This window comes from Streptomyces composti, from assembly GCF_012034205.1.
Lineage (GTDB): Bacteria > Actinomycetota > Actinomycetes > Streptomycetales > Streptomycetaceae > Streptomyces > Streptomyces composti.
Genome location: NZ_JAATEM010000009.1, coordinates 56,799 through 113,183, shown reverse-complemented (window position 1 = coordinate 113,183; position 56,385 = coordinate 56,799). Strand labels below are relative to the sequence as shown.

The window sequence follows — 56,385 nt, the reverse complement described above, 5'->3', positions numbered from 1 at the left end:
CGACGAGGTCGTCGGCACGGGTCTCGTGGTAGATGCCCTTCGGGCCCGCCTTGCCGAACGGGGTGCGGACGCCGTCGACGAAGACGACGTCCCTGACGGTACGAGGCACGATGGCTCTCCTCCAGGTACGGGATGCTGAGCGCTTGCTTAAGCATCATGCTACTTATGAGTAACGTGGCTGCCCACCCCTGGGCGAACGAGCGGCGAAGGTCACACGGATGCACCCGTCGGCGGAGTGTTCAGGGGTGGCCCGGAACCGTCGCGGTGAGCCGTGTCTCACCGTCGCGGACTTGCTCTATGCAACGAGTTGCATAGAGCATCGTGGCATGGCCCTCGACCACGCGATCCTCGTGTCCCTGCTGGAGAAGCCGGGCTCCGGCTACGAGCTCTCCCGGCGCTTCGAGCGGTCCATCGGGCACTTCTGGACCGCCACCCACCAGCAGATCTACCGCGTCCTCAAGCGCATGGAGGCGGACGGCTGGGTCGATGTGCGCGAGGTGCCCCAGGAGGGGCGGCCGGACAAGAAGGAGTACTCCGTCTCCGCCGCCGGACGCGAGGCGCTCGCCCGGTGGCTGCACGAGCCCAGCGAGCCCGAGAGCATCCGGCACGAGCTCGCCGTGAAGATCCGCGGCGCCGCCTTCGACGACCCGGCCGCACTGATCGCCGAGGTCGAACGCCACCGGGCCGCCCACAGCGAACGGCTCGCGCACTACCTCGCCGGCGAGCAGCGCGACTTCACCGGCCCCGGAGCACCGGCCGGCACCGACCCCGGCCGGGAGCTCCAGCACGTCGTGCTCCGCGGCGGCATCGCCTACGAGCGCATGACCCTCGCCTGGCTCGACGACGTCCTGGCCACGCTGCGCCGGCTCGGCGACGACCCGGACCGCCGGCCCTGACCCCGCAGGCTTCTTCGTTCTCCAGTTCGTTTCCACCTCGACCCTCACGCCGGAAAGGCGATCGACGATGACGGACCCGCTGCTGTTCAATCCGCGCACCTACGACCCGGCCCACTTCGACCCAGAGACCCGGCGGCTGCTGCGCGCCACCGTCGACTGGTTCGAGGAGCGCGGCAAGCGACGGCTCATCGAGGACTACCGCTCCCGCGTCTGGCTGGCGGACTTCCTGGCCTTCGCCGCCAAGGAGAAGCTCTTCGCCACCTTCCTCACCCCGGCCGCCGCCGCGGGCGAGGGGGAGGAGCACAAGCGCTGGGACACCGCCCGGATCGCCGCCCTCAACGAGATACTCGGCTTCTACGGGCTCGACTACTGGTACGCCTGGCAGGTCACCATCCTCGGCCTCGGCCCGGTCTGGCAGAGCGGCAACGCCGCCGCCCGCGCCCGCGCCGCCGAACTCCTCGACCAGGGCGAGGTGTTCGCCTTCGGCCTGTCCGAGAAGGCGCACGGGGCCGACATCTACTCCACCGACATGCTCCTGGAGCCCGACGGGCAGGGCGGTTTCACCGCGAACGGCTCCAAGTACTACATCGGCAACGGCAACGCGGCCGGACTGGTCTCCGTCTTCGGCCGCCGCACCGACGTCGAGGGCCCGGACGGCTACGTCTTCTTCGCCGCCGACAGCCGCCACCCCGCGTACCACCTGGTGAAGAACGTCGTCGACTCCTCGAAGTACGTCAGCGAGTTCCGCCTGGAGAACTACCCGGTCCGTGCCGAGGACGTGCTGCACACCGGCCGCGCCGCCTTCGACGCGGCCCTCAACACCGTGAACGTCGGCAAGTTCAACCTGTGCACCGCCTCCATCGGCATCTGCGAGCACGCGATGTACGAGGCGGTCACCCATGCGCACAACCGGATCCTCTACGGGCGTCCCGTCACCGCCTTCCCGCACGTCCGCCGCGAGCTGACCGACGCGTACGTGCGCCTCGTCGGCATGAAGCTGTTCAGCGACCGCGCCGTCGACTACTTCCGCTCGGCCGGGCCCGACGACCGCCGCTACCTGCTCTTCAACCCGATGACCAAGATGAAGGTCACCACGGAGGGGGAGAAGGTCATCGACCTGATGTGGGACGTGATCGCGGCCAAGGGCTTCGAGAAGGACAACTACTTCGGGCAGGCCGCGGTCGAGATCCGGGGACTGCCGAAGCTGGAGGGGACGGTCCACGTCAATCTCGCGCTGATCCTCAAGTTCATGCGCAACCACCTGCTGAACCCGGCCGACTATCCGCCCGTGCCGACCCGCCTGGACGCGGCCGACGACGACTTCCTCTTCCGGCAGGGACCGGCCCGCGGCCTCGGCTCCATCCGCTTCCACGACTGGCGCACGGCCTTCGACGCGTACGCTCACCTGCCCAACGTCGCCCGCTTCCGGGAGCAGGCGGACGCGCTGTGCGAGTTCGTCACCACGGCTGCCCCGGACGAGGAGCAGAGCAAGGACCTGGACCTGCTGCTGGCGGTCGGCCAGCTGTTCGCCCTCGTCGTGCACGCCCAGCTGATCCTCGAGCAGGCGGGGCTCACCTCCCTCGACGAGGACGTCCTCGACGAACTCTTCGCCGTCCTCATCCGCGACTTCTCCGCCCACGCGATCGAACTCCACGGCAAGGACTCGGCGACGAAGACGCAGCAGGCGTGGGCGCTGAGCGCGGTCCGCCGCCCGGCCGCCGACGAGGCCCGCTCCGACCGCGTCTGGCAGCGCGTGGAGTCCCTGTCGGGCGCGTACGAGATGGCGCCGTAACGGGGGCTTTCCGCCGTACGCCGGGTGCGGGTGCGCGCGCCGGCCGGGGGCGCGGCGGCACCCGGCCGGCGCCGGAGAGCGGCACCTGCGCCCGGCACCTGCGAGGGGGCTTCCCGCTGCGTGCCGGGTGCGGGTGTCGCCGTGGCTGGTCGCGCGGTTCCCCTCGCCCCTTCGGGGCCGGCCTAGCCGGAGGCGGACGTGGTCAGTGCCTCCGTCAGGACCGGGGTGACCAGTTCGACCTGCCAGGGGCGGGCGCCGTGGGAGGTCAGGGCCGCGGCCACGGAGTCGGGGGTGATGACCGCCGGAGGCTCCCAGCAGACGCGGCGGACCGTGTCCGGGGTGATCAGGTTCTCCTGGGGCATGTTCAGCTGTTCGGCCAGTCCGGTGACGCCGGCCTTGGCCGCCTGGAGACGGGCCGCGGCGGCCGGGTCCTTGTCGGCCCAGGCGCGCGGGGGAGGGGGGCCGGTCACGGGCTGACCGGGCTGCGGAAGACGGGACTCGCTCAGCGCCCGCGCCCGGTCGACGGCCGCCTGCCACTGCTCCAGCTGCCGCCGGCTCACCCGCTGCCCGAAGCCGTTCAGCGCCGCCAGCGCCCGCGTGTCCGCGGGCATCGCCAGCGCCGCCTCCACGATGGCCGCGTCGGACAGCACCTTGCCCGGCGAGACGTCCCGCCGCTGCGCGATCCGGTCCCGGGTCAGCCACAGCTCCCGCACCACCGCCATCTGCCGGCGCCGGCGCACCTTGTGCATGCCGGAGGTGCGCCGCCAGGGCTCCTTGCGCGGCTCCGGCGGCGGCGCGGAGGCGATCGCGTCGAACTCCTGCCGGGCCCACTCCAGCTTCCCCTGCCGGTCGAGCTCCTTCTCCAGCGCGTCTCGCAGATCGACCAGCAGCTCCACGTCGAGCGCGGCGTAGCGCAGCCAGGGCTCCGGCAGCGGCCGGGTGGACCAGTCGACGGCGGAGTGGCCCTTCTCCAGGACGAAGCCGAGCACGTTCTCCACCATGGCGCCGAGGCCGACCCGGGGGAACCCGGCGAGCCGTCCGGCCAGCTCGGTGTCGAAGAGGCGGGTGGGCACCATCCCTATCTCGCGCAGGCAGGGCAGGTCCTGCGTGGCGGCGTGCAGCACCCACTCGGTCCCGGACAGCGCCTCGCCCAGGCCGGACAGGTCGGGGCAGGCGACGGGGTCGATCAGCGCGGTACCGGCGCCCTCGCGGCGCAGCTGCACCAGATAGGCGCGCTGGCCGTAGCGGTAGCCGGAGGCACGCTCCGCGTCGACGGCTACGGGTCCGGTGCCGGCGGCGAAGGCGGCGATCACCTCGGCGAGGGCGGCCTCGTCCGCGATCACCGGCGGAATGCCGTCGCGGGGCTCCAGCAAGGGGATCGGCGCCTCCGTAGCAGAAGATCCGTCGTCGTCCGGAGGAGCGCCTCCGGTGGTTCGCAGTGATGTGTCTGCTGCGGTGTCGTGGGCGTCGGTCACATGTCAAGAGTATCCGGGTCATGAAGCCGCCCGCCGACGGAACGTTCCGTCGGCGGGCGGGGGAGGGTCGGATTCCGGTCACTCCGGGGGGCGGACCGCCAAGTGGCCCGGCAGGGGCAGGGGGAGCGGCACGGCCGCGGTCAGTGGATGATGCCGGTTCGCAGGGCCACCGCGACCATCCCGGCCCGGTCGCCCGTGCCGAGCTTGCGGGCGATGCGGGCGAGGTGGCTCTTGACGGTCAGCGCGGACAGGCCCATGGAGACGCCGATCGCCTTGTTCGACTGCCCCTCCGCCACCAGCCGCAGCACCTCCACCTCGCGGCCGGACAGCTCGCGGTAGCCGCCCGGGTGGCTCGGGGCGCCCGGGGGACGCCGGTGCAGCCGGGCGGCCGCGGCGCCGATGGGGGCGGCACCGGGCCGGGTGGGCAGACCGAGGTTGGTGCGGGTGCCGGTGACGACGTAGCCCTTCACTCCGCCGGCCAGGGCGTTGCGTACCGCGCCGATGTCGTCGGCGGCGGACAGGGCGAGCCCGTTGGGCCAGCCGGCGGCACGGGTCTCGGACAGCAGGGTGAGGCCGGAACCGTCCGGCAGATGGACCTCGGCGACGCAGATGTCACGCGGGTTGCCGATGCGGGGGCGGGCCTCCGCGACGGACGAGGCCTCGATGACATCGCGCACACCGAGCGCCCAGAGGTGTCGGGTGACGGTGGAGCGGACACGCGGGTCGGCCACGACCACCATGGCGGTCGGCTTGTTCGGGCGGTAGGCGACCAGGCTTGCGGGCTGCTCGAGGAGAACGGACACCAGGCCTCCTGGGGTGCGGGACGGGGCCGGCTCGTGGGGGTGAAGCCGGGACGAACCGTGCTTTCAAGGTCACAGTCGTCTTCGGCAGCAAACCGGGTGTCCTTTAGAGAATGATCACGAATCGGTGAGTAACAATTCGTGCAATTCGGACACGCGATCGATCATTCGAAGACCGAACGGTTTCGGTAGGCGTCGTAACGCTTACGAAAGTGGCCGTATCGACAAAGTGATTCCCCTGAACGGCGGCAGAGTGCCCCGGGCGCCGTCGCTCAGCGCGACTGGGGCCCCCGCCGCTGCGGCAGCGTCACCACCGACGCGTCGCCGGGACCGGCCGGCGGCAGCCCCGCCACCTGCGCCAGAAGATCGCACCAGGAGACCAGGTGAGCGGCCGCGTCCGGCACCCCGCCGAGACCCTCGCGCGGCGTCCACGAGGCCCGGATCTCGATCTGCGAGGCCGAAGGACGCTCCGCGAGCCCGCCGAAGTAGTGCGAGCTGGCCCGCGTCACTGTCCCGCTCGGCTCCCCGTAGGTCAGTCCGCGCGCCGCCAGCGCCCCGGTCAGCCACGACCAGCACACGTCCGGCAGCAGCGGGTCCGCCGCCATCTCCGGCTCCAGCTCCGCCCGCACCAGCGTCACCAGCCGGAACGTGCCCCGCCAGGCGTCGTGCCCGGCCGGGTCGTACAGCAGCACCAGCCGTCCGTCGGCCAGATCCTGGTCGCCGTCGACGACCGCCGCCTCCAGCGCGTACGCGAACGGAGCGAGCCGCTTGGGCGGGCGGGTCGGCTCCACCTCGATCTGCGGCCGCAGCCGCGCACTCCGCAACGCGTCCACCGCGGCCCGGAAGGGCAACGGGGTCGCACCCCCCTGACCTGAGTCCTCCCCGGTGTCCTTCGGTTCGTCCATTCCGCCAGCGCCGTCCGACAGTCGTCCCTGAGCCGCAGCCATGCGGGGAAGATTAAGCGGAACCGCGCTCCGGCGCAGGGAGGGACACCCCTGACTGCCACCGGTGCCCCGCGACCGCGGCGTTCCCGTGCCGTCGGAGGCGGGCGGGGTGTCCGAGGGCCGCGGGGGAGAGCCGGGACTGCCGGGAGGCCGTGCGCCGGGCCGGGAGAGGAACGGTGGCCGTCTGGCGGCCCTGCGCGGCACGCGAGGGAGCGGCCGGGGTCCTCCGGAGCCGGTCCGCGGGCCGTGGGAGACTTGCCGGTGTGAGTGCCAACACCAGCCCGACGGGCCAGCGAGCCAACCCCACGTACGACAGCGCCTTCCTCAAGGCGTGCAGGCGCGAGCCCGTGCCGCACACCCCGGTGTGGTTCATGCGGCAGGCCGGGCGCTCACTGCCGGAGTACCGCAAGGTGCGCGAGGGCATCGGCATGCTGGAGTCCTGCATGCGGCCCGACCTGGTCACCGAGATCACCCTCCAGCCGGTGCGCCGGCACGGCGTGGACGCGGCGATCTACTTCAGCGACATCGTCGTCCCGCTCAAGGCCATCGGTATCGCCCTCGACATCAAGCCGGGCGTCGGCCCGGTCGTCGAGCGGCCGGTGCGCACCCGTGAGGACCTGGCCCGCCTGCGCGACCTCACCCCGGAGGACGTCTCCTACGTCACCGAGGCCGTCGGCATGCTCACCCGCGAACTGGGCTCCACCCCGCTGATCGGCTTCGCCGGCGCCCCCTTCACCCTCGCGAGCTACCTGGTCGAGGGCGGCCCGTCCCGCACCTACGAGAACGCCAAGGCGATGATGTTCGGCGACCCCGCGCTCTGGGCCGACCTGCTGGACCGCCTCGCCGACATCACCGCTGCCTTCCTCAAGGTGCAGATCGAGGCCGGCGCCTCCGCCGTCCAGCTCTTCGACTCCTGGGCAGGCGCGCTCGCCCCCGCCGACTACCGGCGCTCGGTGCTGCCCGCCTCCGCGAAGGTCTTCGAGGCCGTGGCCGGCTACGGCGTCCCGCGCATCCACTTCGGCGTCGGCACCGGCGAGCTGCTCGGCCTGATGGGCGAGGCCGGCGCGGACGTCGTCGGCGTCGACTGGCGCGTCCCGCTGGACGAGGCCGCGCGCCGGGTCGGCCCCGGCAAGGCGCTCCAGGGCAACCTCGACCCGACCGTGCTCTTCGCCGGCCGCGAGGCCGTCGAGGCCAAGGCCCAGGAGGTCCTGGACTCCGCGGCGGGCCTGGAGGGCCACGTCTTCAACCTCGGCCACGGCGTGATGCCGGCCACCGACCCGGACGCCCTGACCCGCCTCGTGGAGTACGTCCACACCCGCACCGCCCGCTGACCGACCGGGGTGCCGCGGCACCCGCCGGGCCGGCACCGGTCCGGGCGGCGGGGACATGCGGGTGCCGGGCTACCAGGTCCACCGGGCCTGCCGCCCGTAGAGCGGGTGGTCCGGTGGGCGGGGCGGGGACGTTCCCGGGCGGAGGGGCCAGGCGATCAGCATGCCGGTGACGAAGCCGGCGACATGGGCCAGGTAGGCGACGGTGCCGGCCTCCGAGACGCCGGCGCCGGAGGAGTACACCGCCTGGAGCACGAACCAGGAGCCGAGGACCAGCCAGGCGGGCAGCCGCAGCGGCAGGAAGATCAGGAAAGGCACCAGCACCCACACCCTGGCCCTCGGGTAGAGGACCAGGTAGGCGCCGAGGACCCCGGCGACCGCCCCCGAGGCGCCGATCAGCGGCTCGCTGGAACCCGCGTACGCCAGGGCGAAGACGTAGGTGGCCGCGTAGCCGCACACCAGGTAGAAGAGCAGGTAGGCGACGTGGCCCATGCGGTCCTCGACGTTGTCGCCGAAGATCCACAGGAAGAGCATGTTGCCCAGCAGGTGCAGCCAGCCGCCGTGCAGGAACATCGCGGTGAGCACGCTCAGCTCGGGCGACTTCTCGTAGTCCGGCGGGCCGACCACACAGCCCGGGCCCTGGGGGCCGATGCCCACGTCGCCGGTCGGCACCATGCGCGGCATCCGGTGGTGGATCAGCTCCTGGGGTATCACGGCGTAGCGCTCCAGGAACGCCTGGAGGTCGCAGAGCTGGGCCAGGCCGCTCTCCCCGGTCAGGGAGCCCGCGACGCCGGGAGTCAGGACCAGGAAGACGACGAAGTTCGCGGCGATCAGCGCGTACGTCACCCACGGGGTGCGACGCGCGGGGTTCACATCATGGACGGGGATGACCACGAAGGGACTCCTGCCCGGCGCGGGCCCCGGTGAACACCGGCGGCCGGCCGTGCGTATCTCACATCAACCGCCCGCGGCGTGGGGAAGGGGCCGCGGGGCCGACGTGAGGAACAGGCGATGGACGAGCGAGTGACCCCTGCGGTGCAGGCGACGCCGGACGGGGAGGCCGAGCTCAGGCTCGTGGTGCGGCTGCCGTGGGAGGACGTGGCCCGGCTCGGTCAGGAGGCGGGGCGGCTCGCCGCCCAGACCCAGCGGGCGGTGACCCTGGACGAGGCGGTGAGCCACCGGCTGCGCTCCGTCCGCACCACCGCCGCACACGCCAAGCCGGCCGGGGAGCAGCCGCCCGCGGCGGTTTCGTCCAGCGGCTCGGTCTCCTCGCTGCCCGGTGCCCGGCAGGCCGTCGACCGGGTCAACGGGGCGAGCTGAGCACGCCTGCGTGAGGACGGGGCCTGCGGCCCGTGTCCGCGGAGGCTGAGCGAGGGCCGCTCAGCGGTGCTGCTCGACCGCCCGTGACGCCTTGCGGGCGGCCACCAGCACCGGGTCCCAGACCGGGGAGAACGGCGGGGCGTAGCCGAGGTCCAGGGTGGTCATCCGGTCCACCGTCATGCCCGCGGTGAGGGCGACCGCCGCGATGTCCACCCGCTTGCCCGCGCCCTCCCGGCCGACGATCTGGACGCCCAGCAGCCGTCCGGTGCGGCGCTCGGCCAGCATCTTCACCGTCATGGGGGAGGCGTTCGGGTAATAGCCCGCCCGGTTGGTCGACTCGATGGTGGCGGTGACGTACTGCAGGCCCGCCCGGCGTGCGTCCTTCTCGCGCAGTCCGGTGCGCGCGATCTCCAGGTCGCAGACCTTGCTGACCGCGGTGCCGACCACGCCGGGGAAGGTGGCGTAGCCGCCGGCCAGGTTGGCGCCGATGATCTGGCCGTGCTTGTTGGCGTGGGTGCCGAGCGGGAGGTACCGCTCCTGGCCCAGGACCAGGTCCAGCACCTCGACGCAGTCGCCGCCCGCCCAGATGTTCTCGTGTCCGCGGACCCGCATCGAGCGGTCGGTGAGCAGCCCGCCGTGGGCGCCGAGCGGAAGCCCTGCCGCGCGGGCCAGCGTGGTCTCGGGGCGTACGCCGATGCCCAGGATCACCACGTCCGCCGGGAACTCCGCGTCCTCGGTGCCGACCGCGCGCACCCGTCCGTCGTCCCCGGTGAGCACCTTGGTGACCTCGGCGCCGTTCACCATGGTGACGCCCATGCCCGCCATCGCCTCGCGCACCAGGCGCCCCATGTCGGGGTCGAGGGTGGCCATGGGCTCCTCGCCCCGGTTGACGACCGTCACCTGGTAGCCGCGCTGCAGCATCGCCTCGGCCATCTCCACGCCGATGTACCCGGCGCCGACCACCACCGCGCGGCGGCCCCGGGTGTGCGACAGCGTGTCCAGCAGCGCCTGCCCGTCGTCCAGGGTCTGCACCCCGTGCACGCCCTGCGCGCCCACGCCGGGCAGCTCGGGCGCCAGGGGCCGGGCGCCGGTCGCGATCACGAGCTTGTCGTACGAGGTCCAGGACTCCGCTCCGGAGCCGGCGTCCCGCGCGCGGACCCGCTGCCGGGCCACGTCGATCTCCACGACTTCGGTGCGCAGCCGCAGGTCGATACCGCGGGCGCGGTGCTCCTCGGGCGTGCGGGCGATCAGCGCGTCCCGCTCGGGGACGGCCCCGCTCACCCAGTACGGGATGCCGCAGGCCGAATAGGAGGTGAAGTGGCCGCGTTCGAAGGCCACGATCTCCAGCTCGTCCGGCCCCTTGAGGCGGCGGGCCTGGGACGCCGCGGACATCCCCGCGGCGTCCCCGCCGATCACCACCAGGCGTTCCCTCGCACCGCTCGGCCTGCTCCCGCTCCCGCTCATGCTCATGCTCAACACGCTACGGGGGCGGGGCATGCCCGACGCCGTTCCGCCGCCGTGGGCCGTTCAGTCGTCGTCCTTCTCCGCCTCGGGGCTCCGGGCGCCCTCGGCGGGCACGGGAGGAGCGGGAGGCGCGGGAGGCGCGGCGGGGCGCGGGCCGGGGACGGCCGCCGCGGACGCGGGCCGAGGCAGACGGGGACGTACGACCTTCCGCCAGAGCAGGACCAGGAGCACGAGCAGCGCGGCGAACGGCAGCACCGCGCCGACGGCCACCACGATCCAGCGCAGCATGGTGACGAACGCGTCCCAGCCGCCCGCGAGCGCGTCCAGGAAGCCGGGGTCCTCGTCCTTCTGCTTCTTCTCCGCCGGCTTCTCGGACAGGGTGAGGGTGATGGTGGCCAGGCTGGTGCGGTCCTGCAGGGACTTCTGCCGGGCGAGCAGGGCCTCCAGATCGGCCTGCCGGGAGCTGAGTTCACCCTCCAGGGTGACGACGTCGCTGAGCTCGGTGGCCCGGTCCATCAGCTCGCGGATGCGGGCGACGCTGGCGCGCTGCGACTTGATGCGGCTCTCCACGTCGACCACCTGGTCGGTGACGTCCTCGGCCTTCGCCTCGCGCCGCTCGAGCCTGCCCGTGCCCTCCAGGCCGGCCAGGACCTCCTCGTACTTCTCGGCGGGCACGCGCAGCACCACCCGCGTGAAGCCGTGGCCCCGCGAGTCGCGGTGGGTGGTCTCGTCGCCGACGTAGCCGCCCGCGCTCTCGGTGGCGCTGCGGGCCTCGGCGAGGGCCTTGCGGGTGTCCTGGACCCGCACGGTGAGTTCGGCGGTGCGGATGACGTGGGTGGCGATCTGCTGCGGTGGTGCCGCCGGTGGGGCGCTCGCCCGTGCACCGTCCGCGCCGGCGGCGCCCTGCCCGGCGCCCTCGGGGGCCGCCGTGCCCCGGTCGTCCCGCGCGGCGGCGGGCTTGCCCGCGCCGTCGCCGCTCGCACCGCCGCAGCCGGTCAGCGCGACTGCCGCAGCCAGCAGGACACCGGCCAGGGCGTGGGCCGGTCGTACGGATCGTCGTGTGCCGCGCATGGGTCGTCGTGTGCGCATGGGCTCGTTCCCCGGTTCGGTGATCACTGACGTTCCTACGACGCCGCCGTGCCCCCGGACGTTCGCGCCGGACGGTCCCGATGCGGTCACGGTAGGGACTCGGCAGGGCCACATGGCCCTGGCGGGCGGGCCGGTGGCGTCTGAGAAGGTGGAGGCATGAACGGATCACCCACCGGCGCCGGCGCGTCCGCCGGCGCGGGGCAGCAGCATGTCGTCGTCCTCGGAGCCGGGATCGCGGGGCTGGCGGCCGCGCACCGGCTGCTGCAGCGGGGGGCGCGGGTGACGGTGCTGGAGGCCGCGGAGCGGGTGGGCGGCAAGCTGCTGCCCGGCGAGATCGCCGGAGCGCGCGTGGACTTCGGCGCGGAGTCGCTGCTGGCCCGCCGCCCCGAGGCGGTCGGCCTCGCCCGTGACGTGGGCCTCGCCGAGCATCTGCAGCCCCCGGCCACCGCCACGGCCTCGCTGTGGACCCGCGGCGCCCTGCGCCCCATGCCCAAGGGGCATGTCATGGGCGTCCCCGGCACCGCCTCAGCGCTCGCCGGTGTGCTCTCCGATGAGGGGCTCGCCCGGATCGAGCGGGACGCCGAGCTGCCGCGCACCGAGGTCGGCGACGACGTGGCGGTGGGCGAGTACGTGGCCGCGCGGGTCGGCAGGGAGGTGGTCGACCGGCTGGTGGAGCCCCTGCTGGGCGGGGTGTACGCGGGGGACGCGTACCGCATCTCGATGCGCTCGGCCGTGCCGCAGCTGTTCGAGGCCGCCCGCACGCACACCTCCCTCACCGAGGCGGTCCGCCGGATCCAGGAGAAGGCGGCCGGACAGCCCGCAGCCGGACCGGTGTTCATGGGCATCCGGGGCGGCATCGGCTCCCTGCCGCTCGCGGTGGCCGAGTCCGTGCGGGCCCGCGGCGGCAGGATCCTGACCGGGACGCCGGTGACGGAGCTGCGCAGGGCACCGCGGCCGGACCACGGCACCGGGACGCCCGGCCCGACCGGGGACACCCGGTCGTCCGGCGGCTGGCGGATCGTCGCCGGCGGGCGCGAGCTGCACGCCGACGCGGTCGTCGTCGCCCTGCCCGCCCCGGCGGCGGCCCGCCTGCTGCGCGCGGAGGCACCCGGCGCGGCCGCCGAGCTGGACACCGTCGAGTACGCCTCCATGGCGCTGATCACCCTGGCCTACCGCCGTGCGGAGGCCGCGCTCCCCGAGGGCAGCGGCTTCCTGGTGCCGCCGGTCGACGGCCGCACCATCAAGGCGGCCACCTTCGCCTCCGGCAAGTGGGGCTGGATCGCCGAGGAGAACCCCGGCCTGACGGTGGTGCGCACCTCGGTCTGCCGGCACGGCGAGACGGAGATCCTCGGCCGGGACGACACCGACCTGGTCGCCGTCTCCCGGCGCGACCTCGCGGCGGCCACCGGCCTGGACGCCGCCCCCGTCGCCGCCCGCGTCACCCGCTGGTACGACGGACTTCCCCAGTACCCGGTCGGCCATCACGCCCGCGTGGCGCGCATCCGCGACCACGTCGCGAAGCTCCCCGGCCTGGCGGTGTGCGGCGCGGCCTACGACGGCGTCGGCGTCCCCGCCTGCATCGCGAGCGCGTACGCCGCCGCCGACCAGATCCACGGCGACCGGGCCGCGGTGCGCGAGCTCACCGCCCACCCGGTGCAGAGCCTTCACGGAGGAGCAGGAGAATAAGGGACATGAGTGACGACGCCACCACCCCCGCCCCCGACCGGATCCCGAACAAGGGCAAGCTGGCCAAGGACCTCAACGAGGTCATCCGCTACACCCTCTGGTCCGTCTTCAAGCTGAAGGACGTGCTGCCGGAGGACCGCGGCGGGTACGCCGAGGAGGTCCAGGAGCTGTTCGACCAGCTCGCCGCCAAGGACATCACGATCCGCGGCACCTACGACGTGTCGGGCCTGCGCGCGGACGCCGACCTCATGATCTGGTGGCACGCGGAGACCTCCGACCTGCTGCAGGAGGCGTACAACCGCTTCCGTCGCACCAGGCTGGGCCGTTCCCTCACACCGGTCTGGTCCAACATGGCGCTGCACCGCCCGGCCGAGTTCAACCGCTCGCACATCCCGGCGTTCCTCGCCGACGAGACGCCCCGCGCCTACGTCAGCGTCTACCCCTTCGTGCGCTCCTACGACTGGTACCTGCTGCCGGACGAGGACCGCCGCCGCATGCTCGCCGACCACGGCAAGATGGCCCGCGGCTTCCCCGACGTGCGCGCCAACACGGTCGCCTCCTTCAGCCTCGGCGACTACGAGTGGATCCTCGCCTTCGAGGCCGACGAGCTGCACCGCATCGTGGACCTGATGCGCCACCTGCGCGGCTCGGAGGCCCGGATGCACGTCCGCGAGGAGATCCCCTTCTTCACCGGCCGCCGCAAGGACATCGCCGAACTCGTGGCCGACCTGGCCTGACGCACGGGACGCCGGCCATCGGGGTCTCTTCCGCGGATCCACGGCCGGCGCTCGCCTGTGACGCCCGGGCGGGCGTCAGGGCAGGGGCCGCACCGGTACGGCCCTCCCGGCCGGGGTGTCCGGCTGTGGCTGCCCGGCCGCAGCCCGCGGCCGGGGCTCCGGGTGGGCCGCGCAGGACGCGCTGCGGCCCGGCACCCGGCCCTCGAGCAGATACGCCTCCAGGTGCCCGTTCACGCAGGGGTTCGCCCCGCCCGCGATGCCGTGGGTGCCGGCGTCCCGCTCGGTCACCAGCGCCGAACCCGCGAGCCGGCGATGCAGCTCCAGCGCCCCGCCGTACGGGGTGGCCGCGTCCCGCTCGGCCGCCAGGATCAGCACCGGCGGCAGCTCACCGGTCCCCGTGTGCACCTCCATCGGCCGCTGGCGCGGCGCCCGCCAGTAGGCGCAGGGCAGGTTGGTCCACACGTTGTCCCAGGTCTCGAAGGGTGCCCGGCGGGCCAGCCGGGTGTTGTCCCGGTCCCACACCGCCCAGTCGGTGGGCCAGGGCGCGTCGTTGCACTCCACGGCGAGATAGACCGCCCGAGCGTTCTCCGCCTCGGCGGCGGTCTCCGGGTGCTGCTCGGCCTGGTCGATCAGCGGCTGCGGATCGCCCTTCAGGTACGCCGACAGGGCGTGCGCGCGATACGGCCAGAAGTCGTCGTAGTACCCGGCCAGCAGCATCGCCGCATGCAGCTGCCCCGGCCCCACCTTCCCGCCGGCCGGTTCCTCCGCCAGCCGGGCGCGGATCGTCTCGTACGACCGCTGCACCTGCTGCGGGGTGTCGCCGAGTCCGTAGACCTCGTGGTGGCGGGCGGCCCACGCGCGGAACGCGGCCCAGCGGTCCTCGAACGCCGCCGACTGGTCGAGGTTGTTGCGGTACCAGATCCGCGCCGGGTCCGGGTCGACCGCGGAGTCGAACACCATCCGCCGGACATGACCGGGGAACAGCGTGGCGTACAGCGCCCCGAAGTACGTCCCGTAGGACGCGCCGACGAAGGTCAGCCGCCGCTCGCCCAGGGCCGCGCGCAGCACGTCCAGGTCACGGGCGTTGTTGAGCGAGGTGTAGTGCCGCAGCCGGTCCCCGGCCCGCTCCGCGCAGCCCCGCGCGTACGCCCTCGCCTCCGCGATGCGCTTCTTCTTGTACGCCGCCGACGGGTGCACGGGCGCCTGGGTGGGGCCGTCGAAGAACGACTTCGGATCCCGGCAGGACAGCGGAGCCGAACCGCCCACCCCGCGCGGGGCGTAGCCGACCAGGTCGTAGGCGGCGGCGATGCGCTTCCACGCGGGCAGCAGGCCCACCAGCGGGAAGTACATGCCGCTGGCGCCCGGCCCGCCCGGGTTGTGGACCAGGGCCCCCTGACGGGAAACCAGACGCTTGCTGTCGGCGGGGTCCTTGCCGGTGGCGCGGACCCGGCTGACGGTCAGGCGGATCTGCTCGCCGTCCGGCCGGGCGTAGTCCAGCGGGACGCGCACGGTGCCGCACTCGATGCTGCCCGGCAGCTCCTCGGCGTCGGGGCAGCGGCCGAAGGCGATGCCCTCCGAGGCGGCCCGCCGCGCGGCGGCCTCGGTGCCGCGCGCCTCGGCCGAGTCCGGGGCGGGAGCCCGCACGGAGACCGGGGCCCTGCCGGGGGCGGCTGCGGCGGTGGCGCCGCCGGCCGGGGCGGCGGCCAGGGCGGTGAGCAGCAGGGTCCCGGCGGCCGCGGGGACGGCGGCAGTTCTCATCGAGGCATCCCTTCGGAGCACGTCGGCGGCAGGCGCCGGGCAACAGACGGCAAAAGGGATGTTTTCGATCGATGATCAGCCGAAGCAAGCACCACGGGCGCATGTCGCCCCGCCCGAACTCCCGTACGCCCCCGCGTCCGTCCCCCCCTGCGCTCTCACCCCGGCGCGCGGCGCCGGCGGCTACCGTCGCTCGTCGTCCAGGCCGAGGTACCACTCGCGGTGGGCGAAGGCCGCTCTGAGGTCCGGTTCGCCCACCGCCCGTATGCCGCGCAGGGCCACGCAGGTCAGATACGTGCGGTCGTCGGCGGCGGTGCCGGCGCGCCGGGGCAGCGCTCCGAGCAGCCGCTGCCCGGCCGGTGAGGCCCAGCGGGAGTACGGGTGCACCTCGAACCGCGCGATGGCCAGGCAGCCGAGCGCCAGGGTGAGCGGCAGCGCGAACCACAGGGCGATCAGCTGGCGCGGCATCCCGGCCGGGACCGGCATCAGCAGGGCCGTCGCCCCGAGTCCGGCCACCACGGGCACCGCGAGCCGCACCTGCCGCACCGCGTCGGCGATCGTCGAAGCCTCCCCGTCCGGCACCGCGAGCCCCGCCCTGACCAGGCGGTCGGCTATCCCGCGCACCGCGTCCGCGGTCGCCGCGGCGGCACGCACCGGGGCGATGGGGGACTGTCCCTCCGGGCCGATCGCCCCTATGACGGACCGCTCCACCTCGTCCCGCCCGCGGGGATCCACCACCGTCGCCCACCCCGTGCGCGCCAGCAGCAGCCGGCGCTGACGCGCCATCGCCACCAGGGTGACGTCGGCGACCCGGCGGGGCCCGCCGGACAGGAACGCGGCCTCGTACAGCGTCAGATCACGGTCCGGGAGGCCGGTGCCCGCCGCCGCGGCCGGTTCGCCGGTGCCCGCCGCACGCGCCGCGGCCAGACACAGACGCGTGCACGTCACGCCGGTGACCGCCCAGGCCAGCAGCAGTAGGAGGACCCAGAACATGAGTTGTTTGTAAGCGACACGGTCACGCGAAGACCATGCCCCGTTCACATCCTGGACCGGGTGTTCCCGGTATGTGACGTTCCGTTCCGAGGGGAGAGAGGGGGCGGGCCGGCGCGGTTCAGCGCCGCAGCAGCACCCGCCGGGTCGCCCGGGCCAGCCGTACCGTGGGCCGCCGCGACCGCGGCTTCGGCCCGGACCGCTCCAGCCACCACTCCCGCAGCTCCCGCCGCGCCCGTGGCTCCTCCGGCCGCCCGGCCAGCAGCAGCCGCCCGGCGAAGTCCAGCGCGTCCTTCCGGTGGCCGCCGGTCATCGGCTGCGACTGGGCGTACGCCAGGAAGGCGGGCCGGTATCCGTCGCCGAGGATCCCGGGCAGCTCGGGCGCGACCTTGGCGACGACATCGGCCCGCTTGGCGGCGAGCGCCCGCGCCTGCACCGCCATCCGCGTCCGGTCGAAACCCTCCGGCACGGGCGTCCCGGCGACGAGGGAGGACAGCACCGCCGTCTGCTCCAGGGCCAGCCGCTGCCGGGCACCCGCCACCGCCGCGTCCCCGGACCCGGCGCCGCCGGCCGCCGGAGCGTCCGCGCCCGTGTCCGCGTCCTCGGCGCGCGCGGCGGCCGTGCCCGCAGGAGACACCGGCTCGGCCCTGTTCCCGTCCGCTTCCCGCTGCTCCGCGCCCTCGGCCACCGCCCGCGCGACGGCGTCCAGCTCCCGGCGCAGCTCGTCCGGCTCGGGGAAGTTCTCGTCCCGCTCGAGCAGTACGCCGGGCGGGGAGACCCGCGAGGCGAGGTCGGTGAGGATGTCCAGCACGGGCCCGGGCACGGGATGGGCGTGGCTGTCGTGCCAGACGCCGTCCCGCTCGAAGCCGCCCGCGACATGCACGTAGGCGATGGCCTCCAGGGGGAGTTCGGCGAGCGCCTTGGCCGGGTCCTCGCCCCGGTTGACGTGGTTGGTGTGCAGATTGGCCACGTCGATCAGCAGCCGCACCCCGGTGCGGTCGGCCAGTTCGTACAGGAACTGACCCTCGGTCATCTCCTCGCCCGGCCAGGAGAACAGCGCGGCGATGTTCTCCACGGCGAGCGGCACGGGCAGGGCGGCCTGGGCGATGCGGACGTTCGCGCACAGGACGTCGAGAGCGTCACGGGTGCGCGGCACCGGCAGCAGATGCCCGGCCTCCAGACGCGGGGAGGCGGTGAGCGCACCACCGGCCCGCACGAAGGCGATGTGCTCGGTGACCAGCGGCGCCCGAAGCGCCTCGGCCCGCTCTGCGAGCGCGGTGAGCCGTGCCTCGTCGGGCCGGTCGGCTCCGCCGAGGCCCAGCGAGACACCGTGCGGCACGACGGTCACCCCGCGCTCGCGCAGCCGCAGCAGCGACTCCGGGAGGTGACCGGGGCACACGTTCTCGGCCACGACCTCGACCCAGTCGATGCCGGGCATGGCCTCCACGGCGTCGGCGATCTCCGGCCGCCAGCCGATCCCGGTTCCCAGTCGCTGCATCGTCCCCTCCTCCGCCGACGTTCCCCGGCCCCCCAGCCGGAACGCTTCCTCGGGCGTGACGGAGGTATGGCCCCGCGCCGGCCGCCCGAACCGCGCGGCCCGCATCTTCAGAGCAACATTTGAGGTTCGGCGGGCCCCGGTACCGGTACGTACGTCCCCGGTGGCCGAAATGTTCACCCGGCCCACCGGGGTGCGGGATGCGAGGAAGTGGCTCAGGCGGTGCTGCTCAGCACCCGGTGGTCCGCCACCACGGTGCAGGAGCCCGGGGCGATCTCGGTGAAGCCCGCGTCCCGGACCAGCGGCAGTCCGCTGCTGGTCAGGGCGGGCCAGTCGGCGGGGTCCGCAGTGCGCACGGAGAGCGGGAAGCCGGCGTCTCGCCAGGCGGCACGGGCCTCGTCGGGAAGGTCCCACCAGGCCAGCTGGGCCGCGTGGCCCGCCTGGGCCATCGCCTTGCCGGCGGACATGGTGAGGTCGGGATTCAGCCAGAGAACCGGCGCGGACGGGTCCGCGGGGGACGGCGGCCCGGGGTCGTCGAGGTCGGTGCCGGAGACCTGCAGGCGGGCCAGCTCCTTGGGCCAGCCGTCGAGGGGGACGGGTGGGAAGACGCGCACCTCGGCGGTCCTGCCGGTGACGGTGATGCCGGGGAGCGCCCCGGCCCGTCGCCACTCCGCGCCGCGGGCCCTGCGCACCACCTTGCGGATACGGGCGTCCTGCCAGGCGCGCATCACCCGCGCCCACTCGCCCTCGCCCGCCGACCGCTCGTCGCTCAGCATCACCAGGACCGCGCGGGCCGCGGTCTCCAGGGCGTCGGTACGGGGCGGAGGCGCCGCCCGCTCGATGCGGACCACCAGCGGCAGGACGTACTGGGGTGCCGCGTCGCGGGCGCCGGACTCGCTGCGGAGGGGGTGGCCGGGGGCGGGCGGCGGTGTCTGATCGGTGCTCACCCGTCCAGTCTGCCAACCCCTGGCGCGGCGTCCCGCACGGCTGTCAGCAGCCGCAGGACGTGCGCTGGGCCTCTTCCCACTCGCAGGCGGGGCAGAGGGTGATGCCCTTGTACGACGCCGGGTACTCCGTCGGCTCCCGGCACACCACGCACTCCGCGTAGGGCGGCCCGTCGGCCTTCGGCGGCCGGGCCGCGTCGATCAGGCAGTAGTCGTTGTCGGTCATACTTCCAGCGTAGGACGGCCTGGGGCGCGAGGACGGCGGCGGACGGATCAGCTCCGGCCGCCGGACGCGGCGATCAGCTCGGAGACCTTCACGAAGCGGTAGCCCGCCCGGCGCAGCTCCGGCACGATCCGGCGGACGGCCCGCTCGGTGGCGGGGGCCGCGCTGCGGGTGCAGTGCAGGACCACCACCGACCCCGGCCGCACCCCGTCCAGCACCTGCCGCGCCACCGCACCGGCGTCCGTGGCGAAGGCGTCGCCGCCGACCACGTCCCACTGCACCGCGGTGACCCCGGCCGGGGTGAGCGCGCGCAGCGCCGCCCGGTCGTAGCAGCCGCCGGGGAAGCGGAAGTACGGCATCGCCTGCGGCACCCCGGCCCTGCGGAAGGCCGCGTAGGCCCGCTCCACGTCGGAGCGCATCCGCTCCTCGGGGAGGACCGGCAGGCCGTAGCAGTCCTCGGTGTAGGCGTAGTGGCTGTAGGAGTGGTTGGCGACCTCGAAGAGGGGGTCGCGGCCGATGGCGCGGGCCTGGCCGGGGTACTCCTCGGCCCAGCGGCCGGTCATGAACACGGTGGCCGGCACCTTCAGCTCCCGCAGCGTCCGGATCAGCCGCGGATGGTCGAAGCGTTCGCCCGCCGCGGCGCGCGGCCCCTGGTCGGCGGTCATGTCGGCGTCGAAGGTGAGGGCCACTGTCTTGTCCGCGGCGGCGCGCGGGCCGTGCCGGAAGACCGGGGTGAGGCCCGCAGGACCGGGGGCCAGGGTGGGCGGCCGGGAGACCGGGGTCGCCGAGGGCGCCGAAGGGCCGGGGCGGGCGGGCTGCCGGCCGCCGTCACCGCAGGCGGTGAGCCCGGCACCCAGGACGGCGCCGAGACAGCAGACGGTGACGGCACGGCGTACTCGTGTGATCACCGTATGAAGGTATGAGGGGATATGTGCCGCCCGGCTCATCCGGTCCGGGCGCCGCGGCGCGGCTCACCCGGCCGGACCACGGCTGCTTCCCTCGGACGCGGCTGCTTCCCTGCGGCGCGCCCGGGCCGGAAGTCCCGCCCGGTCAACCCCCGCGGGCACGCTCTGCCGGTCCCCTCCCGTCCGCGGGCCGGCTCTCCCGGCCCCCACCGCCTGTGCGGATCAGATCTTCCGGCGCTCCAGCGGGCGGGTCGCCGGGCCCTGGAGCACGGTGCCGTCGGTGCCGAACCGCGAGCCGTGGCAGGGGCACTCCCAAGCGCGTTCGGCCGCGTTGAAGGCGACCAGGCACCCCATGTGGGTGCAGCGGGCGGAGACCGCGTGCAGCGTGCCGTCGTCGTCCCGGTACACCGCCAGCCGGCCGTCCTCGGCGCGCACCACCGCACCCTCGCCCGGCGGCAGCGCCTCCACGGGGGGTGAGGGGTGCAGCCGGTCGCCGACGAAGTGCTTGGCGACCTGCGCCTGGTGCTTGAGGAAGTCCGGCGCCTCGCGCAGCGCCGGCAGCACCCGGCGCGGGTCGTAGAGCGCGCTCCACTCGCACTCGCCGCCGGTGATCTGCGTGGTGAGCAGCAGGCCCGCCATCATGCCGCCGCTCATGCCCCAGCCGGCGAAGCCGGTGGCGACGTGGACGTGGCGGGCGCCGGGGTGCAGCGGGCCGACCAGCGGCACGGTGTCGGTCGGGTCGTTGTCCTGGGTGGCCCAGGCGTGGGTGAGCTCCACGCCGGGGAAGTGGGTGCGGGCCCAGGCGCGGAGGCGGTCGAAGCCGGCGCGGGTGTCGGCGGTGCCCGGCGTGAAGTGCTCCCCGGTGACCACGAGGAGGCGGCGGCCGGGATCGTCCGCGAGCGGCGCGGTGCGCACCGAGCGGGTGTTCTCCTCCGGAGTGATGAACATGCCGCCGGGGTCCTGGTCCGCGGGGATCGGGCCGGCGACGACCAGTTCGCGGCGCGGGGAGAGCCGGGTGAACAGCAGGGCCCGGTCGAAGACGGGGTAGTGCGTGGCGACCACGACGTCCCGGGCCGTCACCGTGGCCCCGTCCGCGGTCGACAGGCGGCAGGGCGAACCCTCCTCCAGGCCGGTCACCACCGTGTGCTCGTGGATGGTCCCGCCGTGCGCCAGCAGGTCGTCCGCCAGGGCGAGCAGGTACTTGCGCGGGTGGAACTGGGCCTGGCCCGTCACCTCGACGGCCCCCGCCACCGGGAACGGCAGCCCGGTCTCGGTGACGAAGGACGCCGGCAGCCCCGCCTCCCGCGCCGCCTCGGCCTCGGCGCGCACCTCGTCGGCGCGGGCGGGGTCGCGCACATAGGTGAAGGCGCTGCGGCGCTCCCACTCGCACTCGATGCCCAGCTCCTCGATCACGGCGGCGGTGTGCTCGATGGCCTCGGACTGGGAGCGGGCGTACAGCCGGGCGCCCTCGCTGCCGCGGGTGCGGCGCAGCTTGCCGTAGATCAGCGAGTGCAGGGCGGTGACCTTGGCGGTGGTGTGGCCGGTGACGCCGCCCGCGAGCCGCCCGGCCTCCAGGAGGGCGACGCTCCGGCCGGCTCGCGCCAGTTCGCGCGCGGTGCACAGTCCGGCGATCCCGGCGCCGATCACGGCCACATCGGCCTGGATGTCCTCCGTCAGGGGGTCGTGGCCCCCCGCGGGCGCCGTCTCGAGCCAGTACGAGCCGCGGACCTGCTGGTTCTCCGTCATGCGGCCCGAGTACCCCGGACCGCCGGGTTTCAGTGGCCCGGCCCCGCGAATCGCCCCGGGCGGCCCCGCGAGTCGCCCCGGGCGGGCGCCGGGGGCGCTCCCTGTGGCTCCCGGCCCTTGCGGGCGGGAGGGGGCGGAGCTAACGTACAACCAAATGGTTGTAGATGAGCTGACCGAAGAGGCCGTGGACCGCCTGTTCCATGCACTGGCCGACGCCACGCGGCGCGACATACTCCGCCGGTGCGTGCGCGGCGAGCTGTCCGTCTCACGGCTCGCCGAGGCGTACCCGATGAGCTTCGCCGCGGTGCAGAAACACGTCACGGTGCTGCAGCGGGCCGGCCTGGTCGGCAAGCAGCGACGCGGGCGGGAGCAGCTGGTGCGTACCGATCCCGACGCGGTGGCCCGTGCGCGGCGGGCCCTCGACGAACTCGAGAACGCCTGGCGGGCCCGGGTGGAGCGGATGTCTGGCCTGCTGGCCGGCGAGGAGGGGGCGGACGGCACGGCGGGGCCCGATCGCGGCACGAGGAAAGGACAGGACCGATGACGATCACCAGTGTCGACAAGGATCTCGAACGGCTGACCCTCACCCTGACCGCCGACTTCCCCGCCCCGGTGGAGAAGGTGTGGCGGCTGTGGGCCGACCCCCGGCTGCTGGAGCGCTGGTGGGGCCCGCCGGCCTACCCGGCGACCTTCGAGGAGCACGACCTCACCCCGGGCGGTGAGGCCCGCTACTACATGACCGGGCCGGAGGGGGACAAGCACGGCGGCTGGTGGCGGATCACCGCGGTGACGCCGCCGACCTCCCTGGAGTTCACCGACGGCTTCTCCGACAGCGAGGGCAAGCCGGACCCCGAGATGCCCACCACGACCGTACGGATGACGCTCACCCCGCGCGACGGCGGCACCAGGATGGAGATCCGCTCGGTCTACGACAGCCGGGAGCAGATGGAGCGGCTGCTGGAGATGGGCATGGAGGAGGGGCTGCGGCAGGCGGTCGGGCAGATGGACGGTCTGCTGGAGAACTGAGGCGCCGTCACCTCCGCCTCGGGTGTGGGCCGTTGTCGTACGGGCGGCGGGAGTCGCGTACGGGCGGCGACGGTTCCCCGTACGGGGCGGGGCGGCGGGAGGCCCGCCGCCCCGCGGCCGTCATCCGCGCCAGGGGCCGGTGATCGCGAACGTCGTGCCGGGCGTGTAGACGTTGACGTACATCGTCCGCCCGTCGGGGGAGAACGTGACGCCGGCGAACTCGCCCCACTCGGGCTCCTCGGCGGAGCCGGTGTTCTGTCGGTTGCGGGCCAGGGCGTAGACCTTGCCGCGCCGGGTGACGCCGAAGACGTGCTGGGCGCCGTCGCCGTCCTCACACACCATCAGGCCGCCGCTGGGGGCGAGGCAGATGTTGTCCGGCGACTCGCCGGGCAGCTGCACATCCGTGTCCGGGCCGAAGACGATCACCAGGGTGAGCCGGCGCCGGTCGGGGTCGTAGCGCCAGATCTGCCCGTAGTGGTCGGCCGCCGAGCCCTCGGCGGCGCGGGCGAAGGACGACACGAAGTACACCGAGCGCCCGCCCCAGTAGCAGCCCTCGAGCTTCTGCGCGTGGGTGATGCCCTTCGGGCCGAAGTCCTGGAAGCGGATGGGGGTCTCGACCGCGAGCGGGTCCGGCACGTCCACCCACTCGATGTGGTCGAAGGTGGCGCCCGTCTCCTGGATCGAGGACAGGTCCGGCACCCCGGGCACCCGCATCGCCTGCAGCCGGCCGCCCGCGCGCAGCGAACCGGTGCCGCCCAGCGGCTTCTCCGGCAGGAAGCGGTAGAACAGGCCGAACGGCCGCTCGAAGGCGTCCTCGGTCTCGTAGACCACACCCCGCCGGGGGTCCACCGCGATCGCCTCGTGCTGGAAGCGGCCCATCGCGGTGAGCGGGACGGCGCCGGTGCGGCGCGGGTCGGCACCGTCGACCTCGAAGATGAAGCCGTGGTCCTTGGTGTAGCCGTTGGTGCCCGCCTTGTCCTCGGTCTCCTCGCAGGTCAGCCAGGTGCCCCAAGGGGTCGGACCGCCCGCGCAGTTGACCGCGGTGCCGGCGATGGCGACCCGCTCGGACTGCACCCGGCCGCGGGCGTCCAGTGTCAGCGCGGTGCAGCCGCCCTTGCCCTCCGGGTCGTAGGTCAGGCCGTCGACCACCGGGACCGGGACCCTGCCGTCGTGGCGGTTCTCGTGGTTGCGGACCAGATGGGTGCTGCCGCGGCGGCCCCGGAAGGCGGCCATGCCGTCGTGGTTGGAGGGCACCGGGCCCTCGCCGGACCGCAGGTCGTCGCCCTCCCGGGAGAGCACCGTGTAGCGGAAGCCCCTCGGCAGGTCGAGCAGTCCGTCGGGGTCGGGGACGAGCGGGCCGTAGCCGGCGCCGTGCCCGAGTTCCTGGGCGGCCGCGGTGCCGGTGAACAACTCGGAAAGCGCACCGCTGAAAGCGATGCCGACTCCCAGCGCGCCGGTGCGCGCGAGCATCTGACGGCGCGTCGCGCCGCCGGGGGCCGGTGCCGGTTCTTCCGTGGGGGAGCCTGTGGACGCGGTTTCGGACATGGGGGAAACCTTCCTGCTGGCGGACAGGAACCGTGACCCAGCCGTGTCTATCACCTGTCGTCAGCCGCGTGAACCACGCGCGTAGCACGTGTCACGGCGAGGTGCGCCGTCCGCCCCTTTCGCGGGCGCCCGTCGCGGGGTGCTCCTCGGGGCCCAGCAGGTCCTCCACGGTGTGCCGTCCGGCGGTGTCGAGGGCCTCGACGGCCCGCCGGTCGGCGGCGCGCAGGGCGGCCTCGGCCGACTCGTGCGCCCGCGGAGGCGTGGCGGCGGTGTCCGGCTGCCGCCGGGGCTCCGCGGGCCGCTCCCGCGGCAGGACGAAACGTCCTTCGTCCTCGGGGCGCGCCGGTTCCGGTCGCTCCTCCCCGCGGCCCTCCGCCAGGAGCGCCCCGGCCTCCGCCGCGGGTTCCGTCTCCTCGCGCTCCTCGCGTTCCGCGTGCTCCTGGTGCCGGGCCTCCGCCGCGCCGCCTTCCTGCCGGCGTTCCTCCAGCGCGGGGCCGTCCTGCTGCCGCGGGGCGGCCTGGGCGGTCTGCACCGCCGCCGGCTGGGCGGCGCGCTCCAGGAAGCGCAGCAGCTCCACCGGGAAGGGCAGCACCAGCGTGGAGTTCTTCTCCGCCGCGACCGCCACCACCGTCTGCAGCAGCCGCAGTTGCAGCGCCGAGGGCGTGTCGGCCATCCGCTGCGCGGCCTCCGCCAGCTTCTTCGACGCCTGCAGTTCGGCGTCGGCGTTGATGACCCGCGCGCGGCGCTCCCGGTCCGCCTCCGCCTGGCGGGCCATCGAGCGCTTCATGGTGTCGGGCAGGGAGACGTCCTTGATCTCGACCCGGTCGATCTGCACGCCCCAGCCCACGGCCGGGCTGTCGATCATCAGCTCCAGGCCCTGATTGAGCTTCTCCCGGTCGGACAGCAGATCGTCCAGGTCGCTCTTGCCGATGATGGACCGCAGCGAGGTCTGCGCCATCTGGGAGACCGCGAAGCGGTAGTCCTCGACATTGACCAGCGCCGCCGTCGCGTCGACGACCTTGAAGTACACCACCGCGTCGACCCGCACCGTCACGTTGTCGCGCGTGATGCCCTCCTGGGCCGGCACGGGCATGGTGACGATCTGGAGATTGACCTTGTGCAGCCGGTCGATGAACGGAACGATCAGCTGCAGTCCCGGCTTGCGGGCCGGTCCGTGCAGCCGGCCGAGCCGGAAGACCACGCCGCGCTCGTACTGCTTGACGACCCGCGCCGCCGCGGCGAGGTAGGCGATTCCCGCGGCTCCGGTCGCCACGGCCGCCGTGAGCAGCTCCTCCAGCATGGCGACCTCCCGTTCCAGAGGTCTTGCTCGGTGCGTTCTGGGTGATTGCCCTGCGGATACATGTTCCTCCGCTCCTGCAACCATATGCCCGGCCCCCGGTCCGGGGCCATGCCTCCTGCGCCCCGGACCGGGGGCCGCACGCGCCGCGTCCGGCGGGGGTCCGGGGTCACTCGCCCCCGGCGAGGCGGCCGGCGTCGCGGGCCAGCGCGGTGAGCCGCGAGATCGCCCGGAAGTACTTCTTGCGGTAGCCGCCCTTCAGCATCTCCTCGCTGAACAGCTGATCGAACGGCAGGCCCGAGGCGAGCACCGGGACCTCCCGGTCGTAGAGCCGGTCGGCCAGCACCACGAGCCGCAGCGCCGTCGACTGGTCGGGCACCGGGCGCACCCCGGTCAGGCACACCGCGCGGATGCCGTCGGTGAGCGCCCCGTAGCGGCTGGGGTGCACCTTCGCCAGGTGGTCCAGCAGGTCCGGGAACGCGTCCAGGGTGGCGCCCTCGGTGGCGTGCGCGACCTTGGCCACCACGTCGTCGGAATAGGGCGGCGGCGCCTCGGGCAGCCCGCGGTGGCGGTAGTCCTCGCCGTCGATGCGCAGCGTGCGGAAGTGGGCCGACAGGCCCTGGATCTCGCGCAGGAAGTCGGCGGCGGCGAAGCGGCCCTCGCCGAGCTTGCCCGGCAGGGTGTTGGAGGTGGCCGCCAGCGCCACGCCGTGGTCCACGAGCTTGCCGAGCAGGGTGGACACCAGCACGGTGTCACCGGGGTCGTCCAGCTCGAACTCGTCGATGCACAGCAGCCGGTGACCGGAGAGGGTCTGCACGGTCTGCTGGAAGCCGAGGGCGCCCACCAGGTTGGTCAGCTCCACGAAGGTGCCGAAGGCCTTGCGGCCCGGCTCGGCCTCGGTGGCGTGCCACAGGGAGGCGAGCAGGTGGGTCTTGCCGACGCCGTAGCCCCCGTCGAGGTAGACGCCGCGGGGGCCCGAGGGCGCGGCCCTCCTCGCCGTCCTGCCGAAGCCGAAGAGCCTGCGCCTGCCGGAGCCGCCGCCCGCCGGCGCGCCGAGTCCCGCCGCGAAGCCCTCGAGGACCCGGACCGCCTCGGCCTGGCTCGGCTGGTCCGGGTCCGGGATGTAGGTGCCGAAGCGCACCGCGTCGAACCGCGGCGGGGGCACCATCTCGGCGACGAGCCGGTCGGCGGGGACGTGCGGCTCGCGCGCGCACAGCGACAGCGGGGCCGCGTCCGCTATGGGGCCGGAGGCGGAGGAGGCGGGAGACGGGGAGGAGGACGACACGGTTCCCCATGCTACGGGGCATGGAACACTGCTCGGCATGCGACGCCTCTTCCCTGTGACCGACGAAACAGCAGCTCCGGCCGAGGACCGCGAGTGGAGCCTCGCCGAGCTGGCCGCCGCCTACGCCTACCCCGCGGCGGCGGCGGACGGGCGCGAGCCGTGGCTGCGGGCGAACATGGTCTCCACGCTGGACGGGGCCGCACAGCACGAGGGGCGGTCACAGCCGATCTCCTGCGCCGCCGACATGCGGATCTTCGGCACGCTGCGGGCGCTGGCGGACGTCGTGGTGGTGGGCGCGCAGACGGTGCGCCAGGAGGGGTACCGCCCGGCGCGGGCCCGCGCCGGGTTCGCGGCGGCGCGCGAGGCGGCCGGGCAGCCGCCGGCCCCGGCGATCGCGGTGGTGAGCGCGAGCCTCGACCTGGACTTCACCCTGCCCCTGTTCACCTCCCCGCTGGTGCCCACGCTGGTCCTCACCGGCGCCGGCGCCCCGCCCGAGCGGGTGGCCGCCGCCGAGAAGGCGGGCGCGCGGGTGGTCACCGCGGGCGAGGGCGGGGGAGTCGATCCCGCGCGCGCCGTGCGCGAGCTGGCCGGTCTCGGCTGCACCCGCCTGCTCACCGAGGGCGGCCCGAAACTGCTGGGCCAGTTCGTGGCCGCCGGCGTGCTGGACGAGCTCTGCCTGACCGTGTCCCCGATGCTCAGCGCGGGCACCGCCCAGCGCATCGCCGGCGGCCCCTCCGTCCCGGTGCCCCGGCGCTTCACCCTGACGTCGGTCCTGGAGCAGGACGGTTTCCTGTTCACGCGGTACAGCCGCGGCTGATCGATGCTCGCCCCGCTGCCGCCCCTGAGTCCTCGGATCTCCCCCGAGTCCCCGGGCGACGGTTTCGTCATGTCCCGCACAGGCCCGTACCTCCCCGCCGCGTCCGGAAACGGGTTCGATGGTTACCGCTGGTCCGGTAATCGGTGGAATCTTTCGTTCCGGTTAGCGGTGGGGCGGGCACACTGAATCCGGCCGTACCCGTGCGCATGCGGGGAAGGATGGTTTCCGCAGGGCCGTCCTCGGCCCGCGAAGGAGAAGGGGCGCCCTGGTGTTCACAAGCGTATTGATGATCGAGAAGGCCCTGACGTCCGCGGACGTGGAGTTCGTCACCACCCTCCACGGTGACGAGCCGGTCTCCTTCCACGTGCTGCTCCAGCCGCGCGGCAAGCAGGCGGACCGGCTGCTGCGGGCCATCGACGACGTGGCCCTCGGCGAGCTGGACGAGGCGGTGCGCGAGGGCGAGACGCCCGAGGGCGAGGACGCCAGGAGCGTCGGGCAGCGGGCCCTCGAGGTGTCCCTGCAGGCGCTGCGGGCCAGCGGGGACGAGGCCGAGGGGCGCCTGGTCGAGGACCATCCGCTGGACGCGCTGAAGGCCCTGGTCGAGGAGGTGGACGCGGACGAGGTCATCGTGCTGACCGACCCCCACTACGTGGAGGAGTTCTTCCACCGCGACTGGGCCTCCCGGGCCCGGCACAAGGTGGGGGTACCGGTGCTGAAACTCTTCTCCCACAGCAAGGCATAGGCTGGGGCCGCGCCCCGCCGCCAGGGGCGCGCACACCGTCGTCCCGCCCGTCGCACCACTGGGAGAACACGCATGGCACCCGGCCTTCCCACCGCCCTGGACCGACCGCACTTCATCGGCATCGGCGGCGCCGGAATGTCGGGCATCGCCAAGATCCTCGCCCAGCGCGGCGCCAAGGTGGCCGGCAGCGACGCCAAGGACTCCGCCACCGCCGAGGCGCTGCGCGCCCTCGGCGCCACCGTGCACATCGGCCACGCCGCCGAGCACCTCGCGGACGACGCCAGCTGCGTGGTGGTCTCCTCGGCGATCCGCGAGGACAACCCCGAGCTGCTGCGCGCCGCCGAGCTGGGCATCCCGGTGGTGCACCGCTCCGACGCCCTCGCCGCGCTGATGGAGGGGCTGCGCCCGATCGCCGTGGCCGGCACCCATGGCAAGACCACCACCACCTCCATGCTGGCGGTCTCCCTCACCGAGCTGGGCCTGAACCCCTCCTACGCCATCGGCGGCGACCTGGACGCCCCCGGCTCCAACGCCCTGCACGGCGAGGGCGACATCTTCGTCGCCGAGGCCGACGAGTCCGACCGCAGCTTCCACAAGTACGCGCCCGAGGTCGCGATCATCCTCAACGTGGAGCTGGACCACCACGCCAACTACGCCTCGATGGAGGAGATCCACGAGTCCTTCGAGACCTTCGTCGGCCGGATCGTGCCCGGCGGCACCCTGGTGATCTCGGCCGACCACGCGGGCGCGCGCGAGCTGACCCGGCGCCTGGACGGCTCGGTGCGGACGGTGACCTACGGCGAGTCCGCCGACGCCGACGTGCGGGTGCTCTCCGTCGTCCCGCAGGGGCTGAAGAGCGAGGTCACCGTCGAGCTGGACGGGGCTCCGCTCACCTTCACCGTCTCGGTGCCCGGACGCCACTACGCGCACAACGCCGTCGCCGCCCTCGCCGCCGGCGTGGCGCTCGGCATCCCCGCCGCCGAGCTGGCGCCCGCGCTCGCCGCCTACACCGGCGTGAAGCGGCGCCTGCAGCTCAAGGGCGAGGCCGCGGGCGTGCAGGTCGTCGACTCCTACGCCCACCACCCGACCGAGATGACCGCCGACCTGGAGGCCATGCGCGCCGCCGCCGGCGACTCCCGCATCCTCGTGGTCTTCCAGCCGCACCTGTTCTCCCGCACCCGGGAGCTCGGCACCGAGATGGGCCAGGCCCTGGCCCTCGCCGACGCCGCCGTGGTCCTCGACATCTACCCGGCCCGCGAGGACCCGATCCCCGGCGTCACCAGCGAGCTGATCATCGACGCGGCCCGTGCCGCCGGTGCCGACGTCACGCCCGTCCTCGACAAGGCCGAGGTGCCGTCGGTGGTCGCGGGAATGACCGGACCCGGTGATCTCGTTCTCACCATGGGCGCGGGCGATGTCACCGACCTCGGCCCGCGGATCCTGGACCGTCTGTCGAAGCAGCCGAAGCAGTCGAGTAGGGGTTGAGGCTCATGCCGTACGAGGTGGAGAAGCCGGACGAGCAGTGGCGCGCGGAGCTGACCCCCGCCGAGTACGCCGTACTGCGCGAGGCGGCCACCGAGCCCGCCTTCACGGGGGAGTACACCGACACCAAGACCAAGGGCGTCTACTCCTGCCGCGCCTGCGGTGCCGAGCTGTTCACCTCCGAGACCAAGTTCGAGTCGCACTGCGGATGGCCGTCCTTCTACGACCCGAAGGACTCCGACGCGGTGGAGCTGGTGGAGGACCGCTCGCACGGCATGGTGCGCACGGAGGTGCGCTGCGCCCGCTGCGGCTCGCACCTGGGCCATGTCTTCGAGGGTGAGGGATACCCGACCCCCACCGACCAGCGGTACTGCATCAACAGCATCTCGCTGCGGCTGCAGCCCGCCGAGGACTGAGACAGCCCGGCCGCCGGCTGAGACATCCCGGCAGGCTGCCCCCGCCCCGTGGCCTGCGCGTCTTTGCGCAGGGCCGGCCGGGCGGGGGCGGTGCGGCTCGCCCGCAGGTGGCGGCCACGGCCCGCCGGAGGACTCCGACGCCGGGCACCCGCTGCCTCACCACCCCGTCACCAGCAGATGGTTGAGCAGCAGCGCGAGCAGCGCCTGCCCGGCCAGCCACACCCGGGGGCCGGGCAGCAGGGCGCAGGCGGGCAGCAGCCAGAACGCGAACGGCAGCCAGATGCGTTCGGTCTCCGCCTTGCTCATGCCGGACAGATCCGCGATCAGCAGCGCGAGCAGGGCGGAGAGCACCAGCAGCGCCAGCCGCGCCGTGGCCGGGCCGGTGAGCCGCCCCCGGCGCGCGAGGAGCACACCGCCGCACCGGCGCAGCGCCGCCACGGAAGCCGGGCCGATGATCAGCACCGTGCAGGCGAAGTTCGCCCACACCCAGTAGCCGTACGGCCTGACCCCGCCGGCGCCCTGGTAGTAGCGGGTGACCAGCAGCCGGTACGCCTCCCACCAGTCGAAGCCCAGCGCCGTGAACAGCGCGGGGACCACCAGGAAACCCGCCGCCGCATACGGCAGCGGACGCAGCCGGTCCCGGCCCAGCAGCAGCACCGCCGCGCCGGGCACGGCGAACAGTGTCAGCCCGTAGGACAGATACACGGTCAGCCCGAACAGCAGTCCCGACGCCAGACCCGTCCAGCGCGGACGATGCCCGGTCACGGCGAGGGCGAGCAGTGCCACCGCCCAGGCGGTGACCGCCGTGAAGTACCCGTCGGCGGAGGTGCCCACCCACACCGCGGCCGGGGTCAGGACCAGGAACGGGGCGGCCCGCCGGGCCCAGGACTCGCCGGCCAGCGCGCGCACGGCGCACAGGATCGCCACGGCGGCGGTGGTGCCCACGGTGATGCAGAAGGCTCCCGCCCAGCCCCCGCCGCCGAGCCCCACCCGGTCCAGCAGCACGAAGGTGACGGTGGCGCCCGGCGGGTGACCGGCGACATGCGCGGGCCAGTTGTCCGGCGCGTCGATCAGGATGTGCGCGGTGAAGTCCCGCAGGGTGGCCGGGATGTCGCCGAAGCGGTCGATGGCCCGCAGATACTCATGACGGGTGGTCAGCTGTTCGGCGACGCCCCGGTGCCAGCCGTCGATCAGCGCGAGCGACCAGGTCCACGCCAGGGCGGCCGCCCACACCGCGGCCAGCAGGGGGCGCCAGGCCAGCCGCCGGGCGAGCGCCGGACCGTGCAGCACCACGGCCGCCGCGACCAGCACCGCCGCCGGTGTGCCGGGGCCGGTGTGCGGCTCCCAGTGGGCCAGCAGCGGCGGCCAGTTCACCCGCAGGGAGCCGTACCGGCGCTGGATCGACCAGCCGATCAGCGCCGCGGCGAGGACGAGCAGCGCGGCCGCGGCGACGGCGTACAGGTCGCGGCGGAGACCGGACGCCGGGCCACGGGGGCGAGCGGAGTCCTTCGTGCGGAGCGGAGCGGGGTCACGGCGGAGATCACGGTGCACGCCGTCACGCTAGGCCGGGCGGACGCCGGGACCGGGCCGCCGAGCGTGGACGTCAGCGTTTCGTCACCGGTCATGACCCTTCCGACGGGGGAGTGCGGACCTACGGTCGGTACATGGCTCGGTCCCTCCTCACCGCCCCGCGCTGGCGCAGCCCGCTGCGTGGCCCCCGGTTCACCGCCGTCCTCGGCACGGTGCTGCTCGCCGGGGTCACGGTCCTGTTCGTCACGGGCCTGGTGTCCTACGCCTCGTACAACCCGGACCTGGCACGGGTGAACGACAAGACCCCGGGCAAGGGGATCCTCGGCTTCTACCTCTTCTCCTGGCCCACCGACCCGCCCTGGCTGTACCGGCTCACCCAGGGCGTCCACGTCACCCTCGGGCTGACCCTGGTCCCGGTGCTGCTGGCCAAGCTGTGGTCGGTGCTGCCCCGGCTGTTCACCGTGCCCCCGGTCCGCTCGCTCAGCCACGCCCTGGAACGCCTGTCGCTGCTGCTCCTGGTCGGCGGCGCGCTGTTCCAGTTCGCCACCGGCATCCTCAACGTCCAGCTCGACTACGTCTTCCCCGGCTCCTTCTACCCGCTGCACTTCTACGGCGCCTGGGTCTTCTTCGGCGCCTTCCTCGCCCATGTGGTGCTGAAGATGCCGGTGGCGCTGCGCAATCTGCGCGCCATGCGCCGGCGCGAGCCGGAGGAGCCCGGCGACCTGGTCGTCCCGGACCCCGGCGCGCCGACCCTCACCCGGCGGGGAGCGTTCGGTCTCGTGGGCGGCGCCTCGCTGCTGCTGTTCGCCACCTCCGCAGGGCGCAGCTTCGACGGGCCGCTGAGGCAGACCGCCGTGCTCACCCCGCACGGCGGACCCGAACCCGGCACCGGACCCAACGGGTTCCAGATCAACAAGACGGCCGCCTACGCGGGGATCCGTCCCGCCGAGACCACCGCCGAGGCCTGGCGGCTGGCCGTCACCGGGCGCTCCGGCACCGTCCGGCTCAGCCGCGCCGAGCTGCTGGACCTGCCCCAGCACAGCGCGGCGCTGCCCATCGCCTGCGTGGAGGGCTGGTCGACCAGCGACCAGTGGTGGCGGGGCGTGCGGCTGCGCGACCTCGCGGCACTGGTCGGCGAGGAGGAGCCGACCGATGTGCTCGTGGAGTCGCTGCAGCGCCGGGGCGCCTTCCGCAAGGCGGCGCTGCGCGCCAACCAGGTCGCCGACCCGCGCTCCCTGCTCGCCCTCGCCGTGAACGGCGAGGACCTCAGCCCCGATCACGGCCATCCGGCGCGGATCATCGTCCCCGCGGCCCCCGGAGTACTCAACACCAAGTGGGTGGCCCGCCTGACCTTCGGAAGGCTGTGAGGACAGTGGCACGCACCCGGCGGCCCCGCCGCTCCCCCCGGTTTCCTCGTCCTCCTCGCGTCCCACGCCTCCCCCGCCCGGTGCTCGGCAGCCCTTTCCCTCTGCTGGTGCTGCTCTGCTCGTTCGCCCTGTGCGGGTACGCGGGGGTTCGGCTGCTGGAGGGCGACTGGCTGCTCGTCGTGCTGTGGTTCGCCGGGGCGGCCGTGCTGCACGACCTGGTGCTGGCCCCCCTGTACCTGGCGGCCGACCGGGCGCTGCTGGCGACCGCGGGGCCGCGCCGGAGGTGGGTGAACCATGTGCGGGTGCCGGCCGTGCTCTCCGGGCTGCTGCTCCTCGTCTGGTTCCCGCTGATCACCGGCAGGGTGTCGGAGCGCTACGTCCGGGTCACCGCGCTGTCCGCCGACGGATACGCGGCCCGCTGGCTCCTCCTCACGGCCGCCCTCTTCGGCGGCTCCGCGCTGCTGTACGCGGTACGGGTGCGCAGGGGTCGGCGCCGGCCGCCGGATCCGGGCTGACGGGGCGGCGCCGTGCCGTTCACCGCCCGGTCTCCCGGGGCGGCGGGAACTCGCGCACCAGGCCGCCGCCCCGGGGCTCGTAGCACGACATGCCGGCGTTCCAGCCGAAGCCGGTGAGCAGCGAGTGGAGCTCCTCCCACCGCTCCGGCTCGACCTGTCCCGAGAAGCGGATGAGGCCGCGCCCGGAGAGCGTGCCGAGCCGGGCCCAGCCGGTGGAGAAGGCCAGCTCACCGGAGAACTGCTCGGACGGGCCGGTCTCCCAGCCCGCCCCGGACAGCGCGGCGGCGAACTCCGCCGGCGTGGGTCGCAGGACGCCGTCGCGCGCATCGGCCTCCGGATGGACGGCCCCGTAGACGTTGGGAAGCCCGTCGAGCTTCTCGCGCAGCCAGTCGGGGATGTTCTCCTCGGTGCGGGGGAAGCAGGCCAGGTCCCGGGCGTAGCTCTCGGGCGTGAAGGAGCGCGTGTCCGGCTCGTTGTCGTAGTCGTAGCGGACCGTGTACTTCTCCGGGGTCAGCGTGTAGACCAGCGTGAACCAGGTGCCTCTGCCCTCGGAGTACATGCCCTGGCGCAGCCGCCGGCACAGCTCGGTGATGCCCCGCGGGACGCCCGCGGCGACGAGGCTGCTGCCGTCCGCGGCCGTGACGGACAGGGACGCCATCGAACCGCCGACGGCCAGCTCGGCCCACCGGAGGGTCGCCGTCGCCCAGCCGTCGGGGAGACTGCCGCCGAGCACACCGCCGAGCTCGGCGCATATCTCGGCCTGTTCAACGGCGTTCAGGGCGTGGGGGACCACGGTGTCACCTTCCTCGCGGGGATCAAGGGCTCTCTGCTCGGACGCATGGCACGACCATCCGGTTGCGGGAGGGCGGCCGCTCGGATCCGGGCCGTGGCCGGCCTTGCCCCGGTGAGGCGCTGCCCCGGCGGTGAGTACGAGCAGTGCGAGGAGCACGGGGAGTGCGCGGAAGGGGGCGCGCGGAGCGGGCGGGCGGTGTGTGCGCCGAGCCGGTCAGCGCCGTGTGGTCTCGGGGCCGGTGCGCAGGGCCACGAAGCTGCGCCCGCCGAGACTCCAGTCGGCCTCGGTGCGCCAGCCCGCCTCGCCCGCGTACCTCAGCAGTGCGGCGGTGCCGAGACGGGCCCAGGGAAACGGGCTGCCGGGAGTGCCGCGGGCGCCGGTGACCTGGACGGTGACCCGCTCGTCGACGTCCGGGAGCGGAGCCGTCTCGGCGAGCAGCAGCCCGCCGGGCGCGAGCAGCCGGGCCAGCCGGGCGAGCAGGGCGGACGGGTCGCCGCCGATGCCGATGTTCCCGTCCAGGAGCAGGGCGGTGCCCCAGCGGCCGGTGCCGGGCAGCGGATCGAACACCGAGCCGCGCAGGGCCCGTCCGCCGCGCCGCACGGCACGGGCGACCGCGGCCTCGCTGACGTCGATGCCCAGAGCCGGCCGGTCCCGGGCGGCCAGTGCCGTCAGCAGCCGCCCGGGGCCGCACCCGACATCGAGCACGGCGCCCTCGCAGCGCCGCAGCACCTCCAGGTCGGCGTCGTCGGCCTCCGCGCACCACCGCTCGACCTCCAGCGGCAGCAGCCAGCCGTCCGTCCGCCGCAGGAACAGCGGCCCCCGCCCCGTGCGCAGGGCCTCGGCGTAGGGGTCGGCCGACCAGGCCCGCACCGCCGCCCCCAGCGACCCCGCCGTCCGCACCGCCTCCGCGCCTCCCGGCGCGGGGCCGCGCCGCGCGCCGACGCGTATGGCCCTCACCGGCGGATCGCCGTCAGGTCGGCCAGACGGGCGGCGAAGCGGCTGCCGGGCGCCGCCTCGGCGACCACCACCGCGTCCTGGGCGGTGTCCACGTCCCGGAGCACCGGCAGGTCCCGTACCCGCAGATGGGCGAGGCGGCGGCGCTGGGCGGCGCCGGTGTGCGGGGTGGACATCGGGACGCCGCGCAGCAGGGCCGGGTCGGGCTCGGCCAGGCCCAGCGCCCAGAAGCCGCCGTCCTCGGCGGGCCCGAACCAGGCGTCGCAGCCGGCGAAGTCGACGGTGAGCAGCCCGGGGGTGACCTGCGGGGTGTCCATCCCGATCAGCAGGGCCGGCCCGTCGCACCGCGCGAACGCGCCGGCCAGCCGTTCGTCGAGTCCGCCCGCGCACTGCGGTGCGACCTCGAAGCCGGCCGGCAGCCACGGGCCGGGCGCCCCGTCCAGCACCAGCAGCCGGCGGCGGGCCGGGGTGCGGGCCACCGCGTCCAGGGTGTCGGCGAGCGCCGCCCGGGCCAGGGCCGACGCCTCCTCGGGGGTGAAGGGCGGGGTCAGCCTGGTCTTCACCCGGCCCGGCCGCGGCTCCTTGGCGACGACCACCAGCGTCACCTCGCTCGCCGCGGGCTCGCACGTCGTTCCGCTCGTCACCGGCTCACGTCCTCTCGCGCGTCCTCTCCCGCGTGCTCGCGCGGCGGCTCGCGCAGCACGCGGCTCATGTCCCGTACCGCCTGCCAGGTGCCGCGCCAGGTGCCGGTCACCTTGGACGTGCCGGTGCGGGGCCGGTACGGCACGTCGTGCTCGGCGACCCGCCAGCCCGCGTCGGCGGCGCGCACCACCATCTGCAGCGGATAGCCGCTGCGCCGGTCGGTCAGCTCCAGGCCGAGCAGCGCCTCGCGCCGGGCCGCCCGCAGCGGGCCGAGGTCGTGCAGCCGCAGCCCGGTGCGGCGGCGCAGCAGCCGGGTGAGGGCGAGGTTGCCCACGCGGGCGTGCAGCGGCCAGGCGCGGCGCGCCCGCGGCCGGCGCCGGCCCAGCACCAGGTCGGCCTCCCCGGAGCGGACCTCCGCCACGAACGGCACCAGATCGGCCGGGTCGAGCGAGGCGTCGCAGTCGCAGAAGCAGACGATCCCGGCGGTCGCGGCGGTGAGCCCGGCGTGGCAGGCGGCGCCGAATCCGCGCCGTTCCTCGCGGACCACGGTGGCGCCGAGCGAGCGGGCGATGCGGTCCGAGCCGTCGCGGGAGCCGTTGTCCACGACGATCGCGCGCCAGCCGGGCGGAACGCGCCGAAGCACCCACGGCAGCGCCTCCGCCTCGTCGAGACAGGGGAGCACCACATCCACGGCATCCGCCGGATCCGCGCCGCTCGCGCCGCCGCCGGGCGCCCTGCGAGGCTTCGGACCGGGCGTCTCGGGCCCGCTCAAGGAGTTGATCACGGCACCCACTCTACGAAGACGAAGCGGACAAACCGGACTTCGGCTCCTTACGGAACGCGGACGTCGGCGCCCGGCGGCGGCGCTTTCGCGCGCGCGGTGCGAGGCTGGCCGCATGGAGCAGCAACAAGACCCCGGGCAGGCCAGGGCGCGGGTCCTGATCGTCGACGACGACCCCACCGTCGCGGAAATCGTCTCGGGCTACCTGGACCGTGCCGGCTACGACGTCGATCATGCGGGCGACGGCCCGGACGCCCTGGCCCGCGCCGCCGCGCACCGGCCCGACCTCGTCGTGCTCGATCTGATGCTGCCCGGCATGGACGGCCTCGAGGTGTGCCGCCGGATCCGCGGCCGGGGGCCGGTGCCGGTGATCATGCTGACCGCGCGCGGCGACGAGGACGACCGCATCCTCGGCCTCGAGGTCGGCGCCGACGACTACGTCACCAAACCGTTCAGCCCGCGCGAGCTGGTGCTCCGGGTGGAGTCCGTGCTGCGCCGCGCCCGCCCGGCGCCGCCGTCGGCCGCCGTGCTGCGCGCGGCCGGCCTCGCGGTCGACCCGGTCGCCCGCCGCGCCCACAAGAACGGCACCGAACTCGCCCTCACCATCCGGGAGTTCGACCTCCTCGCCTTCTTCCTGAGGCATCCCGGGCGGGCGTTCACCCGCGAGGAGCTGATGCACCAGGTCTGGGGCTGGGACTTCGGCGACCTGTCCACCGTCACCGTCCATGTCCGGCGGCTGCGCGGCAAGATCGAGGACGACCCGGCCCGGCCCCGGCTGATCCAGACGGTCTGGGGCGTCGGGTACCGCTTCGACACCGCGGACACCCACGGCACCGGCACACCGGACGCGACGCCGCCCGACGCGCGGACAGCCGACGCGCGGGCATCCGACGCGGGGGAAGGCTGACCGGCCGTGCGCGACACGCTCCTCATCGCCCTGTTCGCCTTCGCCGGCGCCGCCGCGGCCGGACTGCTCGGCGCCTGTGTCCTGCTGCTCATCCGCCGCAGGTCGCTGACCGCGCACCTCACGGTGGTCGCCGCCGTCGCGGTGACCGCGATGCTCGCCGGCACCCTGGCCGTCGCCCAGGCGATGTTCCTCTCCCCGCACGACCTCACCGTGGTCACCACGGTCGTGGCCATGGCCGCCGTGGTGTCCCTGGCGACCGCCCTGCTGCTGGGACGCTGGGTCGTCGCCCGCAGCCGGGACCTGGCCCTTGCGGCCCGCTCCTTCGGCGACGGCGGCGACTTCTCGGCACCGGACGGCCCAGCGACCGCGGAACTCGCCGCCCTCAGCCGGGAGCTGGAGTCCACCAGCCGCAAGCTCGCCGAGTCGCGCGACCGGGAACGCGCCCTGGAGACCTCACGCCGCGAACTGGTCGCCTGGATCTCCCACGACCTGCGCACGCCGCTCGCCGGGCTGCGGGCCATGGCCGAGGCGCTGGAGGACGGCGTCGCCGCCGACCCCGACCGCTACCTCAAGCAGATCCGCACCGAGGTGGAACGCCTCAACGACATGGTCGGCGACCTCTTCGAACTCTCCCGCATCCACGCCGGCACGCTCACGCTCTCGCTCTCCCGCATGTCCCTCTACGACCTGGTCGGCGACGCCCTCGCCGGCGCCGACCCGCTCGCCCGCGAGCACGGCGTACGGCTGGTCGGCGACCGGGTGGAACCGGTGCCGGTGGAGGTGGACGGCCGCGAGATGAGCCGCGTCCTGGGCAACCTCCTGGTCAACGCCATCCGGCGCACGCCCGCCGACGGCACGGTCGCCGTCACCGCCGAACGCTCGGACTCCGGCGTGGTCCTGGCCGTCACCGACGGCTGCGGCGGCATCCCCGAGGAGGACCTGCCCCGCGTCTTCGACACCGGCTGGCGCGGCACCCACGCCCGCACCCCGCCGGCCGGCGCCGGACTGGGCCTCGCCATCGTCCGCGGCATCGTCGAGGCCCACCGCGGCACCGCCACCGTCCGCAACGTCACCGGCGGCTGCCGCTTCGAGGTCCGCCTCCCGGCGGCGGAGGCGTGACGGACCTCCCGCCCGTGCTGGACCTCAGAGCGACTCGCCGCGCGGCCCCGCCGCCGCGAACTCCCGCATCCCCTCCTCGAAGTCCACTTCCGGTTTCCAGCCCAGCTCGCCGCGCAGGCGGGTGGAGTCGGCGGTGATGTGTCGCACGTCGCCGAGGCGGTACTCGCCGGTGACCACCGGGTCGGGGCCGCCGCAGGCGGTGGCGAGGGCACGGGCCATCTCCGCGACCGTGCGCGGGGTGCCGCTGCCGGTGTTGTACGCGGTGAGGGTGCCGGGCGGCGGCGCGGCCTCCAGCGCGGCGACATTGGCCCGGGCGACGTCCCGTACGTGGACGAAGTCGCGGCGCTGGCGGCCGTCCTCGAAGACCCGCGGTGCCTCGCCGCGGGCCAGAGCCGAGCGGAAGAGGGACGCCACACCCGCGTAGGGGGTGTCGCGCGGCATCCGGGGGCCGTACACGTTGTGGTAGCGCAGGGACACCGCGGTGGCACCGGTGCTGCGGGCCCAGGCGGCGGCCAGGTGCTCCTGCGTCAGTTTGGTGGTGGCGTACACATTGCGCGGGTCGAGTCGGGCGTCCTCCGCGGTCAGCCCGGGTTCGAGTGCGGTGCCGCAGTGCGGGCAGCGGGGTTCGAAGCGGCCGGCGTCCAGGTCGGCGACCGAGCGCGGGCCGGGCCGTACGACGCCGTGCCGGGGACAGTCGTAGCGGCCCTCGCCGTACACCACCATCGAACCCGCCAGCACCAGCCGGCGCACGCCCGCCTCCGCCATGGCCGCGAGCAGCACCGCCGTGCCCAGGTCGTTGCGCGAGACGTAGTCCGGCGCGTCCCCGAAGCCGGTGCCGAGCCCCACCTTGGCGGCCTGGTGGCACACGGCGTCCACGCCGGACAGCGAGCGCCGCACCGCGTCCGGGTCGCGCACGTCGTCGGCCGGGTCGGAGCGGACGTCGAACACGGTCGCTTCGTGGCCGTGCGCCCGCAGCGCCTCGACCACATGGGATCCGATGAAGCCGGCACCGCCGGTGACCAGTACGCGCATGCGCCTACGCTAGGTCCGCGCACCCGCCCGGCGACGGGGCCACGCCCGGCACGTCACCGCCCCGTAAGAGTCCGTGAGGAGACTTCGCGGTCCGTGAGAGGACTTGGTGAAGGCACGGTGGCGAAGTCCGGGTCGCGGGGCCCGGACGTGCGACCTCGCCGTCCGGATCCCGGGGCGTCGTCTCAGGCGGCGTCTAGACTCGACCGGCACAGCGAGCGTGACCCGGCCAGTTTTCCGCCACCCGAAGGGCATTCGGCGTCTTGATACGGATCGATTCAGTCACAAAGCGGTACCCGGACGGCACGGTGGCGGTCGACCGGCTGTCGCTCGAGATCCCGGACCGCTCGATCACCGTCCTCGTCGGGCCCTCCGGCTGCGGCAAGACCACCACCCTGCGCATGATCAACCGGATGGTGGAACCCACCGAGGGCACCATTCTCCTCGACGGCCAGGACATCCAGCGCCGGCCGGTCACCGCGCTGCGCCGGTCCATGGGCTACGTCATCCAGAACGCCGGGCTGTTCCAGCACCGCACCATCGTCGACAACATCGCCACCGTGCCCCGCATGCTGGGCTGGGGCAAGCAGAAGTCCCGCGCACGGGCGGCCGAGCTGATGGAGCGGGTGGGGCTGGACAGCGCGCTGGCCAAGCGCTACCCGTACCAGCTCTCCGGCGGTCAGCAGCAGCGCGTCGGGGTGGCGCGGGCGCTCGCCGCCGACCCGCCGGTGCTGCTGATGGACGAGCCGTTCTCCGCCGTCGACCCCGTGGTGCGCAAGGGCCTCCAGGACGAACTGCTCCGGCTCCAGGACGAGCTGGGCAAGACGATCGTCTTCGTCACCCATGACATCGACGAGGCGATCAAGCTGGGCACCACGGTCGCCGTGCTGCGCGAGGGCGGCCGGCTCGCCCAGTACGCCCCGCCCGCCGAGCTGCTCTCCGCCCCCGCCGACGGCTTCGTGGAGGACTTCCTCGGCGCCGACCGGGGCATCCGCCGGCTCTCCTTCTTCTCCTCCGCGGCCCTGGAGCTGACCGTCGACCCGGTCATCACGGCGGACGCGGACGCCGGGCGCATCGCGGCCTCCGGCACCCCGCACCTGCTGGTGACCGACGCCGACGGCCGCCCCCTCGGCTGGGCCGAGCGTCGCGAGGCGGCCGCGGGGCCCGTCGACACCGAGCGGCTGCTGCCGCACGGCCGCCCCTTCGTGCCCGGCACCGACTCGCTGCGCGCCGCCCTGGACTGCGCCGTGCTCTCGCCCACCGGGTGGGCCGTCGCCGTGGACGGCACCGGCCGGGTGACCGGCGTGGTCTCGCAGGCGACCATCGCCGAGGCGATCCGCACCGCCCACACCCAGAGCCGTGCGGAGGCCGCCCGGCAGGCCGGGGAGACCGGCGAGCCCCGGGACGCGGACGCAGCCGACCGGGCGGACAAGGCCGAGGTCGCCCCGTGAACGGCTTCTTCGACATCCCCAGCGACCTCCAGCACAGCTGGCCCGGCCTGATCGGACTGCATGTGCGCGAGGCCCTGCTGCCGGTGGCCGCCGGACTGCTGCTCGCCCTGCCGCTCGCCCAGCTGTGCGTCCGCCTGCGCTGGCTGTACGCACCGGTGCTCGGCGTGACCACCGTCCTCTACGCCATCCCCTCCCTGGCCTTCTTCGTCGTCCTCATCGACTACACCGGCCAGACCGAACTCACCGTGATGATCCCGCTGGCCGTCTACAGCCTGGTGGTGCTGGTCCCGGCGATCGTCGACGCGGTGCGCTCGGTGCCGCAGGAGACGCTCGCCGCCGCGACCGCCATGGGCTTCGGCCCCGTACGCCGCTACCTCCAGGTGCAGCTGCCGATCGCCGCGCCCGCCGTCATCGCCGGCCTGAGGGTCGCCACCGCGTCCAGCATCTCCCTGGTCAGCGTGGGCGCCCTGATCGGCAACCAGGGCGCGCTGGGCAATCTGCTGGCCGCCGCGCAGAAGTACGACCGTCCCGAACTCGCCGTCAACTCCGTGCTGACCACGGCGGCCCTGGCCATCCTGTGCGACGCCCTGCTGGTGCTGCTGCGGCGGGTGCTCACCCCGTGGATGCCCCGCGGCTCGGGCGGCGGCCCCCGGGCAGCCGCCGCGGCCTCGCAACGGCCCGAGGCGGAGGTGGCGGCCCGGTGAACGTCCTCACCTTCGTCGACGCGTTCTTCAGCGACAGCGCCCACTGGCACGGCTACGACGGCATCCCGCAGCGCCTCCTGGAACACGTCCAGTACACCCTGCTCGCTCTCGCCCTGGCCGCCGCCATCGGCCTGCCCGCGGGCCTGCTCACCGGGCACACCGGCCGCGGCGGCAACGCCATCGCCTTCATCGCCACCGCCGCCCGCGCCCTGCCCAGCTTCGGCCTGCTGGTGCTGATCGTGGTCACCCTGGGCTTCGGACTGCTGCCGGTGATGATCCCGCTGGTGGTGCTCGCCGTCCCGCCGATCCTCGTCACCACCTACGAGGCGGTGCGCTCCGTCGACCCCGCACCGGTGGACGCCGCCCGCGGGATGGGGATGCACGAGTCACGCATCCTCTTCCAGGTCGAACTCCCGGTCGCACTGCCGCTGATCCTCAGCGGGCTGCGCTCGGCGGCCATCCAGATCGTCTCCACGGCCACCATCGCCGCCTACGTCTCCCTCGGAGGCCTGGGCCGCTACATCGTCGACGGCCTCTACCAGCGGGACTACGAGAAGGTGGTGGGCGGCGCCACGCTCGTCGCCCTCCTCGCGCTCGCCACCATCGCGGTGTTCTGGGCGGCCGGACGGCTGGCGGTCTCCCCCGGGGTGCGCAGGCACCGGACGTGACCAAAACGGCCTTGACTGATCGTGAAGCGGCTGGATTGGATCGGTGAATGACTTCTACCGCCAGCACGCACAGCACCCGGTCCAGGACGAGGCACACCGGCGCGGGGGCCGTCGCGCTCACCGCCGTGGCGGCGCTGCTCGCGGGCTGCGGCGGCTCCGGTGACACCTCCGACAACCCGCTCGCCGGAGAGAAGGCCGAGGCCGGCACCGTCGTCGTCGGCTCCAACAACTTCGCCGAGAGCACCCTGCTCGCCGACATCTACGGCGAGGCCCTCAAGGCCAAGGGCATCAAGGTCACCTACAAGCACAACATCGGCAGCCGTGAGACCACGTACGGCCTGATGAAGAACGGTTCCATCACCGTCCTGCCCGAGTACAACGGTTCGCTGCTCGCCTTCCTCGACCCCGAGGCGGAGCAGAAGTCCGCCGAGGAAGTGAACGCCGCGGTCAAGGCCAGGCTGGACAAGGGGCTGACGCTGCTTCAGTCCTCGCCCGCCGAGGACAAGGACTCGGTCAGCGTCAACGCCGAGACGGCGAAGAAGTACAAGCTCACCGCCTCCTCCACGCTCGCCGACCTCAAGGACGTGGCGCCCGAGCTGGTGATCGGCGGCTCGCCCGAGTTCCAGACCCGGCACCACGGGCTCAAGGGCCTGAAGTCCGTCTACGGCCTGGAGTTCGAGTCCTTCAAGGCGCTCGACGCGGGCGGACCGCTGACCCAGGCGGCCCTCACCCGCAACACCGTGCAGGCGGCGAACATCTTCACCACCGACCCGACCATCGTGAAGGAGAAGTTCGTCGTCCTGAAGGACCCGGAGAACCTCTTCGGCTTCGCCAACGTCACCCCGCTGGTCAGCAAGGAACTGCCGAAGGAGGGCGTGGACGCGCTCGACGCGGTGTCCGCGAAGCTCGACACCGAGACCCTGCTGAAGCTGGACGCGCAGGTGCAGCTGGAGAAGAAGGACCCGCTGGACGTGGCGAAGGCCTGGCTGAAGTCGGCCGGACTGGACTGACCTCACCGTCCCACGGGGGCGGCCTCGGCGATCAGCAGGTCGATCAGCGCGATCAGCACGTCCCGGCAGGACGCCCGCTCCCGGGCGTCGCACAGCAGCACCGGCACGGCCTCCGGCAGGGCCAGCGCCTCCCGGATGTCCTCCACCGGGTAGGGGTGCTCGCCGTGGAAACCGTTGGCCGCGACGACGAACGGGATGTCCCGGCGTTCGAAGAAGTCGATCGCGGCGAAGCTGGAGCGCGGGCGGCGCACGTCCACCAGCACCACCGCGCCCAGCGCGCCGAGCGCCAGGTCGTTCCACATGAACCAGAACCGCTGCTGGCCGGGCGTGCCGAACAGGTACAGCACCAGATCGTCCGCGATGGTGATGCGGCCGAAGTCCAGGGCGACGGTGGTCGACCGCTTCTGCTCGATGCCGTCCAGATCGTCGACGTCCAGGCCAGCCGTGGTGAGCGGCTCCTCGGTGCGCAGCGGGACGATCTCGCTGACCGAGCCGACCATGGTCGTCTTGCCCACGCCGAAGCCGCCCGCGATCAGGATCTTGACCGTGTCGGGGGCGTCAGAGCCGGCCAAGGCCATCCCTCACTTTCTGAAGCAGGTTCAGGTCCGGGGTCGTGCGGGTCACCGGGCACGGCGGACGGACGGTGATCCGGCCCGCCTCCAGCAGGTCGCAGAGCAGGATGACGACGACGCTCACCGGGAGGTCCAGGCGCGCGGCGAGTTCCGCCACCGCGACCGGCTCGGCGCACTGCCGCAGGATCCGGGTGTGCTCGGGCTGCGGCCGGGTGAGGGTCTCGGGCTGGGGGTCCACCGCCGTGACCGTCGTGATGAGGGTGAAGTCGGCGCGGCTCGGCCGGGTACGGCCACCCGTCAGGGTGAACGGCCGTACGAGCCTTCCCGCCGGGTCGCCTCCGCTCACCTCACACGCCGGAGTCGGCGCCGGGATCGGCGGCCGTGGCCCGCGGGGCCGCGCTGAGGTGCTCGCCGATCTTCTTCACCAGCATGTTCATCTGATACGCCACGACACCGACGTCCGCGCCGGGACCGGTGAGCACCACCAGATGGGCGCCGGGTCCTGCCGAGGTCAGGATCAGATAGCTGTTGGCCATCTCGATGAGCGCCTGACGCACCGGGCCGCCGCGGAAGTCCATGCTGACGCCCTTGCTGAGGCTCATCAGCCCGGAGGCGGTCGCCGCGAGCCGCTCCGCGTCGTCCCGCAGGAACCCGGTGGACTTGCTCACCACCAGCCCGTCCTCGGACAGCACCACGGCCTGATTCACGTCGGCGACCCGTTCCACGAGTCCGGTCAGCAGCTGGTCCAGCTTGGTGTTCGTGGCGGGGGCTGGTCGAGTCATGACGGTGTTCCTTACGGGGCGTCGGCGGGAGTCGGTCGGTTCTGGGACCGGCCCGTGGTGGTGGCCGGCCGCTGAGGATCCTGTCCGGTCGGGACAGTCACCGTGAAGTACGGATGCGGTGCGCCGTGTGCTCGGTGATCGCCGCCCGGCGGGCCGCGTGCGGCCCGGCGCCGGCTCAGCGGCGGTCAGCGGTCCACGGACGGCGGCGATGGCTCCGCGGGGGTGTCCGGGGGTGTTCTCGCCTCCCCGGGGGCCTGGGGTTTCGTCCCCGCGGCGGCGTCCTGAGGTGTCTGTGGTTCCGCGTCGGTCTCGGGCGCCTTTGCCGCCGCGCCGGCTCCGGTTGTCCGTGCCTCTGCGGCGGCCTCGAACTCCCGTGTCACCGCGGCGGTGCGCGCGCCGTCCTCCGGAGGTTTCGTCTCGCCGGCCGCCTCGCCCCGCGCCCGGAGCGTGCCGCGCTGGAAGCCGGCCAGCGAGGAGGCGGCGCGCTCCGCCGTGAACTCGTCGTCGTCGGGGGCGTCGGCCTCCGCGGCCGGCGGTGCGTCCTCGCGCAGTTCGGCCGCCAGGCTGGTCTGCGGCACCCGGCGCGGCAGTGGCGCGAGTCCGTCGGCGCGGGGCGACACCGGCGCGACGGCGGTGGCGGGCCGTACGGGGGCGTCCCGTACGCCCTCGCCGTCCGCGGCCGAGGCGGCGGACTCCCCGCCTGCGCCCGGTGTCCGCGCCGGGGCAGGGGTGCGGTCCTCCGCCGAGGCCACGGGCTTGTGCCGACCGCCCTCGCCCGCTCCGTCGGCTGCGGGGCCGCCGGTGTCCTGGACCACCACGTCGTGCGGGATCAGCACGATCGCCGTGGTCCCCCCGTACGGCGAGGCGCGCAGGGTGACCTGGATGCCGTGGCGATGGGCGAGCTGCGAGATGACGAACATGCCCAGCCGGAGGTCGTCGGCGAGGGCCACCACGTCGAACTTCGGCGGGCTCGCCAACTGGGCGTTGAGGGAGGCGTAGTCCTCCTCGGACATGCCGAGTCCGCGGTCCTCGACCTCCACGGCGAGGCCCTTGGCCACCATCGCCGCCCGCACCCCGACGGGGCTCGGCGCGGGGGAGTACACGGTCGCGTTGTCGATCAGCTCGGCGAGCAGATGGATGACGTCGGCCACCGCGGGCGGGGCCAGACAGACCTCCTCCTCGGTGTGCACCTCCACCCGCTGGTACTCGGCGACCTCCCCGACCGCGCTGCGCAGAATGTCGATCAGCGCGACCGGTTCGCTCCAGGTGCGTCCGGGGCGCTCGCCGCTGACCACCACCAGGTTCTCCTCGTATCGGCGCAACTGGCTGGCCGTGGAGTCCAGTTCGTACAGGTCCTTGAGGACCTCCGGGTCGGTGTGGCGGCGCTCCAGCGCGTCCAGCTTGCTGAGCTGGAGGTTGACCAGGTTCTGGCTCTGCCGCGCGATGCCCAGGATGATCTTCTGGAACCCGCGCCGGGTGTCGGCCAGTTCGACGGCGGTGTGCACGGCGGTGCGCTGGGCGGTGTTGAACGCCTGGGCCACCTGGCCCAGTTCGTCGTGACCGTAGTCCAGCGGGGTGGTGGCCGCTTCCGCGTCCACCTTCTCGCCCCGCTCCAGCCGTGCCACCACATCGGGCAGCCGTTCCTCGGCCAGGCTCAGCGTTGCCATCCGCAGGCCGCGCAGCCGCCGGGACAGCGAGCGGGTGATCCGCCAGGACATGCCGATGCACAGCAGCAGGGCGATCAGTCCGCCGGCGCTCAGCGAGGCGGCCGTCAGCAGCAGATGCCGCGCCTCGTCGGCGCTGCGGTCGAGCAGCCCGTCGGTCTGCTGCCGGATCAGCGTGCCGTACTGCGCGGACAGCTTCTCGAACGCCGCCTGCCAGCGCTTGCGTTCACCGGGCAGCTCGATGGCGCCGCCGCCGTCCTTGGCGCGCGCCGCCAGCACCTTGTCCTCGATCTCCTGCAGATCGCTCCACTGCGGGCTCTGCAGGATCCGCTCCGTCTGGGACTTCGCGCTGCCGCGCAGGGACGGCACGATCTGATCCTGGACCAGCCAGCGGCGGGTGTGCACCAGCTTGGTGAACTCGGTCCACTCCCGCTCCTCGAGCCGCCCGGTCCGCCAGGCCAGGGTGAGGATCGCGTCCTCCCGGGAGACCAGTTCCGCCGCGTGCTCCAGCGCGACGAGCGGACCGGCCTGCGAGGTCAGATCCCCGTCGTCGACCTGGGACAGCTCGTGGAAGGCGCTGATCTGGTCGTTGATGATCGACGTGTACTGGTCAAGAGCCTGCTCGGCGGTGATGTCGCCGGGGTCGTCCACCTGGCTGCGGTAGTACTCCAGGCTGCCCACCGAACCGAGCACCGAGTAGAGCCGGTCCGAGATGCGCCCCGGCGCCTCGGCGATCGCGTCCGCCTGCCCGACGAGCTTCTCCACCGCCTCGTCGGTCTTCTTCCGCTGTGCCTCCAGGGCGCTGCGGGAGCCCTCGGGGGAGGCCAGCCATGCGGCGGTCAGGCTCCTCTCCCGCTGCAGGGCGAGCGTCGCCTCGGTGCCCATGGCGCCCGTCGACCGGCTCAGTTCGGTCTGCGAGCGCAGCCGCAGCCCCTCCGAGAACATCTGGATCGTGGTCACGCTCCACATGGCGGCGAGGGTGACACCGGGCACCAGGGCCAGCAGGACCAGTGAGAGACGTATGGAGCCGAGGCGGCGGCGCCGGGCTGTCCGTGGAGCCATCGTCGTCCTTGGGCGGTCAGCGGGTGGGTGGGCAGAAGCAGGGCGGACGGGGGAGCCGTGGGCGGGTCGTCGTCAACGGGTCCCGCCGGCGGCGAATTCGGCGATCGAGGCGATGTTCTTCCTGGTGACGAACGCCGGCCCGGTGAGCACGGGAGCCACTCCGCCGCCGCTGATGTTGCCGTTGGTCCGGTACAGCCACAGCGCGTCCACGGCGAGATACCCCTGGAGATACGGCTGCTGGTCCACGGCGAACTGCACGTCGCCGTCGCGCACCGCGTCCACCATCTCCTCGTTGAGGTCGAACGTGGCGACCCGTGCGCTGCTGCCCGCCTCCTTCACCGCGTCGACGGAGGTGAGCGCGTACTGCGCTCCCAGGGTGACGACCTGGTCGATGGTCCGGTCCTGCCGCAGCCGGGCGGTGACGATGCCGGAGACGGCGCGCATGTCGGTGCCGTCCACATAGAGGTTCTCCGTCCGGCCGGAGAAGGTCTTCTTCACGCCGGCGCAGCGGGCCTCCAGGGCGACATTGCCGCGTTCGTGGACGACACACAGTGCGTGCCGGGCCTCGAGGCCGTTCAGCTTCTCGCCGACGGCCCGTCCCGCGACGCTCTCGTCCTGGCCGAAGAACTCCAGCAGACCAGCCGGTTTCCAGGCGTCGATGCCGGAGTTGAACCCGACCACGGGGATGCCCGCGGCGCGCGCCTCCCGCACCGGCCCGTTCATCGCCTGCGGTTTGGCCAGGGTCACGGCGATGCCGTCGACCTTGTCGCGGATCGCCTCGCGCACCAGCTCCGCCTGGCCCGTCGGGTCGGCGTCGGTCACGAACGTCAGGTCGATGTCGTCCTTCGCCGCCGCGGCCTCGGCGCCCTTGCGCACCAGGTCCCAGAAGGCGTCGCCCTCGCCTCCGTGCGCCACCACCGCGACCTTCATCCGCCCGGGGCCGCCCGTGCCGTCGTCGGGTTCGTCGTCGGAGGTGAACGCGGAGCAGCCGGCCGTCAGCACCACCAGGGCGGCCACCAGGGCCACGAGGCGGACGGACCGACCGGGACGGCGATACGACGGTGGAGCGTTCATGAGGGAGGGGACCTCGCGGTGCGGCCGATCTGGAGCAGGAGGAGAGCACCAGCGATCCGCGGGGTCGTGCGGGACCGGGGGGACTCTCGTCGAGCCCGGAGCCAACCGTGTGAGGCCCGTGGTCGTCAAGGGATCGACCACGGGAAGTGAGTTGCTGCTGCCGCATCGTGATGATCCGGAGCCGCCTGGGGCGCCCTGCGGCGTGCAGGACGGCGCGGTCCGGGAGCGCGGCGGAGGCGGGTGCGTCGCCGGGGCGCGCCCGCCCCGGCGGGCACGGTACGCAGGCGCCGCCGGGCTGTGGGGCGTTGTGGAGTGCCCGGGGCCGGGCTGCGGGGCGAGGTGCGGAACGGCGGGGCGGTACGGTACGGGCGCCCGGACCGCAGTCCGGGACGGGGAACGACGGTGACGGTGAGTCTGCCCGGCCGGTACGGGTGATCGTGGCGGACGACCACACCGTGGTCCGCCAGGGCAGCGTGGCCCCGCTCTCCCTGGAGCCCGGCATCAAGGCCGTGGGGGAGACCGAGGACGGCGCCTGTGTGGTCAGTGCGGCGACGGCGCTCCGGCCCGACGTCGCCCTGATGGATCTGCGCATGCCCGGGGGCGGCGGCATCGCCGCGACCCGCACCATCGGGTCACTGCCGGGACGGTTCAGCGCCGGCGCCGCCGCACCGCCAGTGCGCCGCCGCCGACGAGCAGCAGCACGGCCGCCGCACCTCCGGCGAGCGCGGGTGCGGACGGCCCGGACGCGGCCGTGGGGGCCGCCTTCACCGTCCCGGCGGGCGCGGCACCGCCGGCCGAGGGTGTCCCTCCGGAAGAGGCCGCACCCTCCTGTGGCGTGCCCGATGCCTCCGGTTCCCCCTCCCGTTCCTTCCCCTCCTCCCCTTCCTTCTCCTTCTTCTTCTCCTTCGCTCCTGCCGCCTCGGCACCCGGCTCCCGCCCGGGCCCCTGCCCCTCCTGCTCCTTCCGCTGCTGTTCCGTGAACACCACGTCGGAGCACGAGTAGTAAGTGTCGGGGGTGCTGCTGTTCTGCCAGACCGTGTACAGCACGTGACGACCTGTCCGGTCGGACGGCAGGGTGACGCGGAAGCGGTAGGCGCCCTTCGTCAACGGCGGGTCGGTCACCTCGGCGAACGGCTCGGCGGGCAGATCGGACCAGGTCAGCGGTCTGGCCGGATCGTAGCCCGGCTTGGTGAGGTACATCCGGAAGGTGCCCTCGTGGGGGATCGTGGAGACGTACCTCATCGGCAGCGCCTCGCCCGGCGACACCCGGGTGGCCGGCCAGTCGGCGCGCGGGAGGTCCAGGCCCCGGTAGGCGGGCAGGCCCCCGCTGCACAGCTTCCCGTCCGGGACGCGCTGCCGGTCGGCGCCGTTCACGTTCGGCACCCGGAGGTTGTCCCAGGCGGTGAAGGGCGCCCCGTTCGCGGCGACGGCCGCCCGGCACGCCGCCGACCTGGCCCGCTCCCCGCCCTCGGGCGAGCATGCCAGCACCCGGCTCACCGGGTCCGTCGGCGCCCCGTGCGCCCGTGCGGGTACCGCCGTCGTCAGGGGCAGCAGCAGCGGGGTCACCAGGGCGGCCGCGAGTGCCGCGCGGTGTGCGGTCGTCCGGGACATCCGTAACGCTCCTCGGGGAGGTGACGGCCGGGGGCGGCCGTGCGGGCCGGGACCGGTCCTGCGGGGCGGCTCCACCGCGCGGCTCGACCGGGCCGTGCCGGCGCCGGTCCGGCCGGCACCCGCGGTGGGGCCGGCCTCGCAGACCCGTTCCCCTCCCTGCAGTACGGAAGAACCACCCTGCGCGTTCACCCTGACCCCGGGGCGGGCACAGCGGCTCCATCCGGCCAACTGCCGGGGCTCTCAGGGGTGTCGAGGGCGCGGGTCGGCGTGGAGATCAGCCACACCCACCGCCGTGACCTCGTCATCGACCTGGTGGCCCCGGACGGTTCGGCGTACCGGCTGAAGTCGGCGAGCCGGTGCGGACGGAGCACCTGCCGACCCGCCTTCTCATGTCGCCGCCGGGGTGCCACAATCAGATACCGGACGTGCTGTTTTCTTTGAACGGCAGAACTACTTTTGCCGGTTGTGTGCCCGATCACGGTCCGATCTGTGTGATGAACGGGGTCTGACGGTGAGTTATTGTGTACGCACGGTAAAAACAAACGGCATGACCCGTTCCTTTCCCGGCACAGGAGTTCAGTCGATGGCGAGGCAGGTACGCGCCGAGCAGACCCGCGCGACGATCATCAGAGCCGCCGCCGACCTGTTCGACCGGCAGGGCTATGAATCGACCAGTCTCAGCGACATCGTCGAACACGCCCGGGTCACCAAGGGGGCGCTCTACTTCCACTTCGCGGCCAAGGAGGACCTGGCCCACGCCATCCTGGAACTGCAGTCCGCCACCTGCCGCCGACTGGCCCGGGACACCGAGATCCGCGGTCACACCTCGCTGGAGGCGCTGATGCGCCTCACCTTCGGCATAGCCCGCCTCTCCGCCGAGGACCCCGTGCTGCGGGCCGGCCTGCGTCTGGCCACCGGCGGCACCCGGCCCCGCCCGCCGCTGACCCATCCGTTCACCGAGTGGCTGGACATCGTCACCGCCCGGCTCGTCGGCGCGGTCAAGGAGGCCGACATCCACCCGGACGTCGATGTCGACGTCGTCGCCCACTCCCTGGTCTGCTTCTTCGTCGGCACCCGTGTCGTGGGCCGCTCCCGCGAACCGGTCGCCCGGCAGCCGCGCCGCACGGCGGAGATGTGGCATCTGCTGATACGCGGCCTGGTCCCGGTGACCCGCCGCGCCCGCTACCTCAGCCTGGCCGCCCGCCTGGAACGCGAAGTCGCGCCCGTGTGACCCGTCCGGCACGCGAAGAGCTTCCGGTGACCCGTCCGGAACACGAAGGACTGCCGGTGACCCGTCCGGAACGCGAGGCCGCGTCGTCCCCTGGGCGACATGAGTGACGTGCGTGACGTGATGGCACCGGTGTGAGGGGGACGGTACCGGTGCGACGTGCCGCGCCCCGCCGCGCACACGCGTTACCGTGAGCGGCATGCCCGACACCCCCGCCGCCCCCGTGATCCTCGGCGCCGAACCCGGCTCGTTCCCGCACGGTGTGCTGTCCGAGCGGCACCCCGCGATCATCCGGCAGGTGCGCGAGGCCTTCCCGTACGAGCCCCGCCAGCAGCAGGCGCTCGACGCGCTCCTCGCCAACTGCACCGAGGGGCGGGTCGAACCCCTTCCCGCGGACGCCCACGACCGGGCGCGCTGGGAGGAGTGGGGGATGACGGCGTACGCCGGCCGGTCCTGGTACGAGGTGCCCTGGCTGTGGTCCGAGAGCTGGTTCTACCGCCAGTTGCTGGAGGCCGTCGGCTACTTCGTCCCCGGCCCCTGGCAGGGCATCGACCCCTTCCGCCCCGCCAAACTCGCCGAACTCGACTCGCCCGCCACCGACGAGGAACTGGCCGCGCTCGACGAGCTCACCGGCCGGCCCGCGGACGAACAGGCCCGCGCCCTGCTGCACGGCTCCCTCTGGGGCAACCGTGCCGACCTCGGCTTCCGGCTCTCCGCCGAGAGCACCCGGGAGACCGACGCCGTGCCCGGCCTTCTCGCCGACGACGGCGAGCGGCTCTGGTCGCTGCTCGGCACCTCCGGCACCGGCACGCTCTGCCTGATCGCCGACAACGCGGGCGGCGAACTCGTCCCCGATCTGCTGCTCCTGGACCATCTGCTGGTCCATGGCCTGGTCGCGCGGGCCGTGCTGCACGTCAAGCCGTACCCCTACTACGTCTCCGACGCCACCGGCACCGATGTGATCGACGCGCTGCGCCGGCTCGTCCGGGCCCGGGGAGCGGCCGCCGACTCCGGGCGCCGGCTGTGGTCCGCGCTCGGCGACGGCCGGCTGGAGCTGCGCGCGCACCCGTTCTCCTGCGCCCCGCTGCCCTACGCCGAGATGCCCGACGACCTGCGCGCCGAGTTCGCCTCGGCCACCGTCACCGTGGTCAAGGGCGACCTCAACTACCGCCGCCTGGTGGGCGACCGGCTCTGGCCGCCGACCACTCCGTTCGCCGAGGTCACCGACTGGTTCCCGGGCCCGGTCGCGGCGCTGCGCACGCTCAAGTCCGACGTGGTCACCGGCCTGAGCGCGGACACCGTGGCGGCGCTGGACAAGGCCGAGCCCGACGGCCGCTGGCGCACCGCCGGCACCCACGCCCTGATCCAGGTCCGGACATAAGGCCTGAACTCCCGTTTCACCACTGGTTCACGCGATGGTGTGATCACGTCCGGGCCCGAGGATGCGGCCGCGGACCCACGGGTAGCTCCCGGCCATGACGCAGCCGTTCGAACTCCCGCACTTCTACCTGCCGCATCCCGCGCGGCTGAACCCGCACGTCGACCAGGCACGAGCCCACTCGACGGCGTGGGCGCGCGAGATGGGCATGCTGGAGGGTTCCGGGGTCTGGGAGCAGGCCGATCTCGACGCGCACGACTACGGCCTGCTCTGCGCCTACACGCACCCCGACTGCGACGGGCCCGCGCTCTCGCTCATCACCGACTGGTACGTGTGGGTCTTCTTCTTCGACGACCACTTCCTGGAGAAGTACAAACGCACCCAGGACCGCGCCGCGGGCAAGGCCCACCTGGACCGGCTGCCGCTGTTCATGCCGCTCGACGACGCCACGCCCGTGCCCGAGCCGCAGAACCCGGTCGAGGCGGGCCTCGCCGACCTGTGGGCGCGTACCGTTCCGGCCATGTCCGCCGACTGGCGCCGCCGGTTCGCCCTCGCCACCGAGCATCTGCTCAACGAGTCGCTGTGGGAGCTGTCCAACATCGACGAGGGCCGGATCGCCAACCCGGTCGAGTACATCGAGATGCGCCGCAAGGTCGGCGGGGCGCCCTGGTCGGCGGGTCTTGTGGAGTACGCGACCGCCGAGGTCCCGGCCGCCGTCGCCGGCACCCGGCCGCTCCGGGTACTGATGGAGACCTTCTCCGACGCCGTGCATCTGCGCAACGACCTGTTCTCCTACCAGCGCGAGGTCGAGGAGGAGGGCGAACTCAGCAACGGCGTCCTGGTGCTGGAGACCTTCTTCGGGTGCAGCACCCAGGAGGCCGCCGACCTGGTCAACGACGTCCTCACCTCACGGCTCCAGCAGTTCGAGCACACCGCGTTCACCGAAGTCCCCGCGATCGCCCTGGAGAAGGGACTCGGCCCGGACGAGACGGCGGCGGTCGCGGCGTACGCCCAGGGGCTGCAGGACTGGCAGTCCGGCGGACACGAATGGCACATGCGCTCCAGCCGGTACATGAACGAGGGCGCGCTCGACCGGCGGCCGTGGGACGGCCCGAAGGGGGCGGGAGCCTCGGCCGCCGACATCCGCACGCTGCTCGCCTCGACGGGAGCCGAGCGGCTGCGCTCCCACACCCATGTGCCCTACCAGAAGGTCGGCCCTTCCCGGATCCCCGAGCTGCGCACCCCGGTCCCGGTGCGGCTGTGCCGGCACCTCGACACCTCCCGGGAGCAACTGGTCCGCTGGTGCCGCCGGATGGGCATCCTCAGCGAGGGCGTGTGGGACGAGGACAAGCTCGCCGCCGGTGACTTCGCCCTCTGCTCCGCGGGGCTCGACCCGGACGCCACCGCCGAGGCCCTCGACCTCAGCGCCCAGTGGCTCGCCTGGGGGACGTACGGCGACGACTACTACCCGCTGGTGTACGGCCACCGCCGCGATCTGGCCGCCGCCCGGCTGACCACGGCCCGGCTGTCGGACTGCATGCCCATCGAGGGAGAACCGGCGACCGTCCCCGCCAACGCCATGGAACGCGGCCTGACCGACCTGTGGGCGCGCACCACGGCGGCCATGGCCCCCGAGGCACGCCGCACCTTGAAGCACGCGGTGAACGCCATGACCGAGAGCTGGCTGTGGGAGCTGGCCAACCAGATGCAGCACCGCGTCCCGGACCCGGTCGACTACCTCGAGATGCGTCGCTCGACCTTCGGCTCCGACCTCACCTTGAGCATGTGCCGGATGGGCCACGGCCCGGCCGTCCCGCCCGAGGTGTACCGCAGCGGCCCGGTGCGTTCGATGGAGAACGCCGCCATCGACTACGGAATGCTGATCAACGACGTGTTCTCCTACCAGAAGGAGGTCGAGTACGAGGGCGAGATCCACAACCTGATCCTCGTGGTGCAGAACTTCTTCGGCTGCGACTATCCGCGCGGCCTGCGCATCGTGCACGACCTGATGGAGCAGCGGCTGCGCCAGTTCGAGCATGTCGTGTCCCACGAACTGCCGGTGCTCCACGAGGACTTCGGGCTCTCACAGGACGCGCGGGCGGTCATGGAGGAATACGTCGAGGACCTGCGCAACTGGATGGCGGGCATCCTCCACTGGCATCACAACGTGGACCGCTACAAGGACGCCTGGCTCTCCCGCCGCGCCCACGGATTCCTGCCGCACCGCACGCCGTCCGTTCCCGTGCCCGTGCCCGAGCCCGGGTCCGTGCCGGTGCGCGGCTGAGCGTCCGGAGCATCCGAGCGGCGTCCCTCACCCTCTCGGCAGCTCGACCTCACCACTCATGCGCACCACTCACTCGTTCGTGGCCCGTCGCCGTCCGGTCCGCCGGGCAGCAGATCAAGGGAGGTGATCCATGGAGCAGGCGGCCCTGCGCCCCAAGCCGCTGCCCGGCGGTGCGGGAGGCACCTGGAAGCAGTGCGCGAGAGGAGGCAGGTGGCGGGCCGGGAAAGGCGGCGAACCTCGCCCCGCCCGGCCCCCGCAGCGGCGGGAGCACGCCGCGCGGAGGCGCGGCCGGCGCCTCGTGTCCACCCTGCTCGGCCTGCTGATCGGCACGGTGCTGGTGCTCTCCGGGGTGGGACTCGGCGCCATGGGCGCCACCCTGGCCGGCACGGGCCGGCTGCCCGGCCTGCACCAGTCGCAGCAGGGCGGCGGCCCACCCGCCGCTCCCGAACCGACCCGGGCCTCCACCACATCTCCCACCCCGGCGCCGGTCGCCCTGCCCGTCCGCGCCCGGCTGGGCATCGAGGTCGCGGACGACCGCAGACCGGGCGCCCTGGTCGTAGGGGTGCACGTCCCGGGGCCGGGGTTCTCGGCCGGCCTGGTGCGCGGCGATGTGCTGCTCGTCTTCGGCAGGACCCGGATCGACACCGCGGCCGACCTGGCCCGCGCCGTCGCCCGGGCCCGGCCCGGAAAGGAGGTGAAGCTGACGGTGCGCCACCGCAGCGGCGGCTATCAGCAGCTGACCGTCGTGCCCGCCGTGGTCACCTGACCGTGCCCACCGGGGCGGCCGGGGTGCGGGCGCGGCCGGTGATCGACCCGGTGGTCAACCCGGTGACCGGCCGGGCGATCTCCGGCCGTCCGGCTGCTGCGGCAGCTCCCACAACCGGTTCCCACAACCGGTTCCCGCAGCCGGTCGCGCACCTGCCGCGCCCGCTCGCTCGCGCGGCGCTTCCGCCCAGACGCAGATCGCTGATGCGTGCGCACACGAGCGCGGCTGTGCGCCTGCCCGGGCCGGGATAATGGTTCTGGATGATCCAACCGTCGATCCGAGAGGTGGAGAACCC

The 56,385-nt window shown here is 73.7% G+C and carries 53 protein-coding genes and 2 pseudogenes (1 of these 55 cut by a window edge); 26 read left to right on the top strand and 29 right to left on the bottom strand.

Annotated features, from left to right (window positions below):
- On the bottom strand, positions 1-109 hold the beginning of the coding sequence (locus HCJ93_RS09545) for a thiolase family protein (RefSeq protein WP_167993043.1). Its footprint begins 1,112 nt before the window's first position; the window shows 109 of its 1,221 coding nt (coding positions 1-109); it begins with the start codon at positions 107-109; its stop codon lies beyond the left edge, outside the window.
- 217 nt (positions 110-326) lie between these two features.
- Here HCJ93_RS09545 and HCJ93_RS09540 point away from each other — a divergent pair, with 217 nt between their 5' ends.
- Entirely contained in the window at positions 327-896 is a 570-nt protein-coding gene (locus HCJ93_RS09540) for a PadR family transcriptional regulator (protein WP_167993041.1), read from the top strand.
- A 67-nt stretch (positions 897-963) separates the two neighbouring features.
- A complete protein-coding gene (locus HCJ93_RS09535; RefSeq protein ID WP_167993039.1) occupies positions 964-2,688 on the top strand; it encodes an acyl-CoA dehydrogenase family protein in 1,725 nt (574 codons plus the stop codon).
- A 182-nt stretch (positions 2,689-2,870) separates the two neighbouring features.
- On the opposite strand, the gene HCJ93_RS09530 is transcribed toward HCJ93_RS09535, so the two are convergent.
- The 3 genes from HCJ93_RS09530 to HCJ93_RS09520 all read right to left on the bottom strand — a co-directional run bounded on the left by HCJ93_RS09530 (position 2,871) and on the right by HCJ93_RS09520 (position 5,910).
- Positions 2,871-4,163: a ribonuclease D gene (locus tag HCJ93_RS09530; RefSeq protein WP_167993037.1), complete on the bottom strand. Its 1,293-nt coding sequence runs from the start codon at positions 4,161-4,163 to the stop codon at positions 2,871-2,873.
- Positions 4,164-4,303: 140 nt separating this feature from the next.
- On the bottom strand, positions 4,304-4,966 hold the full coding sequence (locus HCJ93_RS09525; RefSeq protein WP_004923664.1) for a helix-turn-helix transcriptional regulator: 663 nt from the start codon (positions 4,964-4,966) through the stop codon (positions 4,304-4,306).
- A 269-nt stretch (positions 4,967-5,235) separates the two neighbouring features.
- On the bottom strand, positions 5,236-5,910 hold the full coding sequence (locus HCJ93_RS09520; RefSeq protein ID WP_167993035.1) for a DUF3000 domain-containing protein: 675 nt from the start codon (positions 5,908-5,910) through the stop codon (positions 5,236-5,238).
- A gap of 260 nt (positions 5,911-6,170) precedes the next feature.
- Between HCJ93_RS09520 and hemE the strand changes: the two genes are divergently transcribed.
- Entirely contained in the window at positions 6,171-7,238 is a 1,068-nt protein-coding gene (gene hemE / locus HCJ93_RS09515) for a uroporphyrinogen decarboxylase (protein ID WP_167993033.1), read from the top strand.
- Between the two features lie 69 nt (positions 7,239-7,307).
- Here the strand turns inward: hemE and HCJ93_RS09510 are convergent, their stop codons facing one another.
- On the bottom strand, positions 7,308-8,129 hold the full coding sequence (locus HCJ93_RS09510) for a rhomboid family intramembrane serine protease (protein WP_167993031.1): 822 nt from the start codon (positions 8,127-8,129) through the stop codon (positions 7,308-7,310).
- A 117-nt stretch (positions 8,130-8,246) separates the two neighbouring features.
- On the opposite strand from HCJ93_RS09510, the gene HCJ93_RS09505 reads away from it, so the two are divergent.
- On the top strand, positions 8,247-8,555 hold the full coding sequence (locus HCJ93_RS09505; RefSeq protein WP_167993029.1) for a hypothetical protein: 309 nt from the start codon (positions 8,247-8,249) through the stop codon (positions 8,553-8,555).
- Positions 8,556-8,615: 60 nt separating this feature from the next.
- On the opposite strand, the gene HCJ93_RS09500 is transcribed toward HCJ93_RS09505, so the two are convergent.
- Together HCJ93_RS09500 and HCJ93_RS09495 are read right to left on the bottom strand one after the other, a co-directional pair.
- The gene (locus HCJ93_RS09500; RefSeq protein WP_167993132.1) at positions 8,616-10,019 is read right to left on the bottom strand and encodes an FAD-dependent oxidoreductase; all 1,404 of its coding nucleotides are present in this window, start codon (positions 10,017-10,019) and stop codon (positions 8,616-8,618) included.
- Positions 10,020-10,082: 63 nt separating this feature from the next.
- The gene (locus HCJ93_RS09495; RefSeq protein ID WP_167993027.1) at positions 10,083-11,108 is read right to left on the bottom strand and encodes a DUF4349 domain-containing protein; all 1,026 of its coding nucleotides are present in this window, start codon (positions 11,106-11,108) and stop codon (positions 10,083-10,085) included.
- Between the two features lie 156 nt (positions 11,109-11,264).
- On the opposite strand from HCJ93_RS09495, the gene hemG reads away from it, so the two are divergent.
- Both hemG and hemQ read left to right on the top strand, forming a co-directional pair.
- Positions 11,265-12,794 (top strand): protoporphyrinogen oxidase, encoded by a 1,530-nt coding sequence (hemG, locus tag HCJ93_RS09490; protein ID WP_167993009.1) that lies wholly within the window; start codon positions 11,265-11,267, stop codon positions 12,792-12,794.
- A gap of 5 nt (positions 12,795-12,799) precedes the next feature.
- Entirely contained in the window at positions 12,800-13,531 is a 732-nt protein-coding gene (gene hemQ, locus HCJ93_RS09485) for a hydrogen peroxide-dependent heme synthase (protein WP_167993001.1), read from the top strand.
- 75 nt (positions 13,532-13,606) lie between these two features.
- On the opposite strand, the gene HCJ93_RS09480 is transcribed toward hemQ, so the two are convergent.
- From HCJ93_RS09480 to HCJ93_RS09450, 7 genes are all read right to left on the bottom strand, one after another.
- Entirely contained in the window at positions 13,607-15,289 is a 1,683-nt protein-coding gene (locus HCJ93_RS09480) for an alpha/beta hydrolase (RefSeq protein WP_167993000.1), read from the bottom strand.
- Positions 15,290-15,469: 180 nt separating this feature from the next.
- Positions 15,470-16,279, bottom strand: a complete 810-nt coding sequence (locus tag HCJ93_RS09475; protein WP_167992998.1) for a TIGR04222 domain-containing membrane protein — start codon at positions 16,277-16,279, stop codon at positions 15,470-15,472.
- 118 nt (positions 16,280-16,397) lie between these two features.
- A complete protein-coding gene (locus HCJ93_RS09470; protein ID WP_167992996.1) occupies positions 16,398-17,774 on the bottom strand; it encodes an MbnB/TglH/ChrH family RiPP precursor modification enzyme in 1,377 nt (458 codons plus the stop codon).
- A gap of 212 nt (positions 17,775-17,986) precedes the next feature.
- Entirely contained in the window at positions 17,987-18,718 is a 732-nt protein-coding gene (locus HCJ93_RS09465; RefSeq protein WP_167992995.1) for an aminoacyl-tRNA hydrolase, read from the bottom strand.
- A 43-nt stretch (positions 18,719-18,761) separates the two neighbouring features.
- Positions 18,762-18,941, bottom strand: coding sequence for a hypothetical protein (locus tag HCJ93_RS09460; protein WP_167992993.1), 180 nt, complete (start codon positions 18,939-18,941; stop codon positions 18,762-18,764).
- 47 nt (positions 18,942-18,988) lie between these two features.
- Entirely contained in the window at positions 18,989-19,846 is an 858-nt protein-coding gene (locus HCJ93_RS09455) for a polysaccharide deacetylase family protein (protein WP_167992991.1), read from the bottom strand.
- Positions 19,847-20,065: 219 nt separating this feature from the next.
- A complete protein-coding gene (locus HCJ93_RS09450; protein WP_167992984.1) occupies positions 20,066-21,589 on the bottom strand; it encodes an FAD-dependent oxidoreductase in 1,524 nt (507 codons plus the stop codon).
- Between the two features lie 154 nt (positions 21,590-21,743).
- On the opposite strand from HCJ93_RS09450, the gene HCJ93_RS09445 reads away from it, so the two are divergent.
- Positions 21,744-22,133, top strand: a complete 390-nt coding sequence (locus HCJ93_RS09445) for an ArsR/SmtB family transcription factor (protein WP_167992982.1) — start codon at positions 21,744-21,746, stop codon at positions 22,131-22,133.
- Positions 22,130-22,615, top strand: coding sequence for an SRPBCC family protein (locus HCJ93_RS09440; RefSeq protein WP_167992980.1), 486 nt, complete (start codon positions 22,130-22,132; stop codon positions 22,613-22,615). Before HCJ93_RS09445 ends, HCJ93_RS09440 begins: the two co-directional genes overlap by 4 nt.
- 120 nt (positions 22,616-22,735) lie before the next feature.
- Here the strand turns inward: HCJ93_RS09440 and HCJ93_RS09435 are convergent, their stop codons facing one another.
- From HCJ93_RS09435 to zapE, 3 genes and pseudogenes are all read right to left on the bottom strand, one after another.
- Positions 22,736-24,160, bottom strand: a complete 1,425-nt coding sequence (locus HCJ93_RS09435) for a PhoX family protein (protein WP_167992978.1) — start codon at positions 24,158-24,160, stop codon at positions 22,736-22,738.
- 541 nt (positions 24,161-24,701) lie between these two features.
- A pseudogene (locus HCJ93_RS30130) lies at positions 24,702-25,460 on the bottom strand (slipin family protein); the annotation flags it as partial.
- Positions 25,461-25,626: 166 nt separating this feature from the next.
- On the bottom strand, positions 25,627-26,781 hold the full coding sequence (gene zapE, locus HCJ93_RS09425; protein WP_206317156.1) for a cell division protein ZapE: 1,155 nt from the start codon (positions 26,779-26,781) through the stop codon (positions 25,627-25,629).
- Between zapE and HCJ93_RS09420 the strand changes: the two genes are divergently transcribed.
- The 4 genes from HCJ93_RS09420 (at position 26,780) to msrB (ending at position 30,199) form a co-directional block, all read left to right on the top strand.
- Entirely contained in the window at positions 26,780-27,559 is a 780-nt protein-coding gene (locus tag HCJ93_RS09420; RefSeq protein ID WP_167992969.1) for a pyrimidine reductase family protein, read from the top strand. The two genes, zapE and HCJ93_RS09420, sit on opposite strands and share 2 nt — an antisense overlap.
- Positions 27,560-27,827: 268 nt before the next feature.
- Entirely contained in the window at positions 27,828-28,301 is a 474-nt protein-coding gene (locus tag HCJ93_RS09415) for a putative universal stress family protein (protein ID WP_309141355.1), read from the top strand.
- 72 nt (positions 28,302-28,373) lie between these two features.
- Positions 28,374-29,786: a UDP-N-acetylmuramate--L-alanine ligase gene (murC, locus tag HCJ93_RS09410; RefSeq protein WP_167992967.1), complete on the top strand. Its 1,413-nt coding sequence runs from the start codon at positions 28,374-28,376 to the stop codon at positions 29,784-29,786.
- A 5-nt stretch (positions 29,787-29,791) separates the two neighbouring features.
- Entirely contained in the window at positions 29,792-30,199 is a 408-nt protein-coding gene (msrB, locus tag HCJ93_RS09405; RefSeq protein ID WP_167992965.1) for a peptide-methionine (R)-S-oxide reductase MsrB, read from the top strand.
- A 156-nt stretch (positions 30,200-30,355) separates the two neighbouring features.
- Here msrB and HCJ93_RS09400 read toward each other — a convergent pair whose 3' ends face one another.
- A complete protein-coding gene (locus HCJ93_RS09400) occupies positions 30,356-31,750 on the bottom strand; it encodes a hypothetical protein (RefSeq protein WP_373563569.1) in 1,395 nt (464 codons plus the stop codon).
- A 113-nt stretch (positions 31,751-31,863) separates the two neighbouring features.
- Here HCJ93_RS09400 and HCJ93_RS09395 point away from each other — a divergent pair, with 113 nt between their 5' ends.
- Entirely contained in the window at positions 31,864-33,096 is a 1,233-nt protein-coding gene (locus HCJ93_RS09395) for a molybdopterin-dependent oxidoreductase (protein WP_167992964.1), read from the top strand.
- An 80-nt stretch (positions 33,097-33,176) separates the two neighbouring features.
- Positions 33,177-33,611 (top strand): hypothetical protein, encoded by a 435-nt coding sequence (locus HCJ93_RS09390; RefSeq protein WP_167992962.1) that lies wholly within the window; start codon positions 33,177-33,179, stop codon positions 33,609-33,611.
- 19 nt (positions 33,612-33,630) lie between these two features.
- Here the strand turns inward: HCJ93_RS09390 and HCJ93_RS09385 are convergent, their stop codons facing one another.
- The 4 genes from HCJ93_RS09385 to HCJ93_RS09375 all read right to left on the bottom strand — a co-directional run bounded on the left by HCJ93_RS09385 (position 33,631) and on the right by HCJ93_RS09375 (position 36,691).
- A complete protein-coding gene (locus HCJ93_RS09385; RefSeq protein WP_167992960.1) occupies positions 33,631-34,404 on the bottom strand; it encodes a hypothetical protein in 774 nt (257 codons plus the stop codon).
- A 213-nt stretch (positions 34,405-34,617) separates the two neighbouring features.
- Complete coding sequence (locus tag HCJ93_RS09380) at positions 34,618-35,304, bottom strand: class I SAM-dependent methyltransferase (RefSeq protein WP_309141360.1); 687 nt, start codon at positions 35,302-35,304, stop codon at positions 34,618-34,620.
- 53 nt (positions 35,305-35,357) lie between these two features.
- Positions 35,358-36,002 (bottom strand): TIGR04282 family arsenosugar biosynthesis glycosyltransferase, encoded by a 645-nt coding sequence (locus HCJ93_RS29365; protein WP_309141354.1) that lies wholly within the window; start codon positions 36,000-36,002, stop codon positions 35,358-35,360.
- Positions 35,999-36,691: a glycosyltransferase family 2 protein gene (locus tag HCJ93_RS09375; RefSeq protein ID WP_167993126.1), complete on the bottom strand. Its 693-nt coding sequence runs from the start codon at positions 36,689-36,691 to the stop codon at positions 35,999-36,001. Before HCJ93_RS09375 ends, HCJ93_RS29365 begins: the two co-directional genes overlap by 4 nt.
- 205 nt (positions 36,692-36,896) lie before the next feature.
- Between HCJ93_RS09375 and HCJ93_RS09370 the strand changes: the two genes are divergently transcribed.
- Together HCJ93_RS09370 and HCJ93_RS09365 are read left to right on the top strand one after the other, a co-directional pair.
- The gene (locus HCJ93_RS09370; protein ID WP_167992959.1) at positions 36,897-37,688 is read left to right on the top strand and encodes a response regulator transcription factor; all 792 of its coding nucleotides are present in this window, start codon (positions 36,897-36,899) and stop codon (positions 37,686-37,688) included.
- 6 nt (positions 37,689-37,694) lie between these two features.
- On the top strand, positions 37,695-38,807 hold the full coding sequence (locus tag HCJ93_RS09365; protein ID WP_167992957.1) for a sensor histidine kinase: 1,113 nt from the start codon (positions 37,695-37,697) through the stop codon (positions 38,805-38,807).
- A gap of 24 nt (positions 38,808-38,831) precedes the next feature.
- Here the strand turns inward: HCJ93_RS09365 and HCJ93_RS09360 are convergent, their stop codons facing one another.
- Positions 38,832-39,839 (bottom strand): NAD-dependent epimerase/dehydratase family protein, encoded by a 1,008-nt coding sequence (locus HCJ93_RS09360; protein ID WP_167992955.1) that lies wholly within the window; start codon positions 39,837-39,839, stop codon positions 38,832-38,834.
- Between the two features lie 260 nt (positions 39,840-40,099).
- Here HCJ93_RS09360 and HCJ93_RS09355 point away from each other — a divergent pair, with 260 nt between their 5' ends.
- From HCJ93_RS09355 to HCJ93_RS09340, 4 genes are read left to right on the top strand one after another with little or no spacing between them, the layout of a single operon-like run.
- Positions 40,100-41,287, top strand: a complete 1,188-nt coding sequence (locus tag HCJ93_RS09355) for an ABC transporter ATP-binding protein (protein ID WP_167992954.1) — start codon at positions 40,100-40,102, stop codon at positions 41,285-41,287.
- Positions 41,284-41,991, top strand: a complete 708-nt coding sequence (locus HCJ93_RS09350) for an ABC transporter permease (protein ID WP_167992945.1) — start codon at positions 41,284-41,286, stop codon at positions 41,989-41,991. The genes HCJ93_RS09355 and HCJ93_RS09350 overlap by 4 nt, the downstream gene beginning before the upstream one ends.
- On the top strand, positions 41,988-42,659 hold the full coding sequence (locus tag HCJ93_RS09345; protein WP_167992944.1) for an ABC transporter permease: 672 nt from the start codon (positions 41,988-41,990) through the stop codon (positions 42,657-42,659). Before HCJ93_RS09350 ends, HCJ93_RS09345 begins: the two co-directional genes overlap by 4 nt.
- A 47-nt stretch (positions 42,660-42,706) precedes the next feature.
- A complete protein-coding gene (locus HCJ93_RS09340; protein ID WP_167992942.1) occupies positions 42,707-43,669 on the top strand; it encodes an ABC transporter substrate-binding protein in 963 nt (320 codons plus the stop codon).
- A gap of 2 nt (positions 43,670-43,671) precedes the next feature.
- On the opposite strand, the gene HCJ93_RS09335 is transcribed toward HCJ93_RS09340, so the two are convergent.
- The 5 genes from HCJ93_RS09335 to HCJ93_RS09315 form a co-directional block, all read right to left on the bottom strand.
- Entirely contained in the window at positions 43,672-44,247 is a 576-nt protein-coding gene (locus tag HCJ93_RS09335; RefSeq protein WP_167992940.1) for a GTP-binding protein, read from the bottom strand.
- Positions 44,228-44,587 (bottom strand): DUF742 domain-containing protein, encoded by a 360-nt coding sequence (locus HCJ93_RS09330; protein WP_167992938.1) that lies wholly within the window; start codon positions 44,585-44,587, stop codon positions 44,228-44,230. The genes HCJ93_RS09335 and HCJ93_RS09330 overlap by 20 nt, the downstream gene beginning before the upstream one ends.
- A 1-nt stretch (position 44,588) precedes the next feature.
- Positions 44,589-45,023, bottom strand: a complete 435-nt coding sequence (locus tag HCJ93_RS09325) for a roadblock/LC7 domain-containing protein (RefSeq protein WP_167992936.1) — start codon at positions 45,021-45,023, stop codon at positions 44,589-44,591.
- Positions 45,024-45,208: 185 nt separating this feature from the next.
- Complete coding sequence (locus HCJ93_RS09320; protein ID WP_167992935.1) at positions 45,209-47,749, bottom strand: sensor histidine kinase; 2,541 nt, start codon at positions 47,747-47,749, stop codon at positions 45,209-45,211.
- 72 nt (positions 47,750-47,821) lie between these two features.
- Entirely contained in the window at positions 47,822-48,823 is a 1,002-nt protein-coding gene (locus HCJ93_RS09315; protein WP_167992933.1) for a substrate-binding domain-containing protein, read from the bottom strand.
- Between the two features lie 170 nt (positions 48,824-48,993).
- Here HCJ93_RS09315 and HCJ93_RS30125 point away from each other — a divergent pair.
- Positions 48,994-49,443 (top strand): annotated as a pseudogene (locus HCJ93_RS30125) (response regulator transcription factor); the annotation flags it as partial.
- A 28-nt stretch (positions 49,444-49,471) separates the two neighbouring features.
- Here the strand turns inward: HCJ93_RS30125 and HCJ93_RS09305 are convergent.
- The gene (locus HCJ93_RS09305; protein ID WP_167992931.1) at positions 49,472-50,434 is read right to left on the bottom strand and encodes a lytic polysaccharide monooxygenase; all 963 of its coding nucleotides are present in this window, start codon (positions 50,432-50,434) and stop codon (positions 49,472-49,474) included.
- A 39-nt stretch (positions 50,435-50,473) separates the two neighbouring features.
- On the opposite strand from HCJ93_RS09305, the gene HCJ93_RS30120 reads away from it, so the two are divergent.
- The 5 genes from HCJ93_RS30120 to HCJ93_RS09280 all read left to right on the top strand — a co-directional run bounded on the left by HCJ93_RS30120 (position 50,474) and on the right by HCJ93_RS09280 (position 56,090).
- The gene (locus tag HCJ93_RS30120; protein WP_373563568.1) at positions 50,474-50,875 is read left to right on the top strand and encodes a proprotein convertase P-domain-containing protein; all 402 of its coding nucleotides are present in this window, start codon (positions 50,474-50,476) and stop codon (positions 50,873-50,875) included.
- A 142-nt stretch (positions 50,876-51,017) separates the two neighbouring features.
- A complete protein-coding gene (locus tag HCJ93_RS09295) occupies positions 51,018-51,665 on the top strand; it encodes a ScbR family autoregulator-binding transcription factor (RefSeq protein WP_167992930.1) in 648 nt (215 codons plus the stop codon).
- Between the two features lie 196 nt (positions 51,666-51,861).
- Positions 51,862-53,043, top strand: coding sequence for a damage-control phosphatase ARMT1 family protein (locus HCJ93_RS09290; RefSeq protein ID WP_167992928.1), 1,182 nt, complete (start codon positions 51,862-51,864; stop codon positions 53,041-53,043).
- A 94-nt stretch (positions 53,044-53,137) separates the two neighbouring features.
- A complete protein-coding gene (gene cyc2, locus HCJ93_RS09285) occupies positions 53,138-55,324 on the top strand; it encodes a germacradienol/geosmin synthase Cyc2 (RefSeq protein ID WP_167992926.1) in 2,187 nt (728 codons plus the stop codon).
- A gap of 130 nt (positions 55,325-55,454) precedes the next feature.
- Complete coding sequence (locus HCJ93_RS09280) at positions 55,455-56,090, top strand: PDZ domain-containing protein (RefSeq protein WP_167992925.1); 636 nt, start codon at positions 55,455-55,457, stop codon at positions 56,088-56,090.
- Positions 56,091-56,385 lie beyond the last annotated feature (295 nt).

Coding starts and splice junctions, on each gene's coding strand:
- HCJ93_RS09540 (WP_167993041.1), top strand. CDS start 327: ATGGCCCTCGACCACGCGATCCTCGTGTCCCTGCTGGAGAAGCCGGGC.
- HCJ93_RS09535 (WP_167993039.1), top strand. CDS start 964: ATGACGGACCCGCTGCTGTTCAATCCGCGCACCTACGACCCGGCCCAC.
- HCJ93_RS09520 (WP_167993035.1), bottom strand. CDS start 5,910: ATGGCTGCGGCTCAGGGACGACTGTCGGACGGCGCTGGCGGAATGGAC.
- HCJ93_RS09505 (WP_167993029.1), top strand. CDS start 8,247: ATGGACGAGCGAGTGACCCCTGCGGTGCAGGCGACGCCGGACGGGGAG.
- HCJ93_RS09500 (WP_167993132.1), bottom strand. CDS start 10,019: ATGAGCGGGAGCGGGAGCAGGCCGAGCGGTGCGAGGGAACGCCTGGTG.
- HCJ93_RS09495 (WP_167993027.1), bottom strand. CDS start 11,108: ATGCGCACACGACGACCCATGCGCGGCACACGACGATCCGTACGACCG.
- hemG (WP_167993009.1), top strand. CDS start 11,265: ATGAACGGATCACCCACCGGCGCCGGCGCGTCCGCCGGCGCGGGGCAG.
- hemQ (WP_167993001.1), top strand. CDS start 12,800: ATGAGTGACGACGCCACCACCCCCGCCCCCGACCGGATCCCGAACAAG.
- HCJ93_RS09480 (WP_167993000.1), bottom strand. CDS start 15,289: ATGAGAACTGCCGCCGTCCCCGCGGCCGCCGGGACCCTGCTGCTCACC.
- HCJ93_RS09475 (WP_167992998.1), bottom strand. CDS start 16,279: ATGTTCTGGGTCCTCCTACTGCTGCTGGCCTGGGCGGTCACCGGCGTG.
- HCJ93_RS09470 (WP_167992996.1), bottom strand. CDS start 17,774: ATGCAGCGACTGGGAACCGGGATCGGCTGGCGGCCGGAGATCGCCGAC.
- HCJ93_RS09460 (WP_167992993.1), bottom strand. CDS start 18,941: ATGACCGACAACGACTACTGCCTGATCGACGCGGCCCGGCCGCCGAAG.
- HCJ93_RS09450 (WP_167992984.1), bottom strand. CDS start 21,589: ATGACGGAGAACCAGCAGGTCCGCGGCTCGTACTGGCTCGAGACGGCG.
- HCJ93_RS09445 (WP_167992982.1), top strand. CDS start 21,744: ATGGTTGTAGATGAGCTGACCGAAGAGGCCGTGGACCGCCTGTTCCAT.
- HCJ93_RS09440 (WP_167992980.1), top strand. CDS start 22,130: ATGACGATCACCAGTGTCGACAAGGATCTCGAACGGCTGACCCTCACC.
- HCJ93_RS09435 (WP_167992978.1), bottom strand. CDS start 24,160: ATGTCCGAAACCGCGTCCACAGGCTCCCCCACGGAAGAACCGGCACCG.
- HCJ93_RS09420 (WP_167992969.1), top strand. CDS start 26,780: ATGCGACGCCTCTTCCCTGTGACCGACGAAACAGCAGCTCCGGCCGAG.
- zapE (WP_206317156.1), bottom strand. CDS start 26,781: ATGCCGAGCAGTGTTCCATGCCCCGTAGCATGGGGAACCGTGTCGTCC.
- murC (WP_167992967.1), top strand. CDS start 28,374: ATGGCACCCGGCCTTCCCACCGCCCTGGACCGACCGCACTTCATCGGC.
- msrB (WP_167992965.1), top strand. CDS start 29,792: ATGCCGTACGAGGTGGAGAAGCCGGACGAGCAGTGGCGCGCGGAGCTG.
- HCJ93_RS09395 (WP_167992964.1), top strand. CDS start 31,864: ATGGCTCGGTCCCTCCTCACCGCCCCGCGCTGGCGCAGCCCGCTGCGT.
- HCJ93_RS09370 (WP_167992959.1), top strand. CDS start 36,897: ATGGAGCAGCAACAAGACCCCGGGCAGGCCAGGGCGCGGGTCCTGATC.
- HCJ93_RS09360 (WP_167992955.1), bottom strand. CDS start 39,839: ATGCGCGTACTGGTCACCGGCGGTGCCGGCTTCATCGGATCCCATGTG.
- HCJ93_RS09340 (WP_167992942.1), top strand. CDS start 42,707: ATGACTTCTACCGCCAGCACGCACAGCACCCGGTCCAGGACGAGGCAC.
- HCJ93_RS09335 (WP_167992940.1), bottom strand. CDS start 44,247: ATGGCCTTGGCCGGCTCTGACGCCCCCGACACGGTCAAGATCCTGATC.
- HCJ93_RS09325 (WP_167992936.1), bottom strand. CDS start 45,023: ATGACTCGACCAGCCCCCGCCACGAACACCAAGCTGGACCAGCTGCTG.
- HCJ93_RS09320 (WP_167992935.1), bottom strand. CDS start 47,749: ATGGCTCCACGGACAGCCCGGCGCCGCCGCCTCGGCTCCATACGTCTC.
- HCJ93_RS09315 (WP_167992933.1), bottom strand. CDS start 48,823: ATGAACGCTCCACCGTCGTATCGCCGTCCCGGTCGGTCCGTCCGCCTC.
- HCJ93_RS09305 (WP_167992931.1), bottom strand. CDS start 50,434: ATGTCCCGGACGACCGCACACCGCGCGGCACTCGCGGCCGCCCTGGTG.
- HCJ93_RS09295 (WP_167992930.1), top strand. CDS start 51,018: ATGGCGAGGCAGGTACGCGCCGAGCAGACCCGCGCGACGATCATCAGA.
- HCJ93_RS09290 (WP_167992928.1), top strand. CDS start 51,862: ATGCCCGACACCCCCGCCGCCCCCGTGATCCTCGGCGCCGAACCCGGC.
- cyc2 (WP_167992926.1), top strand. CDS start 53,138: ATGACGCAGCCGTTCGAACTCCCGCACTTCTACCTGCCGCATCCCGCG.
- HCJ93_RS09280 (WP_167992925.1), top strand. CDS start 55,455: ATGGAGCAGGCGGCCCTGCGCCCCAAGCCGCTGCCCGGCGGTGCGGGA.